This is a genomic window from Mycobacterium paraffinicum, assembly GCF_025822865.1.
Classification (GTDB): domain Bacteria; phylum Actinomycetota; class Actinomycetes; order Mycobacteriales; family Mycobacteriaceae; genus Mycobacterium; species Mycobacterium paraffinicum.
This window is the reverse complement of record NZ_JACKUR010000021.1, coordinates 230,687-287,252: the sequence shown is the minus strand read 5'-3', so window position 1 is coordinate 287,252 and position 56,566 is coordinate 230,687. Positions and strand designations below refer to the sequence as shown.

55 protein-coding genes and 1 pseudogene (2 of these 56 cut by a window edge) are annotated in these 56,566 nt (G+C 68.2%); 30 read left to right on the top strand and 26 right to left on the bottom strand.

Annotated elements, in window-relative coordinates:
- Positions 1–383, bottom strand: partial view of a serine--tRNA ligase gene (gene serS / locus H7J89_RS09945; protein ID WP_264042978.1) — the 5' portion only. The gene continues 877 nt to the left of window position 1, outside the view; only the first 383 of its 1,260 coding nucleotides appear in the window; the start codon lies at positions 381–383; the stop codon falls past the left edge of the window.
- A 111-nt stretch (positions 384–494) separates the two neighbouring features.
- On the opposite strand from serS, the gene H7J89_RS09940 reads away from it, so the two are divergent.
- The 3 genes and pseudogenes from H7J89_RS09940 to H7J89_RS09930 all read left to right on the top strand — a co-directional run bounded on the left by H7J89_RS09940 (position 495) and on the right by H7J89_RS09930 (position 2,491).
- Positions 495–1,871 carry a septum formation family protein gene (locus tag H7J89_RS09940; protein WP_264042976.1) on the top strand — a complete coding sequence of 459 codons (1,377 nt, stop codon included), beginning with the start codon at positions 495–497 and terminating at the stop codon, positions 1,869–1,871.
- A gap of 4 nt (positions 1,872–1,875) precedes the next feature.
- Positions 1,876–2,303, top strand: a pseudogene (locus tag H7J89_RS09935) (metallopeptidase family protein).
- On the top strand, positions 2,300–2,491 hold the full coding sequence (locus tag H7J89_RS09930; RefSeq protein ID WP_264042974.1) for a hypothetical protein: 192 nt from the start codon (positions 2,300–2,302) through the stop codon (positions 2,489–2,491). The pseudogene H7J89_RS09935 and the gene H7J89_RS09930 overlap by 4 nt, the downstream one beginning before the upstream one ends.
- 7 nt (positions 2,492–2,498) lie before the next feature.
- Here H7J89_RS09930 and H7J89_RS09925 read toward each other — a convergent pair whose 3' ends face one another.
- Complete coding sequence (locus H7J89_RS09925; RefSeq protein ID WP_264042972.1) at positions 2,499–3,185, bottom strand: histidine phosphatase family protein; 687 nt, start codon at positions 3,183–3,185, stop codon at positions 2,499–2,501.
- A complete protein-coding gene (gene pheA, locus H7J89_RS09920; RefSeq protein ID WP_264042970.1) occupies positions 3,182–4,132 on the bottom strand; it encodes a prephenate dehydratase in 951 nt (316 codons plus the stop codon). Before pheA ends, H7J89_RS09925 begins: the two co-directional genes overlap by 4 nt.
- Positions 4,133–4,221: 89 nt before the next feature.
- Between pheA and H7J89_RS09915 the strand changes: the two genes are divergently transcribed.
- Positions 4,222–5,025, top strand: coding sequence for a DUF2470 domain-containing protein (locus tag H7J89_RS09915; RefSeq protein WP_264042968.1), 804 nt, complete (start codon positions 4,222–4,224; stop codon positions 5,023–5,025).
- Between the two features lie 45 nt (positions 5,026–5,070).
- A complete protein-coding gene (locus H7J89_RS09910; protein ID WP_264042966.1) occupies positions 5,071–6,255 on the top strand; it encodes an LCP family protein in 1,185 nt (394 codons plus the stop codon).
- Here the strand turns inward: H7J89_RS09910 and H7J89_RS09905 are convergent.
- A complete protein-coding gene (locus H7J89_RS09905) occupies positions 6,252–7,067 on the bottom strand; it encodes a glycerophosphodiester phosphodiesterase (RefSeq protein ID WP_264042964.1) in 816 nt (271 codons plus the stop codon). The two genes, H7J89_RS09910 and H7J89_RS09905, sit on opposite strands and share 4 nt — an antisense overlap.
- Positions 7,064–8,104 carry a DUF4328 domain-containing protein gene (locus tag H7J89_RS09900; RefSeq protein WP_264042962.1) on the bottom strand — a complete coding sequence of 347 codons (1,041 nt, stop codon included), beginning with the start codon at positions 8,102–8,104 and terminating at the stop codon, positions 7,064–7,066. Before H7J89_RS09900 ends, H7J89_RS09905 begins: the two co-directional genes overlap by 4 nt.
- 437 nt (positions 8,105–8,541) lie before the next feature.
- Between H7J89_RS09900 and H7J89_RS09895 the strand changes: the two genes are divergently transcribed.
- The 9 genes from H7J89_RS09895 (at position 8,542) to rraA (ending at position 14,216) form a co-directional block, all read left to right on the top strand.
- Positions 8,542–8,697, top strand: a complete 156-nt coding sequence (locus H7J89_RS09895) for a hypothetical protein (RefSeq protein WP_167385587.1) — start codon at positions 8,542–8,544, stop codon at positions 8,695–8,697.
- Positions 8,698–8,843: 146 nt separating this feature from the next.
- Positions 8,844–9,467 carry a superoxide dismutase gene (locus H7J89_RS09890; RefSeq protein WP_066953511.1) on the top strand — a complete coding sequence of 208 codons (624 nt, stop codon included), beginning with the start codon at positions 8,844–8,846 and terminating at the stop codon, positions 9,465–9,467.
- 195 nt (positions 9,468–9,662) lie between these two features.
- Positions 9,663–10,196, top strand: coding sequence for a peptidase (locus tag H7J89_RS09885; protein ID WP_065445986.1), 534 nt, complete (start codon positions 9,663–9,665; stop codon positions 10,194–10,196).
- 587 nt (positions 10,197–10,783) lie between these two features.
- Entirely contained in the window at positions 10,784–11,182 is a 399-nt protein-coding gene (locus tag H7J89_RS09880; RefSeq protein ID WP_264042956.1) for a transcriptional regulator, read from the top strand.
- Positions 11,183–11,318: 136 nt separating this feature from the next.
- Entirely contained in the window at positions 11,319–11,975 is a 657-nt protein-coding gene (locus H7J89_RS09875; protein ID WP_264042954.1) for a DUF6474 family protein, read from the top strand.
- 22 nt (positions 11,976–11,997) lie between these two features.
- On the top strand, positions 11,998–12,678 hold the full coding sequence (locus H7J89_RS09870) for a YcnI family copper-binding membrane protein (protein WP_264043795.1): 681 nt from the start codon (positions 11,998–12,000) through the stop codon (positions 12,676–12,678).
- Positions 12,675–13,175 (top strand): copper resistance CopC family protein, encoded by a 501-nt coding sequence (locus H7J89_RS09865; protein WP_264042952.1) that lies wholly within the window; start codon positions 12,675–12,677, stop codon positions 13,173–13,175. The genes H7J89_RS09870 and H7J89_RS09865 overlap by 4 nt, the downstream gene beginning before the upstream one ends.
- A 97-nt stretch (positions 13,176–13,272) precedes the next feature.
- Positions 13,273–13,713, top strand: coding sequence for an Rv3852 family protein (locus H7J89_RS26000; RefSeq protein WP_264042950.1), 441 nt, complete (start codon positions 13,273–13,275; stop codon positions 13,711–13,713).
- A gap of 23 nt (positions 13,714–13,736) precedes the next feature.
- A complete protein-coding gene (gene rraA / locus H7J89_RS09855; protein WP_264042948.1) occupies positions 13,737–14,216 on the top strand; it encodes a ribonuclease E activity regulator RraA in 480 nt (159 codons plus the stop codon).
- Here rraA and H7J89_RS09850 read toward each other — a convergent pair.
- Positions 14,213–15,682, bottom strand: a complete 1,470-nt coding sequence (locus H7J89_RS09850) for a flavin-containing monooxygenase (RefSeq protein WP_264042947.1) — start codon at positions 15,680–15,682, stop codon at positions 14,213–14,215. The two genes, rraA and H7J89_RS09850, sit on opposite strands and share 4 nt — an antisense overlap.
- A 76-nt stretch (positions 15,683–15,758) precedes the next feature.
- Between H7J89_RS09850 and H7J89_RS09845 the strand changes: the two genes are divergently transcribed.
- The 3 genes from H7J89_RS09845 to H7J89_RS09835 all read left to right on the top strand — a co-directional run bounded on the left by H7J89_RS09845 (position 15,759) and on the right by H7J89_RS09835 (position 18,534).
- Entirely contained in the window at positions 15,759–16,400 is a 642-nt protein-coding gene (locus H7J89_RS09845) for a TetR/AcrR family transcriptional regulator (RefSeq protein ID WP_264042946.1), read from the top strand.
- A gap of 23 nt (positions 16,401–16,423) precedes the next feature.
- Positions 16,424–17,623 carry a DNA polymerase IV gene (dinB, locus tag H7J89_RS09840; protein WP_264042944.1) on the top strand — a complete coding sequence of 400 codons (1,200 nt, stop codon included), beginning with the start codon at positions 16,424–16,426 and terminating at the stop codon, positions 17,621–17,623.
- Between the two features lie 152 nt (positions 17,624–17,775).
- On the top strand, positions 17,776–18,534 hold the full coding sequence (locus H7J89_RS09835; protein WP_264042942.1) for a YoaK family protein: 759 nt from the start codon (positions 17,776–17,778) through the stop codon (positions 18,532–18,534).
- 6 nt (positions 18,535–18,540) lie between these two features.
- Here H7J89_RS09835 and H7J89_RS09830 read toward each other — a convergent pair whose 3' ends face one another.
- Positions 18,541–19,548: a PHP domain-containing protein gene (locus H7J89_RS09830; RefSeq protein ID WP_264042940.1), complete on the bottom strand. Its 1,008-nt coding sequence runs from the start codon at positions 19,546–19,548 to the stop codon at positions 18,541–18,543.
- Between the two features lie 75 nt (positions 19,549–19,623).
- Positions 19,624–20,055, bottom strand: a complete 432-nt coding sequence (locus tag H7J89_RS09825) for a hypothetical protein (protein WP_264042938.1) — start codon at positions 20,053–20,055, stop codon at positions 19,624–19,626.
- A 51-nt stretch (positions 20,056–20,106) separates the two neighbouring features.
- Between H7J89_RS09825 and H7J89_RS09820 the strand changes: the two genes are divergently transcribed.
- Positions 20,107–20,955: an LLM class F420-dependent oxidoreductase gene (locus tag H7J89_RS09820; protein WP_264042936.1), complete on the top strand. Its 849-nt coding sequence runs from the start codon at positions 20,107–20,109 to the stop codon at positions 20,953–20,955.
- A 362-nt stretch (positions 20,956–21,317) separates the two neighbouring features.
- On the opposite strand, the gene H7J89_RS09815 is transcribed toward H7J89_RS09820, so the two are convergent.
- Complete coding sequence (locus H7J89_RS09815) at positions 21,318–22,784, bottom strand: glutamate synthase subunit beta (protein ID WP_264042934.1); 1,467 nt, start codon at positions 22,782–22,784, stop codon at positions 21,318–21,320.
- A complete protein-coding gene (gltB, locus tag H7J89_RS09810) occupies positions 22,777–27,372 on the bottom strand; it encodes a glutamate synthase large subunit (RefSeq protein ID WP_264042932.1) in 4,596 nt (1,531 codons plus the stop codon). Before gltB ends, H7J89_RS09815 begins: the two co-directional genes overlap by 8 nt.
- A gap of 635 nt (positions 27,373–28,007) precedes the next feature.
- Between gltB and H7J89_RS09805 the strand changes: the two genes are divergently transcribed.
- The gene (locus tag H7J89_RS09805) at positions 28,008–29,228 is read left to right on the top strand and encodes a MinD/ParA family ATP-binding protein (RefSeq protein ID WP_264043793.1); all 1,221 of its coding nucleotides are present in this window, start codon (positions 28,008–28,010) and stop codon (positions 29,226–29,228) included.
- On the opposite strand, the gene sigI is transcribed toward H7J89_RS09805, so the two are convergent.
- Positions 29,225–30,103, bottom strand: coding sequence for an RNA polymerase sigma factor SigI (gene sigI, locus H7J89_RS09800; protein ID WP_264042931.1), 879 nt, complete (start codon positions 30,101–30,103; stop codon positions 29,225–29,227). The two genes, H7J89_RS09805 and sigI, sit on opposite strands and share 4 nt — an antisense overlap.
- 113 nt (positions 30,104–30,216) lie before the next feature.
- Between sigI and H7J89_RS09795 the strand changes: the two genes are divergently transcribed.
- Together H7J89_RS09795 and H7J89_RS09790 are read left to right on the top strand one after the other, a co-directional pair.
- Complete coding sequence (locus tag H7J89_RS09795; protein ID WP_264042929.1) at positions 30,217–31,059, top strand: NmrA family NAD(P)-binding protein; 843 nt, start codon at positions 30,217–30,219, stop codon at positions 31,057–31,059.
- Positions 31,060–31,073: 14 nt separating this feature from the next.
- Entirely contained in the window at positions 31,074–31,514 is a 441-nt protein-coding gene (locus H7J89_RS09790) for a nitroreductase family deazaflavin-dependent oxidoreductase (RefSeq protein ID WP_264042927.1), read from the top strand.
- Between the two features lie 27 nt (positions 31,515–31,541).
- On the opposite strand, the gene eccA is transcribed toward H7J89_RS09790, so the two are convergent.
- The 11 genes from eccA to H7J89_RS09735 form a co-directional block, all read right to left on the bottom strand.
- A complete protein-coding gene (gene eccA, locus H7J89_RS09785) occupies positions 31,542–33,380 on the bottom strand; it encodes a type VII secretion AAA-ATPase EccA (RefSeq protein ID WP_264042925.1) in 1,839 nt (612 codons plus the stop codon).
- Between the two features lie 27 nt (positions 33,381–33,407).
- A complete protein-coding gene (eccE, locus tag H7J89_RS09780; protein ID WP_264042923.1) occupies positions 33,408–34,967 on the bottom strand; it encodes a type VII secretion protein EccE in 1,560 nt (519 codons plus the stop codon).
- Positions 34,964–36,625: a type VII secretion-associated serine protease mycosin gene (mycP, locus tag H7J89_RS09775; RefSeq protein WP_264042921.1), complete on the bottom strand. Its 1,662-nt coding sequence runs from the start codon at positions 36,623–36,625 to the stop codon at positions 34,964–34,966. The genes eccE and mycP overlap by 4 nt, the downstream gene beginning before the upstream one ends.
- The gene (gene eccD, locus H7J89_RS09770; protein WP_264042919.1) at positions 36,610–38,139 is read right to left on the bottom strand and encodes a type VII secretion integral membrane protein EccD; all 1,530 of its coding nucleotides are present in this window, start codon (positions 38,137–38,139) and stop codon (positions 36,610–36,612) included. Before eccD ends, mycP begins: the two co-directional genes overlap by 16 nt.
- The gene (locus H7J89_RS09765) at positions 38,136–39,161 is read right to left on the bottom strand and encodes a MinD/ParA family ATP-binding protein (protein WP_156622511.1); all 1,026 of its coding nucleotides are present in this window, start codon (positions 39,159–39,161) and stop codon (positions 38,136–38,138) included. The genes eccD and H7J89_RS09765 overlap by 4 nt, the downstream gene beginning before the upstream one ends.
- A gap of 130 nt (positions 39,162–39,291) precedes the next feature.
- Positions 39,292–40,122: an ESX secretion-associated protein EspG gene (locus H7J89_RS09760; RefSeq protein ID WP_264042914.1), complete on the bottom strand. Its 831-nt coding sequence runs from the start codon at positions 40,120–40,122 to the stop codon at positions 39,292–39,294.
- Between the two features lie 108 nt (positions 40,123–40,230).
- Entirely contained in the window at positions 40,231–40,521 is a 291-nt protein-coding gene (locus H7J89_RS09755) for a WXG100 family type VII secretion target (protein WP_264042912.1), read from the bottom strand.
- 50 nt (positions 40,522–40,571) lie between these two features.
- Complete coding sequence (locus H7J89_RS09750) at positions 40,572–40,895, bottom strand: WXG100 family type VII secretion target (RefSeq protein ID WP_264042910.1); 324 nt, start codon at positions 40,893–40,895, stop codon at positions 40,572–40,574.
- A gap of 111 nt (positions 40,896–41,006) precedes the next feature.
- Positions 41,007–42,194, bottom strand: coding sequence for a PPE family protein (locus H7J89_RS09745; RefSeq protein ID WP_264042908.1), 1,188 nt, complete (start codon positions 42,192–42,194; stop codon positions 41,007–41,009).
- Positions 42,195–42,224: 30 nt separating this feature from the next.
- Positions 42,225–42,530: a PE domain-containing protein gene (locus tag H7J89_RS09740; RefSeq protein ID WP_066953560.1), complete on the bottom strand. Its 306-nt coding sequence runs from the start codon at positions 42,528–42,530 to the stop codon at positions 42,225–42,227.
- Between the two features lie 344 nt (positions 42,531–42,874).
- Entirely contained in the window at positions 42,875–44,203 is a 1,329-nt protein-coding gene (locus H7J89_RS09735; protein WP_264043791.1) for a sensor histidine kinase, read from the bottom strand.
- Positions 44,204–44,437: 234 nt separating this feature from the next.
- Between H7J89_RS09735 and H7J89_RS09730 the strand changes: the two genes are divergently transcribed.
- The 5 genes from H7J89_RS09730 to ctaD all read left to right on the top strand — a co-directional run bounded on the left by H7J89_RS09730 (position 44,438) and on the right by ctaD (position 50,458).
- Positions 44,438–45,040 (top strand): TetR/AcrR family transcriptional regulator, encoded by a 603-nt coding sequence (locus H7J89_RS09730; protein ID WP_264042904.1) that lies wholly within the window; start codon positions 44,438–44,440, stop codon positions 45,038–45,040.
- Positions 45,041–45,067: 27 nt separating this feature from the next.
- Positions 45,068–46,279: an acyl-CoA dehydrogenase family protein gene (locus tag H7J89_RS09725; protein WP_264042902.1), complete on the top strand. Its 1,212-nt coding sequence runs from the start codon at positions 45,068–45,070 to the stop codon at positions 46,277–46,279.
- Between the two features lie 51 nt (positions 46,280–46,330).
- Positions 46,331–47,548, top strand: coding sequence for a GNAT family N-acetyltransferase (locus tag H7J89_RS09720; protein ID WP_264042900.1), 1,218 nt, complete (start codon positions 46,331–46,333; stop codon positions 47,546–47,548).
- A gap of 21 nt (positions 47,549–47,569) precedes the next feature.
- Positions 47,570–48,523, top strand: coding sequence for an NAD(P)/FAD-dependent oxidoreductase (locus tag H7J89_RS09715; protein WP_264042898.1), 954 nt, complete (start codon positions 47,570–47,572; stop codon positions 48,521–48,523).
- A gap of 195 nt (positions 48,524–48,718) precedes the next feature.
- Positions 48,719–50,458, top strand: coding sequence for an aa3-type cytochrome oxidase subunit I (gene ctaD / locus H7J89_RS09710; RefSeq protein WP_264042896.1), 1,740 nt, complete (start codon positions 48,719–48,721; stop codon positions 50,456–50,458).
- A 90-nt stretch (positions 50,459–50,548) separates the two neighbouring features.
- Here the strand turns inward: ctaD and H7J89_RS09705 are convergent, their stop codons facing one another.
- Complete coding sequence (locus tag H7J89_RS09705; RefSeq protein WP_264042894.1) at positions 50,549–50,833, bottom strand: hypothetical protein; 285 nt, start codon at positions 50,831–50,833, stop codon at positions 50,549–50,551.
- A gap of 197 nt (positions 50,834–51,030) precedes the next feature.
- On the opposite strand from H7J89_RS09705, the gene H7J89_RS09700 reads away from it, so the two are divergent.
- Positions 51,031–52,254, top strand: a complete 1,224-nt coding sequence (locus tag H7J89_RS09700) for an MFS transporter (RefSeq protein ID WP_264042891.1) — start codon at positions 51,031–51,033, stop codon at positions 52,252–52,254.
- A 155-nt stretch (positions 52,255–52,409) separates the two neighbouring features.
- Here H7J89_RS09700 and H7J89_RS09695 read toward each other — a convergent pair whose 3' ends face one another.
- The gene (locus tag H7J89_RS09695) at positions 52,410–53,447 is read right to left on the bottom strand and encodes an LLM class F420-dependent oxidoreductase (protein WP_264042889.1); all 1,038 of its coding nucleotides are present in this window, start codon (positions 53,445–53,447) and stop codon (positions 52,410–52,412) included.
- Between the two features lie 8 nt (positions 53,448–53,455).
- The gene (locus tag H7J89_RS09690) at positions 53,456–53,878 is read right to left on the bottom strand and encodes a nuclear transport factor 2 family protein (RefSeq protein WP_264042887.1); all 423 of its coding nucleotides are present in this window, start codon (positions 53,876–53,878) and stop codon (positions 53,456–53,458) included.
- Between the two features lie 121 nt (positions 53,879–53,999).
- On the opposite strand from H7J89_RS09690, the gene H7J89_RS09685 reads away from it, so the two are divergent.
- Positions 54,000–54,587: a PadR family transcriptional regulator gene (locus tag H7J89_RS09685; protein ID WP_264042885.1), complete on the top strand. Its 588-nt coding sequence runs from the start codon at positions 54,000–54,002 to the stop codon at positions 54,585–54,587.
- A gap of 38 nt (positions 54,588–54,625) precedes the next feature.
- Here H7J89_RS09685 and H7J89_RS09680 read toward each other — a convergent pair whose 3' ends face one another.
- The gene (locus H7J89_RS09680; RefSeq protein WP_264042882.1) at positions 54,626–55,345 is read right to left on the bottom strand and encodes an NUDIX hydrolase; all 720 of its coding nucleotides are present in this window, start codon (positions 55,343–55,345) and stop codon (positions 54,626–54,628) included.
- A gap of 121 nt (positions 55,346–55,466) precedes the next feature.
- On the opposite strand from H7J89_RS09680, the gene H7J89_RS09675 reads away from it, so the two are divergent.
- Together H7J89_RS09675 and H7J89_RS09670 are read left to right on the top strand one after the other, a co-directional pair.
- Entirely contained in the window at positions 55,467–56,510 is a 1,044-nt protein-coding gene (locus H7J89_RS09675; protein WP_264042880.1) for an amidohydrolase family protein, read from the top strand.
- Between the two features lie 34 nt (positions 56,511–56,544).
- A protein-coding gene (locus H7J89_RS09670) for an SCO6745 family protein (protein WP_264042878.1) crosses the window boundary here: on the top strand, positions 56,545–56,566 show its start. The gene runs 884 nt beyond the window's last position; 22 of the gene's 906 nt are visible here — the first part of the coding sequence; the start codon lies at positions 56,545–56,547; the stop codon falls past the right edge of the window.

The window sequence follows — 56,566 nt, the reverse complement described above, 5'->3', positions numbered from 1 at the left end:
GCGGGCTCGCCCACCACCTCCAGGACGCGGTATTCGTCCTCCCCGCCGGCCGGCACCCCGTCGATGACGACGTTGGAGATCGCCATGTGTGCGGCGGTGAACGCCGCCTCGGCCTCGGCCTGCTCGGTCTCGGCGGCCTTCACCTGCTCGGCCAACTCCTTGGCGCGCGCCAGCTTGGCGGGGCGCTCCTCCGGAGACGCGGCGCCGACGCTCTTGCTGGCCGACTTCTGTTCGGCGCGCAGCGCATCGGCCGACGAGATCGCCGCCCGGCGCGCGGCATCGGCCGCCAGCAGGGCGTCGACCAGCGCCGGGTCCTCGCCCCGGTTGAGTTGCGAGCGGCGCACGGCGTCGGGGTCTTCCCGGAGCAGCTTCAGGTCGATCACGGCCCTGACACTACTTTTTCGGCTCCGCCCGGATGGCAGAGCGTCCACTTACCGTCGTCCCAGGACTCACATCCATAACGTTTGTCACACTCCACAGCCGCTGCTGTCAGAATGGAGCCGATGTCGCCAGCGCCCGAGACGGACCTTCCGGAAGCCCCGGAGTCCGATGCCCCTTCCGCCGAGCAGGAACAGCCGCAACCCGGCTTCCGGTGGCCGCGCAGTCTGCAGGCCCAGGCGACTCGGCGCGCCCTGTTGCTGACCGCGCTGGGCGGCCTGTTGATCGCCGGGCTGGTCACCGCACTGCCGGTGGGGGGACCCGGCGCGGGGCGGCTGTCCGGCTATCTCGACGGCAACCCGGTACCCACCACCGGAAGCAAGAGCGACGCCGCCTTCAACAAGGCCTCCAGCGGTGACTGCCTGATCTGGCCCGACGCCACCCCGGAGTCGGCGAAGATCGTCAACTGCGCCGACGACCACAAGTTCGAAGTCGCCGAATCCATCGACATGCGGACGTTCCCGGGCGCCGAATACGGCCCCAACGCCGCTCCGCCCTCGCCCGCCCGCATTCAGCAGATCACCCAGGAGCAGTGCGAGTCCGCCGTGCGCAACTACCTGGGCCCCAAGTTCGATCCCAACAGCAAGTTCACCGTCAGCCTGCTCTGGCCCGGTGATCGCGCCTGGCGCCAGGCCGGCGAGCGCCGCATGCTGTGCGGGCTCCAGCTGCCCGGGCCCAACAACCAGCAACAGGCCTTCACGGGCAAGGTCGCCGAGGTTGACCAGTCCAAGGTCTGGCCGGCCGGCACCTGCCTCGGCATCGACTCGACCACCAACCAGCCGATCGATGCTCCCGTCGAGTGTGCGGCGCCGCACGCGATGGAGGTGACCGGCACGGTCAACCTGGCCGAGAAGTTCCCCGGCGCGCTGCCGGCGGAGCCCGACCAGGACGGGTACATCAAGGATCTGTGCACCAAGATGACGGACGCCTACCTGGCGCCGGTCAAGTTGCGCACCACCACCCTGACGCTGATCTACCCCACCGTGCCGCTGGCCAGCTGGACGGCCGGCAGCCGCGAGGTCGCCTGCAGCATCGGCGCCACCTTGGGCAACGGCGGCTGGGCCACCCTGGTCAACAGCGCAAAGGGCCAGCTGCTCATCAACGGCCAGCCGCCGGTGCCGCCGCCCGACATTCCCGAAGAGCGGCTCACCATGCCGCCGATACCGCTCCAGGTGCCGGCTCAGGCCCCGCAGAGCCAGGCCAGCGCGCCCCCGGAGATCCCGCCGAACAATCAGCACCTCCCGGGTCAGCAGCCGGCAGTAGCACCCCAGGCGCCCGCCTCGGACAGCCCGGCTCCCCAGGCGCCGCCGCAGGCCCCACCCCCGGCGGACGCCGGGGCGCCGCCGCAGGCTCCGCCACCCGCGGACGGTGGGGCGCCACCGCCGGCCAACCCGGCGCCGGAGGCGCCGCCCGCGCCGCCCGCCGGGGGCTAGCCGCGTGCCCACGCGGATGGATCCCCAGCGGTTCGACGAATTGGTGTCCGACGCGCTCGACCTGATCCCGCCCCAGCTGGCGGCCGCGATGGACAACGTCGTCGTGCTGGTCGGCGATCGCCACCCCGAGGACGGCGAACTGCTCGGGCTATACGAAGGGGTCGCCCTCACAGAGCGGGACTCCGACTACGCCGGCTCGCTGCCCGACGCCATCACCATCTACCGCGAGGCGCTGCTGGACGTCTGCGATTCCGAGGATGACGTCGTCGAGGAGGTGGCGATCACGGTGATCCACGAGGTCGCCCACCACTTCGGCATCGACGACGACCGGCTGGAAGAACTGGGCTGGGCCTGACGGCCCGTCATCCGCGCCGGATTTATGGGCGCGGCATCCCGGATTTGTCCGCGGCCGGTGCTATGAACGGGTTATGAGCGCTGACTGCCGCGACTGCCGGGCAGGCTTAGATCACTGTCACGGCACCGTCATTCGCCATTCCCTGCGCCGCTCGGAGTGCACGGAGCCGGATTGCTTCAGCCCCGAGCTGTTGCCGCACGCCTTTGTGATCGACTGCGACGCCGTCGGCTGCGAGTGCTTCGAAGCGGTCGCGCTGGCCGTTTGACCGAGCGTCAGCCCATCGGGTCGGTGCTCGAGTGCACCGCGTCCGCGACGGGACTGGCCTCGGGCTCGGGGTAGAACGGCGGCGTCAGGGTCCCCCACCGCAAGCAGCTCCACCGCCCGTCGGTGATCGGGGCCAACACCNCCGATTCGGCGTTGTCCAGGTGGTTGTCCAGCGCGAAGCCGGCGTCCACACCCGCCAGCACGGCGGCGGCCAGTCGAATCGCCGCACCGTGGCTGACGACGACGATGTCGCCCGTCCAGTCGTGGTCGTCGAGGTAGCGCAGGCGCAGGTCGGTGAGCACCGGCACGTAGCGGTCCAGCACGTCGTTGCCGGTTTCTCCGCCGGGCAGCGGAACGTCGAGATCACCGTGATGCCATCGCTCGTAGATCGCGTTGAACTCCGCGACTGCGTCGTCGTCGTTGCGGTTTTCCAGGCCGCCGACCTGGACCTCGTGAATTCCGCTCACTTCGACGGCGGCCATCTCGAGCTCGCCGCCGATGACACCGGCCGTCTGTGATGCCCGGATCGCCACCGAGTGCGCCAGCAGCCCGGGCCGTCCCGCACCGCGCGCGAAGGCGCGGGCCTGGTCGCGGCCCAGCGGCGTCAGCTCCGCCCCCGGCGGCCGGGTGTCCAGCCTGCGTTCGACGTTGCCGTACGACTGGCCGTGTCGCAAAAGCACCAGGCGGCCGGTCACAGCTCGCTTCCCCCGGCCGCCGTTTCCGGTTTTCCTTCTCGTAGCCGCGCCAGCCAGCGGGCCGCCTCGTCGGCCGGCGGCGGCAGCACCCCGGCGGGCGAGCCCGTCGGCCAAGATCCCAGGTATCGCACATCGGCACAACGACGGTGCAGCGCTTTAAGTGCCTCGGCGACGGCGTCGTCGTCAATGTGGCCCACGCAGTCGGCGAAGAAGACGTAGGTGCCCAGCGCGGTCCGGGTCGGCCGGGATTCGATCCGCGTCAGGTCGATGCCGCGGATCCCAAACTCGGTGAGCGCCCCCAACAAGGCACCCGGCGCGTTGTCGATCCGCAGCACCACCGCCGTCCGGTCCGCCCCGCTGCGGGGCGGCGGCGGGCCCGGCAGGCCCACCAGGAGGAAGCGCGTGCAGGCGTTGGGCTCGTCGACCACCCCGTCGGCCAGCGCGGCCAGTCCCCAGCGAGTGGCGGCCAGGGGTGAGGTCACCGCGGCGTCGGCCTGTCCCTCGACCACCTGCCGCGCCGCGTCGGCGTTGGAATACGCCGGCCGGGGCTCGGCGTCCGGCAGGTTGGCGGCGACCCACCGCCGCACCTGCGCGGCCGCCACGGGAAAGGCCGCCAGGGTGCGCACGTCGTCGGCGGTGCGGCCGGGTTTGACGACGATCGTGAACGCGACATCCAGGGTGGTCTCGGCGAAGACTTGCAGGGGTGAACCGATGGCCAGGCTGTCGAGCGTGGGCGTCACGGACCCGTCGATCGAGTTCTCGATCGGGACACAGGCGTACTCGGCGCCGCCGTCGCGCACCGCGTCCAGCGCCGCGGCGGTGCTGTCGACGGGCAGTCGCCGGACCTCGTCGGGCCCCTGGCCGGGAACCAGACCGGCGGCCGTGATCTGCAACAGCGCCGCCTCGGTGAACGTCCCTTCCGGGCCGAGATAAGCGATGCGGACCACGCCCCAACCCTAGCGGCGACCGGAGCCAAATCGCTCTTGCGGCGCCTCGCCGTCTGAGTTAACTTAGGCTTACCTAATTAAGGAGAACGGTGTTACCCCTGACCTGCCCCGCCCCGACGACGGCCGAACGTATCCGCAGCGCGTGTGTCCGAGCCGGTGGCGCGCTCCTGGCGCTGGAGTCCGCGCCCGCGCGCCAGGACCCCGTCGTGACACCCGTGCATCACCTGCTGCCCGACGGGTCCTTTGCGCTGGCGATCCCCGGTGAGCGCGAAGGCCGACCGGAAGGCGCCGTCGCCGGGTCGCAGGCGCTCCTGGAGTTGACCGACTACGCACCCCTTCCGCTGCGGGAGCCCGTGCGCTCGCTGGTGTGGGTGCGCGGGCAGCTGCACGAATTCCACCCGGCCGAGGTCGCCGAGACGGTCGACCTGATCGCCGCCGAGTGGCCGCATCCCGCGTTGCTTCAGGTCGACACCCCGCGATGCGCGCCGGCCGCCGGGCAGGAACCTCGCTACACCCTGGTCCGGCTGGAGGTCGCGTCCGTGGTCGTCACCGACGCCACCGGCGCCGAGCCCGTCAGCGTGGCGGATCTCCTGGCGGCCCGGCCCGACCCGTTCTGCGAGATCGAGTCGAACCTGCTGTGGCATCTGGACACCGCCCACAGTGACGTCGTCGCGCGGCTGGTGTCCCGGTTGCCCGCGCCGTTGCGCCGCGGGCAGGTGCGCCCGCTCGGGCTAGACCGCTACGGCGTGCGGTTCCGCGTCGAAGGCAAGGACCGCGACCACGACGTCCGGCTGCCGTTCCACAAGCCGGTGGACGACATGACCGGCCTGAGCCAGGCCATCCGCGTGCTGATGGGGTGCCCGTTCATCAACGGCCTGCGCGCCCGCTCGTAGCCCAGCCCGTCGTGTCGGTCGGCCCCGGCCGCGTACGTTAACCGGGTGAATGGCGATCGACCACCGCACCGGCCCGAACCGCCTACCGAGCCGTCACAGGTGATTCGCCGCGCGGCCCGCCCGCCGGCGCCGGCCGAACAAACCACTCCGCTGCGGCGGGCGACGCCGCCACCCCCACCCCCGCCGCCTCGCACCGTCGACCCGCCGAGCCCCCGTCAGCCGCCCGGACCTCCGCGGCGGCCCACCGCTCCGCGCACGCGCCGCAGCCGCGGCTGGCGCCGCTGGATACGAGGGGTCGCGTCGGCCCTGGTGATCGTTGTGCTGCTGGCCGGCATCGGCGTCGTCTGCGGGGCCGTCTGGTTCGATAGCAGGCTGCACCGCGACGAGATTCTGGCCGACTACCCGGGACGCCCCGGGCATGGCCGCGGGACGAATTGGTTGCTCGTCGGGTCGGACAGCCGCCAGGGGCTCAGCCCCGAACAGCAGGAGGACCTGGCCACCGGCGGCGACATCGGCAGCAGCCGCACCGACACCATCCTGCTGGTACACCTGCCCGAGCTGTGGTCCGGCGGGCGGGTGACGATGGTGTCGATACCGCGCGACTCCTACGTCCCGATCCCCGGCCACGGTAGGGACAAGATCAACGCCGCCTTCGCGATGGGCGGGGCACCCCTGCTGGCGCAGACGCTGGAGCAGGCCACCGGGTTGCGCCTCGACCACTACGCCGAGATCGGATTCGGCGGTTTCGCCGGCGTGGTCGACGCGCTGGGCGGGGTGACGGTGTGCCCGACGACGCCGCTCAGCGACCCTCTGGCCGGCATCGACCTGCCGGCCGGTTGCCAAAAACTCAACGGCCGCAACGCCCTCGGGTACGTCAGGACGCGCGACACCCCCCGGGCGGATCTGGACCGGATGGTCAACCAGCGGCAGTTCGTCGCGGCGCTGCTGCACGCCGCCGCCAGCGCCGCGGTGTGGCTCAACCCCTGGCGCTGGTATTCCGTGCCGCGCGCGCTCGCCGACGCCCTGACTGTCGACCGCGACGACCACGTGTGGGACCTGGCCCGCCTCGGCTGGGGGCTGCACGGCTCGCCCACCACCATGACCGTCCCGATCGGGGAGTTCACCAGCGGCGACGCCGGATCGGTGGTGGTGTGGAACCACGACGAGGCAAGTCGACTGTTCGAGGCGCTGGCGGCGGACGCCCCGCCGCCTGCCACTCCGCCGGACTAAACGCCCGCGCGACCGTTCTCCAGATACGCCTTCGTGCGACCCGGGTGGTGGGTGGCAAGCCAGGCCACCCCGACGTCGCGACAGAAGTCGAGGTCTTCGTACTCGTCGACGTTCCAGCAGTACACCGCCCGGCCCTGGGCGATCGCGCGGTCCGCGAGCTGGGGATATTCCTTCAACGTCGCCAGCGACGGGCCGACGGCGGTGGCACCGACGGCGGTGGCCGCGCCGCTGGTCAGGTAGCGCGCGGTCTTGCCGAGCAGCACGGTCGGAAGCAGCGGCGCGGCTCGCCGGATGCGCCAGACCGCGGCCGCCGAGAACGACATCACCACCGCGCGAGACCGGTCGGCGGAGGCGGGCGCGGCGATACCGAACCGGTGCAGCAGCGCGAGCAGCTTGGTCTCCACCAGCGAGCCGTACCGCACCGGGTGCTTGGTCTCGATGAAGAGCTTCACCGGCCGATGCCAGTCCAGAACGAGGGAAACCAGGGCGTCCAGCGTCAACAGACTGGTATCGCCGTGCGTGCCGTCTTCGCGCCAGCTGTCGTGCCACGCGCCGTACTCGAGCTCACGCAGCTCGGCGAGGGTCATGGTGCTGACCAGGCCGGCGCCGGTCGAGGTCCGGTCCAGCCGGCGGTCGTGCACGCACACCAGGTGACCGTCGCGGGTCAGGCGCACGTCGCATTCCACGCCGTCGGCGCCCTCTTTGAGGGCGAGATCGTAGGCGGCCAGCGTGTGTTCGGGCCGCGCGGCCGACGCGCCGCGGTGGGCCACCACAAAGGGGTGCCCGGCGAGCACCTCCTCGGCCGACGTCATACGCCTAATGCTGCCGCTTCCTGACCCTCGAGCTCAACCGGACGGGCTGCCGGCGCGTCCGCAACGACGACCCAGCGGTGCGCGGGGCGTTCGACCGGTTTGCGCTCGAATCCCTCGAAGACCCGGGCGGCCGCGGCAACCGTGAGCGCCGCGATCAGGTAGGCGAAAACCATCGTGATGGTGTTGTTGGCGATACCTTGGGCGTCCCTGGCGAAGCTGGTGATCATGGCGAAGACGGAGACCAGATAGCTGGCGACCCAGGCGATCCACCACTCGACGATGGGTCGGCGTATCCGGGCGTAGTGCTCTTCCAGGATCGCCAGCTCGATGACGTAGACCGGCGCCCACAGCAGGTTGGCCAGCGGCACCACACACCCGGCCCACAACGCCCGGGTGGACCGCGGCTCCGGCAGGCCGTGGTGGGCGAACACGGCGGCCCGCCGCGCGATGAGCCAGCGGATCAGCATCGCCCCGGAGGTGAGCACCGCCGCGATCGCGGCCACGCTGGCCAGGATGCCGAGCCAGTCCGCCCCGGCGGCGACCCACGAGTTCAGCAGGGTGTTCCGGTTGACGACCAGCAGCACGTATCGCACGACATAGACCAGGGCGGCGATGGCGAGGACGAGCACGCTCACGAACAGCGTGGTGCGGATCATCGCCGCCGACGGCGCGGCGTGCGCGGGCTTTTGGACTGCGGCCGGGGCTTGCCCGACGCGGTCGGCCAGGCTCCAGCGCGGCATCACGGCATAACGCGGGGTGGGGCCGAGCGGACGTCTTGCGCGGCGGGAGGGCGGCGCGGCGCCGGGACGCACCGCTATCCAGCGAAAGCCCGGCGGTAGCCGTGGCGGGGTGCGCTGCCAGCCCCGAGCCCCGGACGGTCGGCTCGCCGCCGCGGCGCTGGGTGCGCTCCACCGCGGACCGGGGGCCGGTGCATCCGGCAGGGGCGCCATCAGTGCGCCCTGACAACGGGGACACCACGCGCGTTGCCGCTCGCGCACGTTCCACCGAGTGCCGCATTGGGAGCACACCTGGATCACCGGACTAGCGTAACCGCGCGGCCATGCGCGCCGCGGGACGCTCAGGGATGGCCGGAGTGGGCCCGGTCGGCTATCTACTCAGCTATCACGGCCTATCCACAGTTTCCACAGGTTTATCCACATGGCCTCAGTGGGTAAGGGAAGCGTTACTACAGCTTTCCCGGCTAGTCGTGGCGCAATTGTGGATAACAACGGGGTTACGAAGCCACCCCATCGACAGCCCAAAACCGTCGTTGAGCGAAATGGATTGCCTTGCTAAGCATCCGCGCGGCCGGCTGCGGATCGCACCGTCGGACCGGCCTTCCCGTGGTCGCCCTCACACGCAGCTCAGCGCATCATTTTCCAAGCCCGCCCGGAAGCGCTATGATCGCCTTCGCGAAAAATTGTTTGTGACTCACCTCACTACCGCGAGGTGAGGAGCGGGTGAAAGGCGATTAATGGCCACGCATTCGTTCGGTCCGGGATCACCGGCCCCCTCGAAGTCGTACTCCGGCTCGCCCGCGTGGAATCACAGTTACAGCGTCGCCGCATTGCGCGCCGGGCTGATCGCACTGGCGCTGCTGGCGGTGCTCGCCCTCATCGTTCTGTCTTGAACCTGCGCTGAGCGGGTATCCGCCTTCGGAGCTCATAGCGGTCTTTCTTGCGGTCCGCGCAGTCATGGAGCAGGGTTGTCTACGGCTGGCCGCCGCGTGGCAGGCCCGCGAATGAGCGTAAGAAGACAACCGAAGAAAGGAACGCCGTGGCTGAATACACCCTGCCCGATCTGGACTGGGACTACGCAGCGTTGGAACCGCACATCTCGGGTCAGATCAACGAGATCCATCACAGTAAGCACCACGCCACGTACGTCAAAGGCGTGAACGACGCCGTTGCCAAACTCGAAGAGGCACGCGCCAATGACGACCACGCCGCGATCTTCCTGAACGAAAAGAACCTGGCGTTCCACCTCGGCGGCCACGTCAACCACTCGATTTGGTGGAAGAACCTGTCGCCGGACGGCGGCGACAAGCCGACCGGGGAGCTGGCCGCCGCGATCGATGACGCGTTCGGCTCGTTCGACAAATTCCGCGCCCAGTTCAGCGCGGCCGCCAATGGCCTCCAGGGTTCGGGCTGGGCGGTGCTGGGATACGACACGCTCGGCAGCAGACTGCTCACCTTCCAGCTCTATGACCAGCAGGCGAACGTCCCCCTCGGCATCATTCCCCTGCTGCAGGTCGACATGTGGGAGCACGCCTTCTACCTGCAGTACAAGAACGTCAAGGCGGACTACGTCAAGGCGTTCTGGAACGTCGTCAACTGGGCCGACGTGCAGAAGCGTTACGAAGCCGCGACGTCGAAAACCGGCGGGCTGATCTTCGGCTGAGTCCATCTCGATCGACAGGGGCGTCGCGCGGTTTGCGCGGCGCCCCTGTCGTTTGTCCGGCCGCGAACCGGGCACTCCGAAAACATGTGCGCCACTGGCCGTGTCGGGTTGCACGGCGCCGGACCCGCGGGCATGCTGAATTACTCGAGCTACCAGTGTGGTTAATCGGACGGAGGCGTCGCGCGGAGGTCGAAAATGGAGACTGGGTCTGACCGCCCGATAGGGGTTTCCCCTTTCCATGCTCGTGGTGCCCTGAAAGGGTTCGTCATCTCCGGGCGTTGGCCCGATTCCACCAAAGAGTGGGCCCAGTTGCTCATGGTCGCGGTCAGAGTCGCGTCATTACCCGGATTGCTGTCCACCACAACGGTTTTCGGCGCCCGCGAGGAGTTGCCCGAGGAACCCGAGCCCGGCACCGTCGGCCTGGTGCTCGCCGAGGGCACGGTCTTCGGCGACTCGGCGATTCAGCCAGGCTATTTCGCCGACCATCAGCCCCCCGCGCTCCTGATGTTGCATCCGCCCTCGGAGACGACCCCGTCGTTGCCGGAGTGCAGCGGGGCGGCGTCGGGATGCGTCCTGCTCCCCGGGTTGCCATACCTGGGACTCGAGCATCGGGCCGCCTGGGTGGAAGCGGAGGCCGACGGGACCATCACCTCCATGGTGAGCCGCGTCGGCGTCGACCCCATCAGTCATCCTGATACCGCGATTCTGGCGATGCTGCTCGCGGCATGAGCAATTAGCCCGGCGCTCGAATCGGAAAACGGACTAGCGAACTGATCGGTGTTGTTCTCCAGCCGGCCATTGATTCGATACCGGCGCACGGCGCACCCCGTCCGTTCCGGGATTCCACGCCGGCGGCTCGCCCGCGACGGTGACGCGGCCGGCCTGGCCAAGACGGGTTTGCCGCGACGCCAGCGGGCCGCGTTTCGCATTCCGGATAGCTCCACGAGCGGCGTTTTCCGGTCTCGGAGCGCATCCGGCAGCAAATAAGGCGTTAAGCGAGCATAAATTGCTACCCGGTTGCGGTGCGACCGCCCAGCACGTTCCCACCCTACCCCGCTCCGGGTTCGGCGACGTCGCCCCGCCACCTACGCCCCGGTGCCGAATTCTGCGGATAACCTGTGAGTTTCGCTGATTTAGTGGACACCCCAGCGAATCAGTTAGACGCTCGTCAAGTGTGGCATCGGCAAGCCCCAGCTACGCCCGGACCCAATCCTCGGGGGTTTGCACCTAGTTAGGGGAACCAACCCTCGCTACCATGATCAGCAAATACACCTAGGTAATAGTTCACTTCTACAGCCAAGTGGAGGTCATATCCAATGAGCACGACGTTCGCTGCTCGCCTGAACCGCCTGTTCGACACGGTGTATCCCCCGGGACGGGGGCCGCACACCTCCGCGGAAGTGATCGCGGCGCTCAAGGCGGAGGGCATCACGATGTCGGCTCCCTACCTGTCCCAGTTGCGTTCGGGGAACCGCACCAACCCGTCGTCGGCGACAATGGCCGCGTTGGCCAACTTCTTCCGCATCAAGCCGGCCTACTTCACCGACGACGAGTACTACGAGAAGCTCGATCAGGAGTTGTCGATGCTGGCGACAATGCGCGACGACGGCGTGCGTCGCATTGCCGTGCGCGCCTCCGAGTTGTCCCCCGAGGCCCAACGCGAGGTCATGCAGCGGGTCAACGAGCTGCGCCGCGCGGAGCACCTGGACGTCTAGCGGACGCCGGGGCTGGTAACCGGTTGGCCCGGGCCGACCTGGAGGGCTTGCGCCCGCCCATTCCGATTAGGGTTGGCTCACGGATCGCGCACGCGCGACTGCGATAGCCACGAGAAACCGGGGAGGCGGTGAGGGAATGGCCCTGTTCCGCAAGCGAAAGAGTCGCGCGACGCGTCGCGCCGAAGCCCGTGCGATCAAGGCCCGCGCGAAGCTGGAGGCCAAGCTCGCCGCCCGAAACGAGACTCGCCGGTACAAGGCCGCTCACCGCGCGGAGGCCAAGGCGCTCAGGGCGCAGATCAAGGCCCAACGGGACAGCGACCGGAACGCCCTGAAGGTGGCCGAGACCCAACTCAAAGCGGCGCGCGAGGGCAAGATCTTCTCGCCGACGCGGATCCGCCGGGCGCTCACGGTATCCCGGCTGCTCGCGCCGATCCTCACTCCGGTCCTCTACCGGGCCGCCGTCTCGGCCCGCGCCCTGATCGACCAGCGCCGCGCGGACCAACTCGGGATCCCGCTGGCCCAGATCGGGCAGTTCTCCGGCCACGGCGCGCAGCTGTCCGCCCGGATCGCCGGAGCGGAGAAGTCCCTGCGGACCGTGCAGGAAAAGAAGCCCAAGGATGCCGAGACCAAGCAGTTCGTTTCGGCCATCTCCGAGCGGCTCACCGATCTGGCTGCGGCCGTCACCGCCGCCGAGAACATGCCGGCCGCACGGCGCCGGGCGGCCCACGCCGCGATCTCGTCGCAGCTCGACGGCATCGAGGCGGACCTGATGGCCCGGCTCGGGTTGAGCTGACCAACGAATGGGGCTGCCCCGCATCTCGACCCGCGCGCGGAGGGCCGCGAGCCTCCCGATCGTGGTGGCGGCTGCTCTCGGCCTCTACCTCGGCTCGGCGGCGCAGCTCCCGGCGGCGTGGGCGCACGTCCACGCCAGCAGCGACAATGCCGTACGCGGCGCCACGGCGATCGTCACCTTCCAGGTGCCCAACGAATCGAACACGGGCGCGGTGACCACCGCGGTGAGCGTCGCCCTGCCCAACGTGGCCTCGGCGCGCACCGAGAACATGCCGGGATGGACGACCAAGCTCGATCGCGACGCGGCATCGGGTGCGGTGCACTCGGTGACGTGGACGGCGGCGCCGGGCTCCGGCATCGGGGTGGATCAATTCGCCCTGTTCCGGATTTCGGTGAAGTTGCCCGACGCGGAGACCGCCAGCTTCCCGGCCACACAGACCTATTCCGACGGCACGGTCGTGAAGTGGGACCAGTCGCCGCAGCCCGGTGGCGGTGAGCCGGAATACCCGGCGCCCACGCTGACACTTGCCGCGGGACCGGTAGCGTCGCACGGCCATCCCGCGCCTTCGGCGGCACCGGCCGACCAGGCGGCCGCGCCGCCACGGCCCAGACCCGCGGACAACACCGCCCGGCTGTTGGGCGGCGCCGCCCTGGTCGTGGCCGCGCTCGGAATCTGCCTTGCGCTGATCCGCCGCCGGGCATGAGGCGGTTGGCGATCACCGCGTGCGTCGGTGTCCTGTTGGTGATCGCACCGCTGACGGCGCCGGTCGCGGCGGCGCACGCAGCCCGGGTAGCGACCGATCCGGCGGACAACGCGGTCCTCGCGACGGGTCCAGGGCGGGTGAGCGCCACCTTCAACGAACAGCTGCAGACCACGTTCGCGGCCATGACCGTCGTCGGGCCCGACGGCAACGTGTGGTCCACCGGAGATCCGACGGTGCGTGGCGCGGTGGTCGGCATCGACCTGCGGCCGCTGGGACCGGCCGGCGTCTACACGGTGAACTACCGGGTCACCTCCGCGGACGGCCACGTGGTCTCCGGATCCTGGTCGTTTCGGCTGACGGTGCCGGGCACCGGCACGCCGGGACCCCCGGCGGGTGGCGCCTCCGCCGGCGACGATATCCCGGTCTGGCCGTTCGTCGCGGTGGCGGCGGTGCTTGTCGCCGGGGGCGCCCTGTGGGCGGTGCGGCGCCGACCGTGACCGGCGGCGGAGGCGCCCGCACTCGTGCTGGCATGATGGGTTCGAAGAACCCGCGTGGGCTAGAAAACTACTGAGAGATTGCTCAAGGAGCGGCCGCATGGCAGACCCGCAGGATCAACCCGGCAGCGAACCCGACGGCGCGTCGACCCCGCCGCCGGAAAAGAAGCCGCCGGCCAAGGCCGCGAAGAAGGTCGCGAAAGCGCCCGCCAAGAAAGCCCCCGCGAAGAAGGCACCCGCCAAAAAGGCACCCGCGAAGAAGGCACCGGCGAAGAAGGCGCCCGCAAAGGCCGCCGAGCCCCCGGCAAAGACCGTCGAGCCGCCCCCCGAGGTGCGGCAACGAATCGAAACCAACGGCGACCTCGCATCCGCCGCCAAAGACGCAGCGGCGCAGGCGAAATCCACTGTGGACGCCGCCAACAACCCGGTTCCTCCCAACGCTCCGGCGGCGGCACTGACCCAGTCCCCGCTCCCGTTGATCGTCGCCCTGGCCGTCAGCCTCCTGGCGATCCTGTTGATCCGGCAGCTGCGCCGCCGCTGACCGCCGCCGCTACCGTGTCAGACGTGACCGTCTCATTCCAGCCGACCGCGGACCTGGTCGACGACATCGGACCCGACGTACGCAGCTGCGACGTCCAATTCCGCCAGTTCGGTGGCCGCCCCCAATTCGCGGGACCCATCAGCACGGTGCGCTGCTTCGAAGACAACGCGTTGCTGAAATCGGTGCTCTCGCAGCCGAGTGCGGGCGGGATACTGGTCATCGACGGCGGCGGCTCCCTGCACGCGGCCCTGGTCGGCGACGTCATCGCCGAGCTGGCCCGCTCCAACGGCTGGGCCGGGCTCGTCGTCAACGGCGCGGTGCGCGACGCCGCCGCGCTGCGTCGCCTCGACATCGGCATCAAGGCGCTGGGCACCAACCCCCGTAAGAGCAGCAAGACCGGCGCCGGCGAGCGCGACGTCGAACTCACGCTGGGCGGTGTGACGTTCGTCCCGGGCGAGATCGCCTACTGCGACGACGACGGCATCGTCGTCGTCAACCCCTAAACCGGCACCGGCGCACGCTTTTTCGCGAAGCGCAGGCCCTCATCGGCAACCTTGCCGCGCCGGATCGTGCGCATGTCGAACAAGTAGTTCTGCTTGAGCCGCCAGGGCGCGCGTGACCCCGACTTGGGCAGCATGTCCATCGCCCGCTGGAAATAGCCGGGGCTGAAGTCCATGAAAGGCAGCTCGTCGACGTCAGGGCCGGGATGCTGCGGCTCCACGAAGTCAAACCCGTTGTCGTCCATGTAGTTCAGCAACCGGCAGACGAATTCGGAGACCAGGTCGGCCTTCAGCGTCCACGATGCGTTGGTGTAGCCGAAGGTGATCGCGAAGTTCGGCACCCCGGAGAACATCAGGCCCTTGTAGGTCATCAAGGACGTCAGCTCGATCGGCTGACCGTTCCGGGTGGGCCGCACCCCACCGAGCAACTGCATGTTCAAACCCGTTGCGGTGACGATGATGTCGGCCTTCAGCTCCTCACCGGAAGTGAGCTTGATTCCGGTCTTGGTGAAGCGGTCGATGGTATCGGTGACGACGTCCGCCTTGCCGTGCCGGATGGTCCGGAAGAAATCGCCGTCGGGCGCCAGGCACAGCCGCTGGTCCCAGACGTTGTACCGGGGTCCGAAGTGCTTCTCGACGTCGTAGCCCTGCGGGAGACGGCGCTTGGCCATCGTCATCAACGTCTTGCGCATGTAGGCCGGACGCTTCCGGGACAGCTGATACTGGAAGGTGCTGAACGCGATGGCTTTCCAGCGATTGGCGATGTGCGCCAGGCGGTCCGGCAACAGTTGGTTGGCGCGTTCGGCGAACGGGTCGACCCCGGGCAGCGAGCCGATGTAGGTGGGCGAGCGCTGCAGCATCGTGACGTGGCCCGAGCCCGAGTTCACCAGGGCCGGGATCAGCGTGATCGCGGTGGCGCCCGACCCGATGACGACGATCTTCTTGCCCGTGTAGTCGAGGTCCTCCGGCCAGTGCTGCGGATGGACGATCCGGCCCTCGAAGTCGTCGGCGCCGGGGAAGGTGGGCGAATATCCCTCGTCGTAGTTGTAGTAGCCGGTGCATGCGAAGAGGAAGGAGCAGGTGAGCTCCCGCTGCTGGCCGTCGGACTCGACGGTCACGGTCCAGCGGTTGTCGGCGTCCGACCAGTCGGCGGCCAGAACGCGCTGACGGTAGCGGATGTGGCGGTCGATCTTGTTCTCGACCGCGGCCTCCTTGATGTAGGCCTTGATGTCGGGGCCGTCGGCGATCGATTTCGCCGACCGCCACGGCTTGAACCGGAAGCCGAGGGTGAACATGTCCGAGTCCGACCGGATGCCCGGGTATTTGAACAGGTCCCAGGTGCCGCCCAGGTCCTCGCGGCGTTCGAGGATCGCGTAGCTCTTGGTCGGGCAGCGCTCCTGCAGGTGCCACGCCGCGCTGATGCCCGAGATGCCGGCGCCCACGATGATCACGTCAAGGTGCTCAGTCATGGGGCCACGTTATCAACGGCCTGTCGACGTCGTCAACAGGGTGTTGAAACTTTCGACACGGTGTAAAGTAACGCCCGTGACTAGCGTCGGCCAGACCCGTGCCCTGCGTGGCCGCCGCGCCATGCGTCCCTCGGGTGACGACCGTGAGCAGGCGATCCTCGCGACCGCCGAGCGGCTGCTCGAACAGCGCTCGTTCGCCGACATCTCGGTCGACGACCTGGCCAAGGGCGCGGGACTGTCGCGCCCGACGTTCTACTTCTATTTCAAGTCCAAGGACGCGGTGCTGCTGTCGCTGCTGGAACCGGTGATCGCGCGCGCCGACTCCGAGTTCGACGGCGCGGTGCAGCGGCTGCCCGCGGATCCGCGCCGGGTGTGGCGCAACGGCATCAAGGCCTTCTTCACGGCCTTCAGCACGCACCGCCGGCTGGCGCGCGCCGCCACCGAAGCGCTGGCGACCAGCTCCGAGCTGCGCGGCGTGTGGTTGGGCTTCATGCAGAAATGGATCGACCAGACGGCCGCGATGATCACCGCCGAACGCACACGCGGGGCCGCACCGGAGACGATCCCGGCGGTGGACCTGGCGACCTCGCTGAACCAGATGAACGAGCGGACGATGATGGCCGCCCTGTCCGCGGAGACGCCGGCGGTGGATGAGGACCGGGTCGTCGACACCCTCACCCACATCTGGGTCACCAGCATCTACGGCGAATCCAGCTAGCCGTCACCGGCACGTGCGAACATATGTTCGTGCGGTGCGATGCGTCCATCCTGCACGCGGACCTGGATTCGTTCTACGCGTCCGTCGAACAGCGCGACGATCCGACGTTGCGCGGCCGCCCGGTGATCGTCGGCGGCGGGGTGGTGCTGGCGGCCAGCTACGAGGCAAAGGCCTACGGCGTGCGGACCGCGATGGGCGGGGCGCAAGCGCGCCGGCTGTGCCCGCACGCGGTGGTGGTGCCACCCCGGATGAGCGCCTACAGCCGCGCCAGTGACGCCGTGTTCGAAGTGTTTCGCGACTGCACGCCGATCGTGGAGCCGCTCTCGGTGGACGAGGCGTTTCTGGATGTCGGCGGGCTGCGCCGGGTTTCCGGGACGCCGGTTCAGATCGCCGGACGGCTGCGGGCCGACGTGCGCGACCGGGTCGGCCTGCCCATCACCGTCGGCATCGCACGCACGAAGTTTCTCGCCAAGGTCGCCAGCCAGGAGGCCAAGCCGGACGGTCTTCTGCTGGTGCAGCCCGACCAGGAGCTGACCTTCCTCCACCCGCTGCCGGTGCGGCGGCTGTGGGGCGTGGGTGCCAAGACGGCGGACAAACTCCACGCCCACGGACTCGTGACCGTCGCCGACGTCGCCGAGCTGAGCGAGTCGACGCTGGCCTCGATGGTGGGCGGCGCCATGGGCCGCCAGCTGTTCGCCCTGTCCCGCAACATCGACCGCCGCCGGGTGACCACCGGTGTGCGTCGCCGGTCGGTGGGCGCGCAACGGGCGCTGGGCCGCGCCGGCAACACCATGTCGGCCGCCGAGATCGACGCGGTGGTGGTCAACCTGATCGACCGGATCACCGGGCGGATGCGCGCCGCCGGGCGCACCGGCCGCACGGTGGTGCTGCGGCTGCGGTTCGACGACTTCGGGCGGGCGACGCGGTCGCGAACGCTGCCGTGGGCGACGTCCTCGACGCAGCCGATCCTGGGCGCCGCGCGGCAGCTGGTGGCGACGGCCGCACCCCTGATCTCGCAGCGCGGCCTGACGCTGATCGGCTTCGCGGTGTCGGGGATCGACCGCAGCGGCGCCCAGCAATTGGCGTTGCCGCTTGACGGGGAATCGCTTGCGGTGGACGCCGCCGTCGACCAGGTTCGTCAGCGCTTCGGCAAATCCGCCCTCACGCGCGGGGTGTTGGTCGGCCGTGAACTGGGTATAGAGATGCCACACCTTCCCGACTGACCGATTTCGCCGGTGCCAGGCTAATTCTCCTCTGCCCCAGATGTTTTCGATGATTTGAGGTTGGTTTGAAACAGCCTGGGACGGCGGCTTGGCCGACGGTCTGCTTGCTAGGGTGGCCAAAACCCGACGTCGAAAGTGAGCAACCGAACACGATGCCGCCGCCGCATCAAGCCCGCGACAGCGGCCCGCCCCGCGAGGGCCTCCTGCTCGGTTACAGCGCGGTACTCGCGTTATCCGCGGGCTTCGTCAACGCGGTGGCGCTCCTGATCCTGGCGTTGCCCGTCGGCAACCTGACCGCGATCACCACCCAGCTGGGCATGAACACAGCGAACCCGTGGCTTTATGAAGGCCACGTGCTCGGCGCGATCTTCTTGGGCTTCCTGACGGGAGCGGCGATTGCCGGGGCGATCCTCGCGCCCACGGATGCCCTCGCGGGCCCCCGCCACGCCGTGGTGTTGTTCCTCGAGGCGGCGTTGCTCGTCCTTGCCGCGGCCGGGGTCGAGGAAACCGTGGTCAAGGCGCAGATCAATGCCCTGGGGATCGAGCAAACCGCGGTACAGGCGCTGTTCGCCGCCGTAGCCCTTGGCCTGCAAAACGGGATGACCTCGAGCTTCCGCGGGATGGCGATCCGTACCACCCACTTCACCGGGACAGTCACCGACCTCGGTCTGATGCTCGGCCGCAGTCGGCGACACGGGATCAAAAAGTGGAACGCCGCGATTCTGGCGACGACGCTCGTGCTGTTTCTGGGAGGCGGCGTGGCCGGGATCGTGTTCGGCGCCGAATTGGGCGGCTACGCGTTGCTTATCCCTGCGGCGACCTGCGCGGCCGTCGCGAGCGCCAACGTGTGGCAAACCCCCGGCCGCTGTGACGAACCTGTACCCGAGCACGCGGAGACGGTGCAGGTCTGAGCCGTCTCAATTCGAGCCCGTCCACTCCAGCAGCTTGTCGGCCGGCCAGGTGTTGACGATCCGGTCGGCGGGCACGCCCACGTCCACGGCGCGCTGCGCACCATAGCCGAGGAAGTCCAGCTGGCCTGGCGCGTGCGCATCGGTGTCGATGCTGAAGACGCAGCCGATCTCCAGCGCCAGCTGGAGCAGCCGGGTCGGCGGGTCCCGGCGTTCGGGCCGCGAGTTGATCTCCACCGCGGTGCCGTGGTCGCGGCAGGCGGCGAAAACCGCTTCGGCGTCGAACTTGGATTGGGGCCGGATGCCGCGGTTGCCGGAGACCAACCGGCCGGTGCAGTGGCCCAGCACGTCGGCGTGTGGATTGGAGACGGCGCGCACCATGCGCCGCGTCATCGCGGTGGCCTCCATCGACAGCTTCGAATGCACGCTGGCCACGACGACGTCGAGGCGCTCGAGCAGCTCGGGCTCCTGGTCGAGGCTGCCGTCCTCGAGGATGTCGACCTCGATCCCGGTGAGAATGCGCATCGGCGCGAACTGGTCACGCAGCTTGTCGATGACGCCGAGCTGTGCGCGCAACCGTTCCGGCGAAAGCCCGTTGGCGATCGTCAGCCGCGGCGAGTGGTCGGTCAGCGCGCAATATTCGTGCCCCAGCGCGGACGCGGTCGCCATCATCTCGTCGATCGGCGCCGACCCGTCCGACCAGTTCGAGTGCAGGTGCAAGTCCCCGCGTAATGCCGCACGGATGTCGCCTCCACCGAGATCCTCCGCGGCGGAACGCAATTCGACGAGGAGTTCGGGTTCGCGACCCGACCAGGCCTGGTCGATGACCTTTGCGGTTTTGGGACCGATGCCCGGCAGCGACTGCCAGCTGTTGGCCTGGCCGTGTCGCTCGCGAGCCGCTTCGTCGAGGCCCTCGATGATGTCGGCGGCGTTGCGGTACGCCATCACGCGCCTGGGATCCTGACGGCTCCGGTCCTTGTAGTAAGCGATCTGCCGCAAGGCGGTTACCGGGTCCATGACTCCAGTGTGCCCGCGCGGTGACTGCAAGCGCGGCGGAGCCGGGCGCCGCAGGTCACCGCCAGACCTCGCGGATTACCAGAACTGCCCGACGACGAAACCGGCGAGCAGCACGCTGAAGCCCCCGATCTCGCCGGCGATCAGCAAGGCCATGAAGAGTCCGGTTCCGGGCGCGGGATCCTCGAATTGGTTGACGGTGTCGCGGCGCGCCCCGTGTGCGATGTAGCTGAGGATGGCGCCGACGAAAAAGACGACGACCACGGCGGCCGCGGCCAGGTTGACCCACGTCGGCCAGGCGCTGAGCTCGACGAAGACGGCCAGCAGCAGCGTCGCGAAGGAGTAGAGCAACGCGGCCCGGTGCGCGATGTCGACGTAGGGGTGGGCGCGATGGTCGGCGGCAGCCATGATCTGCCGGTACTTCCACACCCCGAGGACCAGGGCGAGCAGGAAGATCAGCCCGGCCGCCAGCAGGGTGACCTTGGTGTCGAGTCCGAGGGAGTAGCTCATCGCGCGGTTGAGTTTAGTTGCCCTTCATAAAGATCGGCTAACGTCGATTTCATGCGATTCGCCTTCAAGACCTCCCCCCAAAACACCACCTGGGCAGCCATGCTGGCCGTCTGGCAGGCCGCCGACGATATCGACGTCTTCGAGTCCGGGTGGACGTTCGACCACTTCTACCCGATCTTCTCCGACGCCGACGGGCCCTGCCTCGAGGGCTGGACGACGCTGACCGCGCTGGCGCAGGCGACCAAGCGGCTGCGGCTGGGCACCCTGGTCACCGGGATCCACTACCGCCACCCCGCCGTGCTGGCCAACATGGCCGCGGCGCTCGACATCATCTCGAATGGACGACTCGAGTTGGGGATCGGCGCCGGCTGGAACGAGGAGGAGTCAGGCGCCTACGGCATCGAGCTGGGCAGCATCCGGGAACGCTTCGACCGGTTCGAGGAGGCGTGTGAGGTGCTGACCAGCCTGCTCAGCCGGGAGACCACCGATTTCGACGGGAAGTACTACCAGCTCAAGGGCGCCCGCAACGAACCCAAGGGCGTGCAGCGTCCCCATCCGCCGATCTGCATCGGTGGCAGCGGGGAGAAACGAACGCTGCCGATCACCGCGCGCTACGCGCAGCACTGGAACTTCGTCGGCGGTCCGCCCGAGGTGTTCGCCCGCAAGCGCGATGTGCTGGCCGCGGAGTGCGAGAAGATCGGGCGCGACCCGAAGGAGATCACGCTGTCCGCCCATTTGCGGCTGGACGAGGAGCGCAACTACCACAAGGTAGTCGAAGAGGCCGCCGGGCTGGAGGCCGAGGGACTCGACCTGGGCATCGTGTACATCAACCCGCCGCACGACCCCGCCGTCTTGGAACCGCTCGCCGAGGCTATCCGTGATTCGGGACTGCTCGATTGATGCGCCCGGCGCCCGTTTGTCGCCGAGCAAACCCCTCCGCGGTGCCCGAAGGCGTTTGGTGGGACGGTTATACCCCGAAGATCAGCAAATCGTCGGCGGTTACCAGGCGCTCGTGTTTGGCGGGGAACTCGCGGCTCTTGACCGGGTGACGAAACCAGGACCAGGCGATTCGCCCCATCCGTGATCGAGGTACGGGATTGATGTGCACAGTGATCACTCCTGCTGATCGTTCCGTTCAGCCGGGGCCCCGATCCGATGCCCGTGTGACCGAGCCCACAACAGGCAATTAGACACCACCGTCTGGCAAACGGGGGGAGACTCGCCGACAGTTGGTACTCGTGTTTCTGGTGTGACTTCTGTGACTACTGAAGGGGGACCGCGGTCGGCTTGACCGGCGCCGGCAGCGCGGTCGCACCCATCAGGTACCGGTCGACGCCCGCGGCAGCGGCCCTGCCTTCAGCAATCGCCCAGACGATCAGCGACTGGCCGCGACCCATGTCCCCGGCGACGAACACACCGGGCACCGACGTGTCGAAGTCGGCACCGCGCGCCACGTTGCCGCGGTCGGTGAGCTTGACTTCGAGGTCGGTGAGCAGGCCCTCCTTTTCCGGGCCGACGAATCCCATGGCCAGCAGCACCAGGTCGACCTCGAGCTCGAAGTCGGAGCCGTCCACCTTGACGAACTTGCCGTCCTGCATGGTGACCTCGTGCGCTTTGAGCGCCGTCACCCGGCCGTCTTCGCCGATGAACTTTTCGGTGTTCACCGAGAACACCCGCTCGCCGCCCTCTTCGTGCGCCGACGACACCCGGTACATCAGCGGGTAGGTCGGCCACGGGGTCGATTCGGCGCGCGTGTCCGGTGGGCGCGGCATGATCTCGAACTGGTGCACGACGGTCGCGCCCTGCCGGTGCGCGGTACCCAGGCAGTCCGCCCCGGTGTCACCGCCGCCGATGATGACGACCTTCTTGCCTTTGGCGGTGATCGGGGGTTCCCCGTCGGGCCCCAGGACGTCGTCGCCCTCCTGCACCCGGTTACCCCACGGCAGGTACTCCATCGCCTGGTGGATCCCGTCCAGGTCCCGACCGGGAATCGGTAGGTCCCGCCCGGCGGTCGCGCCGCCGGCCAGTACTACCGCGTCGAAATCGGCGCGCAGCTGTTCGGCGGTGATGTCAACCCCGACGTTGACACCGGCGCGGAATTCGGTTCCCTCGGCGCGCATTTGGTCCAGGCGCCGGTCGAGGACACGCTTCTCCATCTTGAATTCCGGAATGCCGTAGCGCAGCAGCCCGCCGATCCGATCCGCCCGCTCGAAAACGGTGACCGTGTGGCCGGCGCGGGTCAATTGCTGAGCCGCGGCCAATCCGGCCGGGCCCGAACCCACCACTGCGACCTTTTTCCCGGTCAGCCTGTCCGGGGGCAGCGGCACCACGAAGCCTTCCTCGAAGGCGTGGTCGATGATCTCCAGCTCGATCTGCTTGATGGTCACCGGATCCTGGTTGATGCCGAGCACACACGCCGGTTCACACGGCGCAGGACACAGTCGCCCGGTGAAGTCCGGGAAATTGTTGGTGGCATGCAGCCGCTCGATCGCGTCGCGCCAACGGCCCCTGCGCACCAGGTCGTTCCATTCCGGGATCAGGTTACCCAACGGACACCCGTTGTGGCAGAACGGGATACCGCAATCCATGCAACGGGTCGCCTGCTCACGCAGAGTGCCTTCGTCGAAGTCCTCGTAGACCTCGTGCCAGTCCTTCAACCGCAGCGGGACAGGCCGGCGCTTCGGCAGTTCCCGGTGCGTGTACTTCAGGAAGCCGCTCGGATCAGCCATGTGCGGCCGCCATGATCGCCTTGTCCACATCGACGCCGTCGCGCTCGGCTTCGGCGATCGCTTGCAGCACCTTCTTGTAGTCGCGCGGCATCACCTTGACGAAATGGCGTTGTTGACCGCGCCAGTCCGCCAGGATCCGCTGGCCGACCGCGGAATCGGTGGCGTCCACGTGAGCCTGAATGATGCCGTGCAAAAAGTCGGCATCGTCTTCGTCCACAGTCTCCACATCGACCATCTCGATGTTGAGGTTGTCCGGAAGTTCCTCGTCCGGGTCGTACACGTAAGCCACACCGCCTGACATTCCCGCCGCGAAGTTGCGGCCGGTCCGGCCAAGAATCACAACCCGACCACCCGTCATGTACTCGCATCCATGGTCACCCACGCCCTCGACGACGGCGTGGGCGCCGGAGTTGCGGACCGCGAACCGCTCGCCGACCACCCCGCGCAGGAAGGCCTCCCCGCTGGTCGCGCCGAACAGGATCACGTTGCCACCGATGATGTTGTCCTCGGCCACGTAGTCCTGCGGGGCGTTGTCCGACGGACGCACCACGATCCGGCCACCGGACAGCCCCTTGCCGACGTAGTCGTTGGCGTCGCCGTAGACCCGCAACGTTATTCCCTTGGGCACGAAGGCGCCGAAGCTGTTACCCGCGGACCCGTCGAAGGTGATGTCGATGGTTCCATCCGGGAGCCCTTGGCCGCCATACGCTTTCGTCACCTCGTGGCCGAGCATGGTGCCCACCGTGCGGTTGACGTTGCTGATGGTGGTGGAGAAGCGCACCGGCTTGCCGGAATCGAGTGCCTCCCGGCTCATCACGATCAGCTGCTGATCGAGCGCCTTGTCCAGGCCGTGATCCTGCCGGGAACTGCAGTACAGGTCCTGGTTCATGAACGCCGACTCGGGCTCGTGCAGCACCGGAGCGAGGTCGAGCTTGTGCGCCTTCCAGTGCGCGCGGGCCAGCGTGGTGTCCAGCGCGCCCACCTGGCCGACGGCCTCGTTGAGGGTGCGGAAACCCAACTGCGCCATGTATTCCCGGACCTCTTCGGCGATGAACATGAAGAAGTTCTCAACGAACTCGGGCTTACCGGTGAACCGCTCGCGCAGCACCGGGTTCTGGGTGGCCACGCCGACCGGGCAGGTGTCCAGGTGGCACACCCGCATCATGATGCAGCCGGCCACCACCAGCGGCGCGGTGGCGAAGCCGAACTCCTCGGCGCCGAGCAGCGCGGCGATCATCACGTCGCGGCCCGTCTTGAGCTGACCGTCCACCTGGACCACGATCCGGTCACGCAACCCGTTGAGCAGCAGGGTCTGTTGTGTCTCGGCCAGGCCCAGCTCCCAGGGTGCGCCCGCGTGCTTCATCGACGTCAGCGGGGTCGCGCCGGTGCCGCCGTCGTGGCCGGAGATCAACACGACGTCGGCGTGCGCCTTGGAGACGCCGGCCGCAACCGTGCCCACCCCGTTCTCGGAGACGAGCTTGACGTGCACCCGCGCGGACGGGTTGGCGTTCTTCAGGTCGTGGATCAGCTGTGCGAGATCCTCGATGGAGTAGATGTCGTGGTGCGGCGGCGGGGAGATCAGGCCGACGCCGGGTGTGGAATGCCGCACCTCGGCGACCCACGGGTACACCTTGTGTCCCGGAAGCTGGCCGCCTTCACCGGGTTTCGCGCCCTGCGCCATCTTGATCTGGATGTCCGTGCAGTTGGTCAGGTAGTGCGATGTGACACCGAATCGCGCGGAAGCGACCTGTTTGATGGCACTCCGGCGCCAATCGCCGTTGGGGTCGCGGTCGAAGCGCTTGACGTCCTCGCCGCCTTCCCCGCTGTTGGAGCGCCCGCCGAGACGGTTCATCGCGATGGCGAGCGTCTCGTGCGCCTCGGCCGAGATCGAGCCGTAGCTCATGGCCCCGGTCGAGAAGCGCTTGACGATCTCGCTGGCGGGTTCGACCTCTTCCAGCGGAACCGGGGGACGCACACCGCCGCGGAACTTGAGCAGGCCGCGCAGCGAGGCCATCCGCTCGCTCTGGTCGTCGATCAGGCGGGTGTAGTCCTTGAAGATTCTGTACTGGCCGGTGCGAGTCGAGTGCTGCAGCTTGAACACGGTCTCCGGGTTGAAGAGGTGGTACTCACCTTCGCGGCGCCACTGGTACTCGCCGCCCACCTCGAGTTCGCGGTGCGCACGCTCGTCGCGGCGGTCCAGGTAGGCCAGCCGGTGCCGAGCGGCGACGTCGGTGGCGATGTCCTCCAGGGTGATCCCGCCGATCGGGCAGCTCAGCCCGGTGAAGTACTCGTCGAGCACATCCTCGGAAATGCCGACCGCCTGGAACAACTGCGCGCCGGTGTAGGAGGCCAGCGTCGAAATGCCCATCTTGGACATCACTTTGAGCACGCCCTTGCCGGCGGCCTTGACATAGTTGTTCAGCGCCTTCTCTCGGTCTTGCCGATCCGAGAAGCCGTCGATCGCGCCGCGGTCGAGCATGTCCTCGATCGACTCGAATGCCAGGTAGGGGTTGATCGCAGCCGCCCCGCACCCGATCAACATCGCCATGTGGTGCACCTCGCGGGCGTCACCGGTCTCGACGACCAAACCCACGTGGGTGCGCGTGCGGTCGCGCACCAGGTGGTGGTGGACCCCGGAAACGGCGAGCAGTGACGGGATGGGCGCCATCTGCTCGTCGGATTCGCGGTCCGACAGGATGATGACCCGCGCACCGTCCTCGATCGCGGCCGACGCCTGTGCGCGTACGTCATCGAGCGCCGCCGCCAACCCGGCGCCGCCCTCGGCGACCGGGTACAGGCAACGAATCACCTTGGACCGCATGCCGTGCGGGCGCCCGTTGACCTCGTCGTCGGGATTGAGGTTGACCAACTTGGCCAGCTCGTGGTTGCGCAGAATCGGCTGCTGCAACGCGATCTGGTGACAGGAGTGCTCGGTCGGCGTGAGCAGGTCGCGCTCGCCGCCGGTGGTCCCCTGCAGGCTGGTCACCACCTCTTCGCGGATGGCGTCCAGCGGCGGGTTGGTCACCTGTGCGAACAACTGCTGAAAGTAGTCGTAGAGCATCCGGGGCCGCTGCGAGAGCACCGCGACCGGGGTGTCGGTGCCCATCGAGCCGATCGGCTCGGCACCCGTGCGCACCATGGGCGACACCAACAGGTTGAGCTCTTCATAGGTGTAGCCGAATGTCAACTGCCGCTTGACGAGTCGTTCATGGGGCATCCGCACGTAGTCGCCCTGCGGTAGCTTGTCCAGGGGAACCAGGTTCCGGTCCAGCCACTCCTGGTACGGGTGCTCGGCGGCGAGTTCGGCCTTGATCTCCTCGTCGGAGACGATGCGCCCCTGGGTGGTGTCCACCAGGAACATCCGGCCGGGCTGCAGGCGCATCCGGCGAACCACCTTCGCCGGGTCCAGGTCCAGGACGCCGGCCTCGGAAGCCATCACCACCAAGCCGTCTTCGGTGACCCAGATCCGGGAGGGGCGCAAGCCGTTTCGGTCCAGCACGGCGCCCACGATGGTGCCGTCGGTGAACGTGATCGACGCGGGGCCGTCCCAGGGCTCCATCAGCGAGGCGTGGAACTCGTAGAACGCCCGCCGCGCCGGGTCCATCGACTCGTTGCGTTCCCACGCCTCGGGAATCATCATCAGGACCGCGTGGGCCAGGCTGCGGCCACCCAGGTGCAGCAGTTCGAGCGCCTCGTCGAAACGCGCGGTGTCCGAGGCGCCCGGGGTACAGATCGGGAACAGCTTCTCGACGTCGGCTTCCGTGCCGAAGATCTCGGTCTTGATCAACGCCTCGCGGGCACGCATCCAGTTCTCGTTGCCGGTGACGGTGTTGATCTCGCCGTTGTGGGCCACCCGACGGAACGGATGGGCCAGCGGCCACGACGGGAAGGTGTTGGTGGAGAACCGGGAATGCACGATGCCCAGCGCGCTGGTCATCCGATCGTCTTGCAGGTCAAGGTAAAACGCCTTGAGCTGCGGCGTGGTCAGCATGCCCTTGTAGACCATCGTCTGACCGGAAAGGCTTGGGAAGTAGACGGTTTCGCGACCGGGTCCGTCCTGCCCGGGTCCCTTGGTGCCGAGTTCGTGCTCGGCGCGCTTGCGGACCAGATAGCAGCGGCGCTCCAGCGTCATGTCCGATGCGCCGGCCATGAACACCTGCCGGAACGTGGGCATCGCGTCGCGGGACAGCGCCCCCAGTGACGAGTCGTCGATGGGCACGTTGCGCCAGCCCAGCACCGTCAGGCCCTCGGCTTCGGCGATCTTCTCCACCGCGTCGCAGGCGGCCGCGGCGTCCTTGGACGACTGCGGCAAGAAGGCGATACCGGTGGCATAACTGCCCGCTGCGGGCAGCTCGAAATCCACGACCTCGCGCAGGAAGGCATCCGGGACCTGAATCAGGATGCCGGCACCGTCACCGCTGCGCGGCTCGGCGCCCTGAGCACCGCGGTGTTCGAGGTTGAGCAGCGCGGTGATGGCCTTGTCGACAATGTCGCGGCTACGACGGCCGTGCATATCGACGACCATGGCTACCCCGCACGAGTCGTGCTCGAACGCGGGGTTGTATAACCCGACGCGCTTGGGCGTCATATGCACCTGACCCTTCACCTGAACGTTGAGCTGCCGTTAACAGCTGCTCCGATGGAGTCGCACCCGGAGGTTGCGGGCTTAAGACCCCTCGGTCTTGTCTCGATAGGCTGTCCCCCAGGTGGAGATGATCCTGTTAGGGATGCGTCCGTGCAGCGCTGAACGGTGGCCTGGAAACCGGTCTCGACAAGTCGTAAAACGATATGACAATACCCGCCTGACATGCCAACTTCGTCAAGTCTAACCGCCAGCTGGCAGCACCGTAAATTTCCCGGCAGCCGACGGGCGACAACCCAGCGGACGTGCTGTTTTGGCGCCGCAGTCTTCGTCATAGCCGCGCCGCGCCCGGCAGTCCGATGCGCCGAATCCGCCGCCGGTACATGTTTGCTGAAGCCGCCCGAGGGCGTGCCCACCGCCCCCGAATCGGCTCGCATGATCGTGCTCAGCGGGCGACAAAAGCCACCGCGGGCGGGCCAAAGCGAGCGCTGCTAAGTTTGCACGGTAGCGATGGGCGGCACGGAGGAGATACTGGACGGGTACCGGTCCGCATCCGGCGCCAACGGTGAGCCGTGGCGCTTATCACTAGCCCGGTGCGCACCCCACCAGAGCCGACCGATCGCCTGGCACCCGAGGAGCCCATGAACGAGCGCGACGAATTCCTGCGGGACCGTCTGCAGCCGCCGCCCGGCCCGCCGGCGGCGCGCGCGCCCGGCCCCCCGCCCAGGAGCGTGCCGCCTGCACCGCAGCCTCCGGTCGGCCAGCGCCTCGCACCGCGGCCACCGTCGGCGCCTCCGGCACGCCCACCGGCGCCTCCGCAGCGTCCGCCCGCGCCGCCCCAACAGCCCGCCGCCGCCCCGCCTGCTTTCCCGCGGCCGCCCGCCATGTCGGCTCCACAGGAGGCACCCGCACCCGCCGCTGCGGTACCGCCTACCACCGCCACACCGGCGCGGTCCACCACCCCCATCGGCGCAACACCCGACCGCGGTTGGCGACGCATGCTGCGGCGCATCACTTTCGGCCTCGTCAAGCTGGGTCCGTCAGCCGCGCAACAGCAGGACGCCCAATACGAGGTGGCGATCCGGGCCCGCCTGCTCGGCAACTACAAGGTCGGCATCCTGGGCAAGGGCGGCGTCGGAAAAACGTCGGTGGCCGCGAGTGTCGGCTCGCTGTTCGCCGAACTCCGGAGGCAGGACCACGTCGTGGCGATCGACGCCGACACCGCCTTCGGCCGACTCAGCAGCCGGATCGACCCGGGGTCGTCCGGTTCGTTCTGGGAACTCACCGCCGATAAGAACCTGCAGTCTTTCAGCGATGTGGTCGCCCGGGTGGGGCGCAACTCCGCCGGCCTGCACGTGCTCGGTGGTGAACCTGCGTCCGGGCCGCGCCGGGTGCTCGACCCCGCGATCTACCGGGAGGCCGCGTTACGCCTCGACCGTCATTTCGCGATCTCGGTCATCGACTGCGGTTCCACGATGGACGCGCCGGTCACCCAGGAGGTGCTGCGCGATCTGGACGCGCTGATCGTGGTCTCCTCGCCGTGGGCGGACGGGGCGAACGCCGCCGCCAGGACCATGGAGTGGCTGGCCGATCAGGGCTTCGACACGCTGCTGCAGAACAGCGTCGTCGTGCTCAACGATTCAGATGGCCACGCCGACAAGCGCACCCGGGCGTTGCTGGCCCGCGAGTTCATCGATCACGGCCGGCCGGTGATCGAGGTGCCCTTCGACCCCCACCTGCGGCCGGGCGGTGTCATCGACGTGAGCCGCGAGATGGCGACGGCGACGCGGCGGAAATTCCTCGAGGTCACCGCGACGATCGCGGGCTATTTCGCGGCGCGGCACGACGACCAGCCCGGCTAGCCGCGTTCGGCTGCCTTTCCCATCCGCGCGGCCCGGTCGGCGATCGCCTCGATCTTGACCACGCGGGATCCGCGGATCGTCAGCACGATGACGGCGAAAAGCCGGCGATCGGTGAATGCCAACAGCACCGGTTGCCCGACGGGGCCGCTGACCAACGTCACGTCCGGCCATAGGTAGCGCAGCAGGTTGGTGGCCACCGCGTCCGGCCCGTGGTTGATCTGCTGCGGCGGGGGCGGGTCGGCGAGGATCGTGCCCACGCCCCACACCGTCGGGTCCAGCACGGCGGCCAACGCGGCAACGTCGCCGTTGGCGCATGCGGTGATGAACTTCTCGGTGACCAGCTGATGCTCGGCCGTCGCCACCTCGTTGGTTTTCGGTTGTGCGGCAACGAATTTCGCCCTCGCTCTGCGCGCCAGTTGACGGCAGGTACCCACCGGGCGGCCCACGGTTTCGGAGATCGATTCGAACGGGACCCCGAACACGTCGTGCAGCACGAAGGCGACTCGTTCCCCGGGACTGAGCCTGCGCAGCACTTCCAGCAGCGCGGCGCGGATCTCGTCGTCGAGGGTGACGCGGTCGGCCGGGTCGGAGCGGTGCGGCGCCGGCCGCTCCTGAACCTCGCCCGGCCGTTCGTAGCGGGCGCGTGCCGAGCGAACCTGGTCGAGGCAGAGCCGGCTCGCCACCACCGTCAGCCAGCCCCGGACATCCTCGATCTCGCTGACGTCGGCCCGCGAGAGCCGCAGAAATGCCTCCTGCGCAACATCTTCCGCGTCACCGACGTCGCCGAGCATTTGGTAGGCGAGGTTGACCAGATACGGGCGGTGACGACGCCAGGCCTCGGCGACCTGGTCGCCCGCTGACTGCGACTGGTTCATGACTCTTCGACGATCCGCTGCGGCAAAAAGTTACAGGTTTCCCGGTGTAACTTTCCCACCTTTCGCCCCGTCCTTGGAACACCGCAGAAAAATTTCGAGAAAGGGGCCTTCCCATGACCATCGTGGTAACCGGGGCGACCGGCAACGTCGGACGCCCTCTCGTCGCCGCCCTTGCCGCAGCGGGAGCGTCGGTGCGCGCGGTGACCCGCACGCCGGAGACGGCCGGGTTTGCGCCCGGCGTCGAACCGGCCGAGTCGGCGACCGCGGCGCTGCCCGGCGCGTCGGCGGTGTTCCTCAATTCCCGGGCGCTGGGTGCGGATCTGGAGAGGGTGGTAACCGAGTGCGTACGCGCCGGGGTGACCAAGCTGGTTGCGCTCTCGGCGATCAACGCCGACGACGACTTCTCCCGGCAGCCGTCCCGCTTCCGCGGGGACCGCAACAAGGAGGTCGAACAGCTCGCCGTCGACTCCGGCCTGACGTGGGTGAGCCTGCGGCCGACGGTATTCGCGACGAACTTCGCCGGCATGTGGTCACCGCAGATCCGCGCTGGCGACGCGGTTTTCGGGCCGTATGCCGCGGCTTCGACGGCACCGATCGTCGAGAACGACATTGCGGAGGTGGCGGCGCGGGCGTTGCTCACCGATGAGCTCGTCGGGCAGCGGATCCCGCTGACCGGTCCGCAGGCCTTCACCAACTCGGAGCTGGTCGAGGCCATCGGCGCCGTGCTGGATCGGCCGCTGCAGTACCGCGAAATACCGAATGCCGCGGTGCGCCAACGATTTCTCGCGTTGGGCTTCACCGACGACTTCGCGGAAGCCTACATCGCCATGCTGGCCGCGACACTGGATGCACCCGCGTTGGTCACCCACGACGTGGAGAAGATCCTCGGCCGGCCGGCGTCCCCCTTCGGCCAATGGGTCGCCGGGCACCGCGACGTTTTCGCCCGTGCGAGTTAGTGAAGGAGCCGCACATGTCCGAACCGCGTCCGCCGCGCTTCCTCAAGCCGATGAACAGGGTGATGATGGCGGTCCAGCGCCTCGGGATCCCCACCGGTCCCGCGATGGTGCTGACGGTTCCCGGCCGCAAGTCGGGCCGGCCTCGCAGCACCCCGATGACACCATTCAAGTTTCAGGGTGGCCTCTATGTCGTGGCGGGCTATCCCGGCGCCGACTGGGCGGCCAACGCCCGGGCGGCGGGCACCGGCATGCTCAGCCGGGGACGACGGTCACGGCAGGTCCGGATCGTCGAACTCTCCGCCGCCCAAGCGCGGCCGGTGCTGCGGGCGTTCCCCGCCCAGGTGCCCGTCGGTGTGTCGTTCGCGAAACGATCGGGGATGGTGCGTGATGGGACGGCCGACGAATTCGAAGCGTTGGCGGGGCGGCTCGCCGTCTTCCGCTTCGAGCCGACGTAAGGGCGATCGCGGATTCCTGGCGCAGGCCTACCAGACGATGGCCGCCATGTCGCGGTTGTCCGAGCACACGCTGCGCACCGCGGCCTCGATGTCGGGGGCGGTGATGATCTGCAGATCTTCGACCGTAACCGTTTGGCCCGCACGCTTTTGCGCGACCACGCGGGTGTCACGAAATCCCTCGGCACGTTCGATGACATTGCGGGCGAACCGGCCGTTCTGCATGGCGTCGATGCCGTGCCGCCCGCCCGGCGTCGTGTAGTTGCGGATGGTCGTGGCCGCATCCAGGAATGCCTCCCGCGCGGCGTCGTCGAGCTTGCTGGCCCGCGGCGCCGCGTAGCGATGCCCGATCTCGACGATCTCGGACGGCGAATACGATTCGAACCGCAGCTTGCGGTTGAACCGGCCGGCCAATCCCGGGTTCACGGTGAGGAATTGGTCCACCTGATCCTCGTAACCCGCGCCGATGAAGCAGAAGTCGAAGCGGTGTGTTTCCAGCGCCACCAGCAGCTGGTTGACGGCCTCCATGCCGATCATGTCGGGTGTGCCGTCCTGGTGCCGCTCGATCAGGGTATAGAACTCATCCATGAAAATGATTTGGCCAAGCGACTTTTCGATCAGCGCGTTGGTCTTGGGTCCCGACTCCCCGATGTAGTGGCCGCAGAAGTCCGACCGTCGGACCTCCCGGATTTCGGGGTTGCGCACGATGCCCATGCCGGCGTAGATCTTGCCGAGCGCTTCGGCGGTGGTCGTCTTGCCGGTGCCGGGCGGGCCAACCAGCAGCATGTGGTTGGTCTGTCCCTCCACCGGCAGGCCATGCTCGAGGCGCATCATCCGCACTTCGAGCTGATCTTCGAGCGCCGACACGGCCTGCTTGACCGCGGCCAGTCCGACCTGCTTGGCCAGCAGCGCCCGGCCCTCGGCGAGCAGCTCGGCGCGCCGCTCCGAGGTGGCGTCGTCGTCCAGCTCGTCACGGCTCTTGGCCGTCGACACGTCCCACCGATCGGTGCGGCTGGCGATCGTTTCCTCGTCGGTCACGACCAGGTGCAGGTTCGGGTCGGCCAAAGCCGCCTTCGCGGCCTCGGTCAGGACGCCGTTGATGGTGGCTTTCGACAGCCAGACCTGGGCCTTGTCCTCCTCGCGCAGCTGGCGGTGCACCATCCCGCGCACATACGCCAAATCGGCGACCAGCAGCGGGATGTCGGCCGGCCCGATCGACGCGGTCAGCACGTCGGCGTCGAAGCGGCCCGACGCGTTGGTCTGCCCGATCACGTCGACGCGGTCGAGCCAGTCAAGCGCGACCCGGCCCTGCCCGAGATGCGCCGCGGCGTGGGCCGCCAGCGCGCAAATCGACGCCGTCACGGCCGACATGATGATCGCCTGCGGGGGGAGTTCCTCGGCGGCAGCCAACAACACGTCCGGCCAGCGCTGCGTCGTGTACATCAAGAACGCCCGGGCCAGCTGGTGCCACTGATAGTTGGTCCACGAATCGAGCAGGTCGCGGTTGGAGAGCAGCCTGTCGGCCTCGGCGTATTCGCCGGCGATGGTCAGCGCCGACGACAACGCCAGCCCCACTTGCGATGCGTCGGTCACCGTGATTCCGATGTAGGGACCCAACTGGATCTCCGCGGCGAGCGTCTGTCCGATGCGGGTCGTTTCACGGTGCAGCCATTCGCTGGTGGCGTAGAGCCTCTTCAGCGAGGCGAGGTCGTTGTCGCCGCAGGCGATGCGGCCCAGCCACGCGTCGGCCATCGACGAGTCGGCATCGGTGGCCGCGACGAACTCCGGCAGCGCCGCCGCCCGGCCCTGCCTGCTCATGACCAACATGGCCCGGTCGAAATGCCTACGGGCAGTTTGCAAATCACCCATCGCGTGTGCCTTCGAATCCTCGACGTTCTACATGACCGACATGGTGACCGGGTCGAGACTCACGTAGCGGTTCTCGGCGCGGAACATGTCCATCTCGACCAGCCAATCCTTCCCCGCCGCGCTGACCCGCACCATCGCCGGGCCAACCTGCTCGATGATCACCTCGAAGTTGTGCCGGTGTCCCTCGGGCAGCCTCGTGCCCGACGGGGCGATGGTGATCACGGTCGCGGGTCGCGGGGTGGGTGAGATCGGCGCGACGTGCTCCACGACGCTGACTGTGGTGCGCGGCGCGGGCCGCGCCGTGCTGACGACGCCGATCTCCGGCATCCGCACGCTGGCCCAGCGCGTCATGTCGCGGGTATGCACGCAAACCCGTTCGCCCGCGCCGGCGGTGCGGATCACGATCCGCTTGGCGACGGGATCGTCGGCGGCCACGAAAATCCTTGACAGCTCGCCGGCATCGGTGACGGGGATCAGCAGCCGGTCTCCGTTGTTCAGCTTTCCGACCAGCACGCCCGACGGGCCGATCTCGGTGAGCAGTTGCTCGGGCAGCGGGCTGGGCCGCAGTGCCCGCAGGTATGGCCGCGGGCCACACATGTTGGACGCGGCGGCCGCGGCCTGTTCCCCGTTGAGCCGGCGCAAGATCACACTCGGCGGGGTGGGAGCCGGCGTCGGCGTGCGCACGGTGATCGTCGCGGTGCAGGTCGCATCCGGATATACGGTCACGTTCTGGACGACCTCGTCGGCGCGCAGCGTCCACGCCTGCGACAGCACACGCGAGGCGATCGCGTCGGCCGGATACGCGTATGTCGTCATCCAGCCCGCCTCACCGCGGATGGCCTTCCATCGCTGCGTCTCCCCCTCGATGGCGTCGCACCCCAGCCGCCGATCGAGCTCGGCCAGATCGGTGGCGGTGGCCACCTTCGCCCGCAGCCCCTGGCAACGCAGCAGGCCCGCGATGCGCTGCGCCGCCGAAATGGCCGCGGCGCCAACGGTGGTGCGCCAGCGGAGCGCTTGTGTGTTGTCAATGATGGACAGCCGCATGATCAACCAGGTTTCCCGCCGGCCCGCATACGGCGGGGTGCCGATCTCCGAGTCATAAACCCGCGGGTAGTCCCCGATATTGCCGTGCCGGGACCCAAGTGAGACGACGCTGATCGAGTCGAGCTGCAGACCCAGCGCCTGGTGCATCATCGGCACCAATTCGACGACATCGATGACGTTGTCGGTCTCGACGGTCACCGAACCCGTCACCAAGGTCGCTTGGTGCGCCCGCCCGAGCAGCTGCACCGCCACCACCGCAACACCGTCTTGCACGCGGACCCCGCCGCCGGATCGGTTGTTGGCCACGGTGATCGGGGCGTTCCAGCGGATCGGGCGCCGCCCGCGCCGCCACAGCACCAGCCATGACCACGCCGGCTGACCCCACCAGCGGACGAACACCGCCGCGACCCCGACCGCCACGGCGATCGCCGCACCGATGTAGCCGCCCACCGCCCAACTCGCCGCCGCGAGCAAGAACACCACCCACACCCCGAGGACCCGCCGATTGCTACCCCGGCTGAAGCCGGTCAGCGTGGAGCTCACCGCGCCCTCCTGAGCCGCGCCGCGATCGCGGCCACGAGCACACCGGCGGCCACGGCGCCGACGAACCCGATGGCGATGTTGCGTGCCCGGTGGTCCGCCGGTGGGGGCGGCGGCGCCGGCCTGATGATCCGGCTCTGCGCGCCCGGGGGCATCCGGTCACCCGGCGGGATGTTGAACGTCAGTGCCGCAACGGGATCGACCAAGCCGTACCCGACCTTGTTGTCCACTCCCGCGGGCGGATTGTGCGCCGACTGCACGATCCTGTTGATCACCTGATGAGCGCTCAGGTCGGGGAATTTCGCCCGGACCAGCGCCGCGACGCCGCTGACGTAGGCCGCTGAGAAGCTGGTGCCCCAGAACGGCATGTTCTTCTCGCCGGGCCTCGACGGCGGGTACGCGTTCACCGGCCCACCACCCTGGGGCGAGAGGCCCATGATGTGGGTGCCCGGCGCGGCCACACTCACCCAGGGGCCCGACATGCTCTTGTCGAGCGGGGCACCGGTGGCATCGACCGCACCGACCGACAGGACGTAGTCGGAGAACCACGACGGCGACGAGACAACCTTGACCTGATGCCAGTCCCGCGGATCCGACGGTTCCAGCGGGTCGTACATCGGGTTGTTGTTGCAGCCGGCCTCCCCGTCGTTTCCGGCCGCGGCCACCACCACCGCGTCCTTGACGGTGGCGGCGTACCACAGTGCGGCGCCCAACGCCCGCTGGTCGGCGGGGGCCGCCGCCGGCAGGCAGGCGGTGACCGAAATGTTGATGACCTTCGCGCCCATGTTGGCCGCGTGGACCACCGCGCGCGCCACCGTGTTGAGCGTTCCGGCTTTGACCTTCTCATCGGAGTTGGGGTCCCCCGGCCCGGGGTTGACCGGCTCAAAAGCCCTGGAGGACTGGCGGATTGAGATGATTGTCGCGTGCGGGGCCACGCCCACCACCCCGTCGGGCGCCCCCGGCGGAGGCGGGGGCACCGCGGGTTCGTCCTCGGTCTGCGGATCCGCCGGGCCGTTGGAGCTGGCCGTGGCGCCGCCTCCCTCGGGTGGCGGAGGCGGCGGGGGTGGCGGAGGCGGGATCACCTGGGTGATGGTCACCGGTGGCGGAGGTGGCGGTGGCGCGACCGGCGGCGGGACCTCGACCGGCGGCGGTGGGGCCCCGTTGGCCGGTGGGGGTCCGGCCGGGGGAGGGAACGCCGGTGTCGACGGCATGGGCCGCGGCATGGGCAGAGTCCCCTGCGGCGCAGCGGCGATGATCGAGCCCACGACGGTGCCGTGCGCGTCGCAATCCGACAGGCCGTCCTCACCCATGATGTAGTCACCACCGGGCACGGCCGGCAGCCGCGGGTTGGGCGAAATGCCGGTGTCGATGACCGCCACCGGTACACCGTTGCCGGTGCTGTATTGCCAGGCCTTGCTGATGTTGAGCAGGTTGAAGCCCGGTGCCAGCTGCGCCACGTCGGGATTGCGCACGGTGATGGGCGTCGAGCAGCTGTTGGCGCGCCGCATCGGCTGGTCTGGCTTGGGCGGCCCGTCCGGGGGCGCCAATCCCGGATCCACCTGCGGGGGCGTAATAGCTTGCGCGGCAGGAATATTCGCGGACAGCGCGACGAGGGTCACGGCGGCGGTCACCGCCGCGACCCTCTTTAGTGGCGAATCCACGTGAACAGCCCTCCCAGGGCCGCCGCCGCGGGCAGCAGGACGATGAACGCCAACACTTCCACCCATTCCACCGTCAACCGGATGAAGGGCCTGAACCGCACCGTCGGCACCAGAAGCGCCGCGGCCAGACCGCAGGCTGCGAAGGAGGCGATGGCCACCGCGGGCCAAAGCAGTCCGCTCACAACGTCTTTCGGTACGTAAACGGCGTATTTGACCACTCCGGCGCATACCGCGGCCGCGGCCCCGCAGGCAAGCGCTACGGCCTGGTACTTGGCAGCGAATCCGCGACCCTGGGTGATGAAGATGCCCACCACCAGTCCCGCGACCACCAGCGCCAACCACGCCCAGGGACGCCCCGGCGTCAGCACCCCCCACACGGCGGCGGGCAGGACGATCGACACCCCGACACACACACCGACCTGCACCGCGTTGACCAGCCGCGCCGAGGCGGCGATCGCTGCGCCGCGCGCGGTGATGTCGGTCAATTCGTTGTCCTCGTCCTCGGATTCGTCCTCGCTGACCGGGGAGACCGTGTCGACGGGCATGCCCTCTCGGCGCGCGAACAGGTCGCGTCCGGTGATCGATCCGAAGTGCGGCGGCCGCACCCGGGCCACCCACAGCGCGATCAGCGGGGCCATCCTGACCAAGATCAGCAATCCAACCAGCACGCAGATGGCCAGCACCTGCGCCGAGGCCGGCCGGAACATCCGGACGACGGCAACGGCGGCGAGGATCCCGCTCACCGTCACCACCGCGGTGACGACCGCGGTCTGCCACCGCTTGCGTGTCATCACGCCGATGGCGATGGCACCCAGGATCACGATCACGAGGCCGATCACCCCGTGCGCGGCCCCCAGCGTGCCCGGGGGCGCGCATGCGCCCGCGACGGCCAACAACACCACGGCCAGCCAACCGAATCCGCTGAACAGGTCGCGCCGCTCCCGCCAGCCCCACCAGACGACGGCGGCCCCGACCACCAGCAAGGCCCCGACGGCGCCGGACACCGCGGCCGGGACGGGGTTGTCGGTGAACGTGCGCGCCCGCAACGTCAGCGCCACCACCACCCCGGCCGCCATCGCGATGATCGCGACGGCGGTGTGCGCGGCCGTCAGCGGCGTCACCGGGGCGAACATCCGGTCACCGCCGTCGCGGCCCAGCCACTTGCCCATGGCCGCCAAGCCGGTCGACAACGACTCGTACTGCGGTTCAAAGGATTCGCCGGCCACGCGGGGCACCAGCACCAGGGTGTCCCCGTCCTGCACGCCCAGCTCGTCCAGGCTCTTGTTGATGTCCAGCCGGACACCGTTGATCTTGTGCAGTTCGTAGCTGCCCGCCGGCAGCGTAATGCCGTCAAAACCTTTGCGCTTCAGGTCCGCGTCGAAGAGCTCGACCATTCCCTCGAAGAATCCCTCCACCGGAATTCCGGCCGGGAACACTTGGGAGCAAAGATGCTTCTCGTAGGAAATATTGACCGCACAGCGCGCCGGGAAAGCGACCTTATGCGCTGATGTCACGGCGCTGTCCGCTCCGCATCCGGAATGTATTTGTCGGCCAGGCCGGCGGTGATTTCAAAAAGCCGCAACCGCGTCTTTTTCTTTAATTCATGAACCGTGTCGATGAGCCCGCCTTTGGCCAGGTGCGGATCGAACGGCATCTCTTCGACGGTCGCGCCGACCTTGCTGAACCGCTCGGTCAGGTACGCCAGCGCGTCCTTGTCGGCGATCTGATCGGTGTGGTTGATGATCACGGTGCTGCGCGAGACCAGCTCGTGGTAGCCCTGCGACCGCAGGTAATCCACGGCCCGCAGCACCGGCCGGGACCGGTCCGCGGTTATCCCGGAGACGAACACGAGCGTGTCGGTGTTCTCCAAAACCGGCTTCATCACCTCGTGTTCCAAATCCGGCGAGGTGTCGACGATCATCACGGTGTGGGTTCGCCGCAACCGCGACAAGACCCCCGAGAACATCGCCGGCACCAGCGGCCGGGGCTGGTCCGACGTGCGGTTTCCGGCCAGCACGTCGAGTCCGATCGGGTTCTGCCCCAAGTGTTCACGGATGTCCGCATAGCCTTGGACGTCGGTGTCGTTGATGATGGCGGTGTAGTCGCCCGGCGGCGACTCGTCGATGCGGTCGGCCAGTGTGCCGAAGCCCGGCACCGCGTCAATCGCAATCACGTTCTGCGGGCGGCATTCTCGGAACACCCCACCGATGCAGGCGACCATCGTCGAAACGCCGACTCCGCCCTTACCAGACACCACCGTGATCACGTACTGGCGCCGGATGTGCCGCCGGATACGGTTCTGCAAGTCCCGGTAGTGCCGCTCACTGGGCGATTCACCCGGGTTTATTTTCTTAAAAGAGATGACGTAGATGAATTTCCGCCAACCCGAGCCCGGAGGAATCTTTCGAGGCGCGGCCAGATCGGTAATGCGCATGGTGTCCGACACCGAATCCGGGAAGTTGCGGCCCCCTGACGGATCCCCCCGTCTGAGCGCCCCTTCGTCCGACATATTCGGGTCATTCCAAGGGCTCGTCACGTCGCGATGCTAACACGCTCGGCGATACCGCGTTTACCGATCAAGAAACCCTTCAAGAGCGTAAGGGGTTGCTATTCCACGGCATTGGTTAACTGACTTATCTTGCGTCAGTTGAGAAATCGTCCTCCTGTCAGACCACCCGCCGATACGAGTACCACTCGTCGCCAGCGGGCAAGCGGCGGATGAGTCGCTGCACGGCGCCACTGATGTCGCTGCGGGAACCGGGCGAGACGATCTGATAGCGCCGCTGCCCCGAGATGACGCACTCGATGCAGACGCGTCCGGACGGGGTGTCGACGATGGACACCGACGAATCGCCGACCGCCACGCGCGCCAATTCGTCCGGCCCGACGCCGGCCTGCAGCGCGACGATGGACGCCCGCGCCGAGCGCGCGGGGTCGGCGGCCGCGAGCACGAGCTGCAATTGATCGGCGTCGAGGCGCTGGGCGAGCAGAAAGGTCCGCAGGCTGGCGGAGTCGCGCACCGACGAGAGCAATTGTTCGGTGTCCAGGGTGACCGGCCGCAACGGCGCCGCCTCCGCCACACCGCACAACCGCTCGACTTGCCCGACCACGAGTTCGCTGGCCCCGCCCTCGTCGTTGGCGGTACCGGCCGGGTACAGCCGGATCAGCTCGCCGTGGCGTTCCAGCACCACCCACCAGCTGGCAAAGCGGCAGATGGACACCCGCGTCGGTTCGCGCCCGGGGACGTCGATGCTGACCATCAACGCCAAGTCCCGCCGCAACAGCACGGTGAGCCATTCACGGATCATCGGGTCGACATTGTCGGCCTCGTCGAGGGCGCCGGCAGTCCTCAACTCGGCCACGATCGGGTGGCCCAGCGCCCGTTCAGCGGTGTCCAGCCTCGGCAGCAGCGGGCGCAAGCCCAGCTCGGGGCAGGTCTGCTCCACCCCGGCCACCGCCTGCAACACCCACAGCCCATCGACCGTCGTCGTCAGCATGTCACTTCGCTTCCTAAGCAGCGCCCCTCAACCGGCGGGCCAGACACCGAAGGGGGGCACATGCGCGCGCGCATCTGCCCCACCCTCAATCGCGGTGGTTAGCGGCTCTCAGCCGAACAAGTTGCCGATGTTCTGGTCGGTGGCGAGCGCGTTGTCGAGCACGTGCGAGGTCGTCGTCCCGTGCTGGCTCACGGTGTGGATCAGCCCCTGCAGCCCGGACAGCATCTGCGCTTGCGCGTCGAAGAATTGCCTCGCACCATGTCCGGCGAAGAATTCGGTCAGCTGGTTGGTCCGGTTCGACGTGTCGTCATAAATCCCTTGCAGCTGGCCGGCGCGGGAGCCGATGTCGGAGGCGAAATCTGCCACGGCGCCCGGGTTATAGGTGATCGGGTTGGACATAATGAATTTCCTTTCAAAGACCGATTATGGAATTGAGAGTGAGCGGGCCGTCAGGAGCCGTGGCCGCCGAATAGCGCGCTGAAGGCGTGCGTGGAATCCGCCTCGTGGTGTTCCATCAAGGCTGCCGCCTGCTTGAGACCCTCGGCCAGGCGGGTTCCGCCGGCCAGGACCTTGTTCAGGTCGTTCTGGATTTCGATAGCCGTCGTGTGGGACGCGGTCACCGCTTCACCGGACCAGGTCGACGGGTTCATCACGTTTTCGTGATTCGCGATGTAGCCCTGAGCGATTGCGATTGCCTGCTCCATGTTGGCCTGGATGTGGTTGGAAGCATCGCGTAACACCTGCGCCGATACTTGGATTGTTGAACTGTCCACTTGCGGGTTCTCCTAACTACTGCTGCCCTCCCCCGGGGAATTACCTGGGGCATGAAACGAAGTGTATGAGGGCTATTTGGACCTGTCGATTCACCCTTGGCCGGGCCGGCTTCACACTCTGGTGTCGACAACCCGCACCGTCGCGGGCTGTTCTGATTTGTCTCGGGATCCGCGCTCTCCTCCCGCCCCATGCCCCACCGGCATGCCGCCCATCGGTGTGCCGCCGCCGACCGTGGTGGTCTGCGGACGGATGGCCTCGGCCCCCAACGCCCCGCTCGGCCGCAACCCCACCGGCCGGCCACTGCTGACGGGCTCGAACGCGCTGACGGGACGGGTGAAGCTGGTCGCGGGCATACCCGCACCGCCCAGGGATGCGGCCCCGCCGCCGCCCGATGCGCCTACGGCCGACACCTCCGTCGCGGAGACCGCCGAAACACCCGGCGCCGCCCCGGCCATGGCACCGGGATTGGCGAACATGCCCATCATCGATTGCAGCGGCGACATCATCTGCATCGGCGCCTGCATCATCTGCATCGGCGCCTGCATCGCCTGCGGGACCGCGCCCATCATCGATTGCACCGGCTCCATGAACGAGCCGGCCTGGCTCATGAAGTCCTGGCCGCCGGACGCCGCCTGGCCCGCCCCCTGCGTGCCCGTCTGCGCGCCCTGAAAAGCGGAGCGCATGCCGTCGCCTGCCGCGACCTGGGCGGCGGACTGACCCACCGCCGAAGCCGCCTCCACCGGCGCCGCCGGCGATGCGCCCATGGTTGCCAGCGGCGGCGGAATCGCGAGGCTTTGGGTCAACGCGGTGAGGATCGTTCCGTAGCTGGCGCCGACGGCTGAGTTGTTCGGCCACATCGATCCGAAGTACTCGAGCTCCAGCGACGTGATGCGGGGCGTCAAAGCCCCGAGGACGAGGGGGTTGATGCCGTAGTCGGTGGCGCATTCGGTGCGGTTCTCGATGCATTCGGGCGCTGGGCGCATCGAGCCGTACGCCATCTGATACGCCGAGACCGCGGTGGAAACCACCGCCGGCTTGACGTCCACCCACCCGGCAAGCCCGTGCAGCGACGCGTTCAGCGCGGTGGCGTTGGCTGCGGAGGCCAGGGAGCCGGCACCGACCCAGCTCGCCGACGTGGCCACGGTGTTGATCGTCGAGGCGATGCTCGAGCCGTGATGGGTGGCCGCGAGTGCCGTCCAGGCGGCCTGGTTGGCCAGATGGGTGATGACGCCGGCGCCCGCCTTGAGCAACAAATCGTTGTCCTCAGGCGTACGCGCGGCCCACCCCGGATCGGCCATGCGTACTTCCCCCTTTGTGCGTCGCTGGTCTCAGGCGCCGATTGCCAACGCCAAGCTACGCATGAGCTCGGTGACGACGTACGTTCCCGACGCGAGGCTCTGCGCGCCGGAGAAGAGGCCGCGCTGGGCGGCGTGCTCGGACACCACTCCCAGGTAGCTTCCGCCACACGCGTTGAGCGCCGCCGCAAACATCGCCGAGTCGGGGTCTGCGCCCATCGGCAGCACTCCCAAGAGCACCGGCGCGGCCGCCGAAGCCGCCGCCTGGGTTTCCGCGCTGATGGCCGCCTCCGCGGATGACGACGCCAGCACTGCCTCCGATTGCACCTGCAGCACCATGATTTCCCTCCGATTGCTCAGCGTCTAAAAGACGGGCTTGGCGCCTCAGTCTAGTGCGGTTCGACCGTTCGTGTATTCACTAGCTTTCCTTCCGGCCGCCGGCAGGAAATTACGTGTTTGTTCTGACCGGCGGTATTCCTCGTATGCCACTGCAGACACAGTGGTCACGACGTCACCGGCGAAAGCCTCAGTGCGAGTGGGTCATGCGAATGCGTGGCAGTAATGGCGGCGCCTAAAAGGCGGCCGAACAAGGGAGCGCCGCGGTGCACATTTTTGCCCGGCTTAACGGAGAATCGGCCAACTGTTCCCCTCCGTTTTCGCGGGGCCAGAAATGGCTACGGAAGCTACGCGGGACCGCGCCCGTCGCCGGCCAGCTTCAGCAGCAGCCGAGTCCCGCCGAGCGGGCTGGTCTGCAACGCCGCCGTGCCCCCGTGCAGTTCGGCCTGCTGGGCGACCAGCGCGAGACCCAGACCGGATCCCGAACGCGACGCCGTCGAACCGCGGGCGAACCGCTCGAACACCGTGGCGCGCTCGGATTCCGGCACGCCGGTGCCGTCGTCGTCGATCGCTATCTCCACGCCCTCGCTCGAGCTGCTCACGGTGAGCTGGATCTTGCCGGCGTTGCCGTGCTTGACGGCGTTGGCGATGGCGTTGTCGATCACCAGCCGCAGCCCCGTGGGCAATCCCACCATCAGCACGGTCGGCGAGGGCACCAGCAACACCTCCACCTCGGGGTAGATGCGCAGCGCGTCGTGTGCGGCCCGGTCCAAGAGTTCGGTGATGTCGAACGGGACGAAATCGTCGACGGTGGTGAGCTCGCCCTGCGCGAGCCGTTCCAGCGCCGTCAGGGTGCCCTCGATGCGGCTCTGGGTGCGGATGACGTCGCCGATGACCTCCTGGCGCTGCTCACGCGGCAGGTCCAGGGTGGACAGCACCTCCAGGTTGGTGCGCATGGCCGTCAACGGGGTCCGCAGCTCATGCGAGGCGACCGCCGCGAAGTCACGGGCCGACTCGAGCGCGGCCTTGGTGCGTTGTTGCTCCTTGCCGATGCGCGCGAGCATCCCCTCGACGGCTTCGGCGATCTCCACGGCCTCGCGCACCCCGCGCACCTGGACCTCGTCCGGGCTGGACTGGGCGTTGATGGCGCGGGCCTGCTGCGCCAGCAACAGGAACGGATTCACCATGATCAACGAGATCACCCAGCCGACGACCACCGTGCCGCCGATGACACTGGCGCAGATCAACAGCACCCGCAGGTGCAGCTCGTTGATTCGGTGCTGGGCTTCGGCCAACGGTGCCGCCAGCGCGATCGAGGCGGGCCCCGCGGAGAAGGTGCGGACGCGGTATTGCACCCCGTTGATCGTGGTGTTCGCGTATCCGTTGGGCAGCTTGGGCAGCACGATATTGCTGGGCGCCGACACAGTCTCGTCGCCGATGCGCGCGGTGCGCACCAGGTTGCCGTCCGGCATGGGCTGGTCGGGGCTGGCGTGCTCGACGTTGTTGAGGAGTGAGTTGATGTCGCCCAGGCTGCTGACCGAGTCGAGCCGGCGGTCGAGCTGGCTGTACTGATCGTTGGTGACACCGACCCACACCCAGGTGCCCAGCAGCACCACCAGGGTGATCACCGACAGTGCCGCGACGACGACGATGGTGCGCAGCGACAACACCCGCATCGGCAGATCTACGTGCGGTAACACGCGAAGTCAGGCTCCTCTTGTGCAGCTCGCGGCGCTGGGCCGGGCGGCGGTGGCGACCACCTGACCACAACCTTCACACCGATATCGATTCGCCGCGCTCAGGCCTCGTGGCGTTTCGCAGAGAATCTAACGCCAATCCCTGAGCCGGTCTCCCGCGCCTGCGGTCGGCGCCATTTTGCCCCGACAAGAGTGAGTGAGTACTCTCTCACCATGCTCGCCTCCGGACGTGATCGGCTGCTGGCCGCGGCGCTGAAGCTCTTCGCCGACAAGGGCTACGCGGCGACGTCGGTGGCCGACATCCAGCGGGCATCGGGCCTGGCGCCGGGCTCGGGCGCGCTGTACAAGCACTTCGGCTCCAAGCGCGAGTTGCTCGAGGCCGCCGTCGCGCACCGGATCGACAGCATTGTGGCAGCGCGGGAGCAGTACGACGCCGGACAGCCCGGCGGCGTCGAGCAGGCGGTGCGCACGGCGGGCCAGCTGATCTGGAGCAACCTCAAAGAAAGCGAGGACCTGCTCCGGGTCATGCTGCGCGAACCCGACGAGCTCGGCGATCTCGACGAGAAGACCTGGCAGGTCATCACCGACAACGCCTATCAACGGTTCGCCGACGAACTGGCCGCGTCGAACCGGTCTGGCCGCACCCGGATCCCCGATCCGGAGGCGGCCGCCGCCGTCGCCATCGGGTCGTTGTCCTATGCCGCAACACTGCAGGCGCTGACCGGCCGCCTGCCGGGCAACATCGACGAGGAACGCTACTTCGAGGCGTGGGTCAACCAGACCGTCAGCGTCCTCGCCCAATTCGGAAACCGTTGAGAGCAACCACAATTCAGGAGTGAAGCCGTGACTTTCTCATTGCAACTGACCGACGACGTGATCGAGGTGCGCGATTGGGTGCACAAGTTCGCCGCCGACGTCATCCGCCCCGCGGCCTCGGAATGGGACGAACGGGAGGAAACCCCGTGGCCGGTGATCCAGGAGGCCGCGAAGGTGGGCCTGTACTCCCCCGACTTCTTCGCGCAGCAGGCGGCCGAGCCCACCGGTCTGGGCATGCTCACCGCGTTCGAGGAGATGTTCTGGGGCGACGCCGGCATCGCGCTGTCCATCATGGGCACTGGCCTGGCCGCGGCGGCCTTGGCGGGCAACGGAACTCCCGAACAGCTGGGCCGCTGGCTGCCCGAAATGTTCGGTACGGCCGACGAGCCGAAGCTGGGCGCGTTCTGCTCGTCCGAGCCCGACGCGGGTTCCGACGTCGGCGCCATCCGCACCCGGGCCCGCTACGACGAGGCCAGCGGGGAGTGGGTCCTCAACGGCACCAAGACGTGGGCGACCAACGGCGGCATCGCCAACGTGCACATCGTGGTGGCGTCGGTCTACCCCGAGCTCGGCACCCGCGGCCAGGCCACCTTCGTCGTCCCCGCGGGCGTCAACGGGCTGGCGCAGGGCCAGAAGTTCAAAAAGCACGGGATTCGGGCGTCCCACACCGCCGAGGTGGTGCTGGACAATGTGCGACTTCCCGAAGACCACATCCTCGGTGGGCGGGACAAGTTCGAGGCGCGGATCGCCCGCGTCAAGTCGGGCGCCTCGGCGCGGAGTCAGGCGGCGATGAAGACCTTCGAGCGCACCCGGCCCACGGTCGGCGCGATGGCGGTCGGCGTTGCCCGGGCCGCCTACGAATACGCCCTCGACTATGCCTGCCAGCGTGAGCAATTCGGCCGCAAGATCGGCGAATTCCAGGCCGTCGCGTTCAAGCTGGCCGACATGAAGAGCCGCATCGACGCCGCCCGGCTGCTGGTGTGGCGGGCCGGGTGGATGGCGCGCAACAACCAATCCTTCGACGCGGCGGAGGGGTCGATGGCCAAACTGGTGGCCAGCGAGACGGCCGTCTACGTCACCGACGAGGCGATCCAGATCCTGGGCGGCAACGGCTACACGCGCGACTATCCCGTGGAGCGGATGCACCGCGACGCCAAGATCTTCACCATTTTCGAGGGCACCAGCGAGATCCAGCGCCTGGTGATCTCGCGGGCGGTGACCGGCTTGCAGATCCGTTAGCGGCCGCAGCCCGCGGTCCACGCCGCGGCACGCGCGCGACATGATGGCCGGATGACCACCGAGATCCGGGTCCTCGACGGCGAGGACGAGCTCCTGGCGGCCGCCAACGTGTTTCGCGTCGCCATGATCGGCCTCCCGCCGTTGCCAGACCTGCCGCCCGGCCGCATCGCCACGCTGCTCGAAGCCGGCCGCACCGTCGGCGCATTCGCCGGCGGTCAACTGGTCGGCACGGCGGACGCGGTGACGAGTCGGATGACGCTGCCCGGCGGTGCGCTGGTGGGGCACGCCGCCGTCACGCATATCGGGGTGCTGCCGTCGTTCACCCGGCAGGGCATCGCCACGGAGCTGATCCGTCATCAGTTGCGAGACATCGCGGCCCGCGGTGAAGTGGTCGCGTCGCTGCGGGCCTCGGAGGCGACGATCTACGGCCGGTACGGGTACGGCGTCGCCAGCTCGTCGCAGACCGTCGAGGTGCAGACCGCGCGGGCGGCGCTGCGGCGCGACGTCGGGCCCGGCGGTCCTGTGCGGTTGATCGATGCCGCGCAGGCATGGCAGCTGTTGCCCCGCATCTATGCCGAGCATCGCCCGTCGCGTCCGGGCACCATCGACCGGCCGTGCGTGTGGTGGCAGAGCCTGCGGCTGCGCACCGAGTCGTCGCCGCAGCCTTCGTACGTCGCGGTGCACGGTGCTCCGGGAGCCGAATCGGGGTTCGCCCGCTATCGTCCCGTCGACACCGAGCGGTGGTTCGTCAGCGACCAGCGCACCATCGCCGTGGAGGACTTCTTCGCACCCACCGCGGAGGCCTACCTGGGGCTGCTGCGGTTCCTGCTTGGCCTGGACCTCATTGACCGCGTGGTGTTTTGGATGCTTCCACTCGACGACCCGTTGCCGTGGCTGCTCACCGATCGGCGGGCCGCGCGGGTCACCGCGGTGCACGACGAGACGTGGCTGCGGGTCGTCGACGTGCCGCGGGCACTGGCGGCGCGCCACTACAGCGGCGACGGTGCCGTCACCATCGCGGTGAAAGACGCTATGGTGCTGGACAATTCGCGTCGCTTCACCGTCACCGGCGGCGGTGCCGAACCGACCGAGCGGCGGGCACAACTGGAGGTCGACGTCGAGGGGCTGGCCGGCGTCCTGCTCGGCGGCACGACCTGGCGCGACCTCGCCATCGCTGGTTTGGCGCGGGCCGACGACCCGTCGGCACTTGCGGTGGCCGATCGGCTGTTCGCGGTCCCGGACGCGCCCCATGCCGGGTTCTTCTTCTAGCCGCGTGGGTATGCCGGTCGCGTGATCGTCATCGTCGGCGCGGGGGTGTGCGGGCTGGCCGCCGCCTACGAGCTGGCGCGGCGCGGGGAGCCCGCGATCGTGCTGGAGCGCGGCCAGCCGTTCGGCGAGCAGTCCACGGGACCGGGCCGCATCTTCCGGATCGCCCACCGGCGCCCGGCGCTGTGCCGCCTGGCCTTGCGGGCCCACACCGGTTGGCAGCGCTGGGAAGCCGAACTCGGCGTGGGCCGGCTGCTGGGCTCGGAGGGGTTCATCGCTGCCGGCGCATGCGACGAGACCGCCGCGGCGATGACGGACGCCGGCGCGCAGTTCCGCTGGGTAGACGCGGCCGAAATCGCCAGGCGGATCCCGTTTGCGTCCCCTCCCTGGGAGGGCGGTGTGTTTGATCCGCTCGGCGGCAGCCTGCGCGTCGGCCGGGCACTGTCCGCGTTGGCGCGGCGGGTCGACGTCCGGCCTGGTGACGTCGTGTCCGTCGCGGACGACGGTGCGACGACCCTCGCGGACGGGACGGTGCTGCGGGGCGAGCGGGTGCTGATCTGCGCCGGGGTGCGGACGCCGGAGCTCTTCGGCCCGCTCGGCGTGCAGTTCGCCCCGCACACCCGATTCGCCTACGAGGGCGCCGACGCGACCGGTGCGGCGTGCCTGTCGGCGCCCGAGGGCTACGGGCTGCCGCTCGGCACCACGGGCCGGTGGGCGTTCGGCCAGCAGGTGCCGGACCCCGCGACGGTGCGTGCGTTGTTCCCGGCGCTTTCGCCGGTGGCCCGGGTGGACTGCGTGACGGTGCGCGCGCCGTGGCTCGACGCGGGCGGTGACGGCTGGACGGTGGCGCGCCGCGGCCGTGTCGTCGCGTTCGTCGGCAGCAACCTGATGAAGTTCGGTCCGCTGCTGGGTGAACTGCTCGCGCGGGCGGTCCTCGAGGACGCGTTGCCCAATTCGCTTCAGACAGTGTCGGACTGACGCGTCGGTCGGTGTTCACCGCTGATGGGTCAGCGGTCAACGCCACACATCGCCGCCAGCGTTGGGAAGGCTTCCCTTCCTGCGCAGCGTCGCGCGTAATCCGCACGAAAGTTAGGGACGTTTGGCCCTAGGTCGGCTCGTCGCTGCCTCGAAATACTTGGGCGGCTTGATAGCTGGGCCCCGTGGAGGTAATCGATGACGGCTGAAGCACCGCCGGTCAGCGGCCTGGAAGCCGGCCGGCCGTTTCCCGCGCGCACCGGCCCCAGGGGCAGCCTGATCTACAAGGTCATCAGCACCACCGACCACAAGATGATCGGCATCATGTACATGGTCGCCTGTTTCATCTTCTTCTTCATCGGTGGCCTGATGGCACTGCTCTTGCGCCTCGAACTGGCGCGGCCCGGGCTGCAATTCCTCTCCAACGAGCAGTACAACCAGCTGTTCACCATGCACGGCACGGCGATGTTGCTGTTCTACGCGACTCCCATCGTTTTCGGATTCGCCAATCTCGTGCTGCCCCTACAGATCGGCGCACCCGACGTCGCATTCCCGCGGCTGAACGCGCTGTCGTTCTGGCTCTTCATCTGCGGGGCGCTGATAGCGTTGGGCGGCTTCATCGTTCCCGGCGGTGCGGCCGATTTCGGGTGGACCGCCTACACGCCGCTCTCCGACGCCGTACACAGCCCTGGCGTGGGTGGCGACTTGTGGATTCTGGGCGTCGGCGTCGGAGGTCTGGGCACCATTCTGGGGGCGGTCAACATGATCACCACGGTGGTCTGCCTGCGAGCGCCGGGCATGACCATGTTCCGGATGCCCATCTTCACCTGGAACATTCTGGTGACCAGTGTTCTTGTCCTGGTGGTCTTCCCGCTCCTGACCGCCGCGCTATTCGGCTTGGAGGCCGACCGCCGCATCGGCGCGCACATCTACGACGCGTCCAACGGCGGGGTCATCCTGTTTCAGCATTTGTTCTGGTTCTTCGGACATCCCGAGGTGTACGTCATCGCGCTGCCGTTCTTCGGCATCATCTCCGAGATCATCCCGGTGTTCTCGCGCAAGCCGCTGTTCGGGTACACCACACTGGTTTACGCGACGCTCGCCATCGCCGCCCTATCGGTAGCGGTATGGGCACACCACATGTACGCCACCGGCGCCGTGCTGCTGCCCTTCTTCTCTTTCATGACATTCCTGATCGCCGTCCCCACCGGGATCAAGTTCTTCAACTGGATCGGCACGATGTGGAAGGGGCAACTCACCTTCGAGACCCCGATGCTGTTCTCGGTGGGCTTCCTGGTGACCTTCCTGCTGGGCGGCCTTACCGGGGTGATGCTGGCCAGCCCCCCGCTGGACTTCCACATCAGCGACACCTACTTCGTGGTGGCGCACTTCCACTACACGCTCTTCGGCACCATCGTGTTCGCCACCTATGCGGGAATCTACTTCTGGTTCCCGAAGATGACCGGACGCCTGCTGGACGAGCGGCTGGGCAAGCTGCAGTTCTGGCTGACGTTCATCGGCTTCCACACCACCTTCCTGGTGCAGCACTGGCTGGGCACTTCGGGTATGCCCCGCCGCTACGCGGACTACCTGCCCACCGATGGGTTCGCGACGCTCAACTTCGTCTCCACCATCGGGGCGTTTATCCTCGCCGTCTCGGTTTTGCCGTTCTTGTGGAACGTGTTCAAGAGCTGGCGCTACGGCGAACCCGTCCTGGTGGACGACCCGTGGGGCCACGGCAACTCGCTGGAGTGGGCGAGCAGTTGCCCGCCGCCGCGGCACAACTTCACCGAGCTGCCCCGGATCCGTTCGGAGCGGCCGGCTTTCGAATTGCATTACCCGCACATGGTGGAGCGGCTGCGTACCGAGGCACATGTGGGACGCAGACAATTGGTGAATGCCGAAGCCGGCGACACCACCGCGCGGGAGCTTCGGTAGGCGGCTATCCCCCGGAAGCTAGTTGCGCCGCAACACCCTTCGCCTCTCGCGGAGCGTTCCGAACGTGCGGCTGACCCGACGCCGTGACGGTCAGCCGTGGGGCGCGTCGGAGATCTTGGTGTCCGGCTTGCCCAACGTCTGGCAATACGTCAATGCCGACAGCCGGGTGGCCGAGATCTCAGCATTGGCTGGGTCCGTGCCATTCTTGTCCTTCAGCATCTTGCTGACCTCGTCGTTCTGCTTCTTCTCGTCCTGCGAGGTGAAGTCCTTGCACTTGGTGTCGCCGCCGGTGTTGATGACCTGCGAGGCCGAACACGCGCTGGACAGCAGCACGGCGGCGATCGCGAACGTGGCAGCCGCGATTTGCTTCATCATTTGCCTTCCTGGAGCCGAGTAGTGGTATCAGTACACCAAATCGGCCGATTCGAAACCCCGCCGTGCGATTGCCCCGGTGACCCAGCCGTTTGCGCCGCGTGCATCCCGCCGGCGAATGGGAATAACTGCGACGTCCAAGTCGTCGTTTAGGGTTCGTCGGTTCCCACCGCGCCGAGACCAGAGGGGAGGAACGTCCGGTGTCCTCGTCCAACGGGTCAACTCCGCCGTCGACTTTGGCCGCGCTGGACAAGGGTGACAGCCCGGATGCGACCCGGGGTACGTTCGCCGGCGTCCTGGTGTTGTTGCTGTCCATCGGCTGGGTGGCCAACCACTTCGTCGCGTTGATGCCCCTGCTCAGCGTTCGCCAGCACCTCAGCTCGGCCACGCTCGATGCGATCTTCGGCATCTATGCGCTGGGATTGCTGCCCGGTCTGCTCGTCGGCGGGCGCGCCTCGGATGCGTTCGGTCGTCGGTCGGTGGCACTGGCGGGGTCGGCGACCGCCGTGGCGGGGACCGTGGCCATGTTGTGTTCGCAGCAGTACGACGTTCTGCTGCTGGGCCGCCTGGTCGTCGGGCTCGGCGTCGGGCTGGCCATGAGTTCCTGCACCGCGTGGGCCTCGGACCTGAAAGGTCCTGCCGGCGCGGCCGCCGCAGGCGCGGTGTTGATGCTCGGCTTCGCGATCGGCCCATTCGCGGGAGCGTTGATCGCCGGCGCGGGCGCAGTCGGCATCCGCTTGTCGTTCGGAATCGCGGCCGCCATCGGGGTGGCCGCGATGGCCGTCGCGACCGTCGTGGCTGGGCGCGCCGGGGCCACGGGGCCGGACACCACGCGGGTTTGGGAGCCGTCGAGCACCGCCGGGCAGGGTGCGGCGCGAGCGTTGAGTTGGGCGATGCCGCTGGCGCCTTGGGTGTTCGGCTCGGCGACACTCGGATTCATCACGATCCCCGGCCGCGTGCACAGCGGGCTCGCGGCTCCGATGGCTGCCGGCGTCGCCACGCTGCTGGTCAACGGGATCAGCGGGCTCATCCAAGTGCTCGCCCGCGCGCGCCGGTGGGGGCCGCAGGCCGGTACCGCCGGCGCGGTGCTCGCCGCGCTCGGCTACGCGGTCACCGCGCTCGCCCCGCCGGCCATGTCGCCGGCATTGGGTCTGCCGCTGTTGCTGGTGCTGGGCAGCGCGTCCGGCCTGTGTCTGCGCGAGGGCTTGATCGACCTGGAGGCAGCGGCGCCGAAACGCTTGCGCGGTGCGCTCGTTGGCGCGTTCTACGTGGTGACGTACATCGGTTTCGGCCTGCCGCTGATCTTGACCACGGTCGCGTCGGCGGTTTCGACGACCATCCTCGCCGTGATGGCGGCGCTGGCGTTGCTGACGGCTTTGAGTCGCGCGGTTCGACTGCGCCGGGACGCCCACCGCCAGGGCTGACCGCCGCCAACGGCCTCGCACCCCGGAGGCGCAGGTTTCGCCGGCGCGTTGCCGTTCGCCATTCTGGCAGTGCGGTTCTCGATCACGCTGGCGGCGTTCGTGATCTGCTCGCGCCCGCTACGACACTAGCCGGCGGAGGGAGAACAGGCCGGTGATCAGAGGAGTTCGCGCAGAGCCTCGATCAGCTTGACCCGCTCGGCGGGTGTGGACGCGATGGGCGAGACATTGAGGGTGGTAACCCCCGCCTCGCGGAATGCGGCCAGGCGATCCTTGACGAATTCGCGGCTGCCGATGAGGTTCACGTCTCGCACGAGTTCGTCGGGCACGACCTTCGCGGCGCCGTCCTTGTCCCCGGCGAGGTAGAGCTCTTGAATCCGATCGGCCTGCGGGCCGTAGCCGTACTTGGTGGCCAGGGCGTGGTAGAAGTTCTTGCCCTTGGCTCCCATCCCGCCGATGTATAGGGCCAGGTGAGGTTTGACGAATTCCCTAAGCGGTTCCACGTTTTCGCCGATGGCCAGCACCGGTCCGGCGTAGATGTCGAGCTCACCCAGATTGGGGTCGCGCTTGGCCCGGCCGGCGGCCAGCGACTCTCCCCACACCTCCGACGCCTTCTCGGGCAGGTAGAAGATCGGCTGCCAGCCCTCGGCGACCTCGGCCGCCAGCTCGACGTTCTTGGGCCCCAGGGCCGCCACCAGTATCGGAATACGTTCCCGGACAGGCTGATTGATGAGCTTGAGCGGCTTGCCAAGGCCGGTGCCCTGCCCGGCGGGCAGTGGAATCGTGTAGTACTTGCCCTGGTGTTTGAGCGTCTCGCGTCGCCACACCTGGCGGCAGATGTCGATCACTTCGCGGGTGCGTGCGATCGGCGCGTCGTACGGGACACCGTGGAAGCCCTCGATGACCTGTGGGCCGGAAGCGCCCAGGCCGAGCGTGAACCGACCGTCGGAGACGTAGTCGAGACCGGCTGCGGTCATCGCGGTCAGTGTGGGCGTCCGGGTGTAGAGCTGCAGGATCCCGGAGGCCAGTCCGACCCTGTCGGTACTGGCGGCCAGGTACCCCAGCGCGCTCACCGCGTCGAACGAATACGCCTCGGGGACAAAGACAATGTCGAGCCCGGCCCGCTCGAGGTCGGCCACTTCGGCGGCCACTTCCTTGAAACCGCCCGCGTAGTTGATGCCCAATCCGATTCGCATGCTTGCTCCTACGCGGTGGTGAGCTCGTCGGCCAGCTTGAGCGCTTCTTGCTGGATTCGGTCGAACTGGGCGCCCATCGCCTCCGACAGCGCCTTCGCGCCCGACAGCGGTCGCACCATCACCACGAAGTCGTCGATGAGACCGTCATCGTTGAAGTGCAGGAAGTCGCAGCCGGTGATCCTCACCCCCGGCGCTCCCGCGATTCCGGTCTCGAACACGAACGCAAGGTCGCGCCCGCTGCCGTCGTGGATTTCGCGGACGTAGTGAAAGTCCTCGAAGATGCGCATGACGCCGCGCAGGATCGCCGCGGTGATCGGCTTGCCGACGTAGGGTTTGAACGCCACCGGGCTGGTGAACACCACGTCGTCGGCCAGCAGCGCCTGGATGCCCTTCTCGTCGCGTTCTTCGACCGCCTTGCGGAACGGATGCATCCGACACCTCGCCTCGTGGATTCGTTTCAGGAGTGCCGTTGACGCTATGCCGCCCGTCCGGTCATGTCCATAGTGCGATTAATCACTTTGTTGATTACTCACCAGGTTGTAGCCTAGGTCGATGTCGCTGCGGGATGCGGTATTGGCGGCCCTCCTCGAGGGGGAGTCCTCCGGGTACGACCTGGCCAAGGAATTCGACGCCTCGGTCGCGAACTTCTGGATGGCCACGCCCCAGCAGCTGTATCGCGAACTCGACCGGCTCGCCGAGCAGGGTCTCATCGCGGCGCGGGTGGTGCACCAAGAGCGGCGGCCCAACAAGCGCCTGTTCTCGCTGACCGAAGCCGGTCACGAGGCGATCCGGGAGTTCACCGCGCGGCCGCCCAAGCCGTCGGTGATCCGCGACGAACTGCTGATCAAGGTCCAGGCCGCAGACGCCGGCGACACGCGCGCGGTACGTGAGTCCATCGTCGAACGACTGCAATGGGCGACGGCCAAACTGCAACGCTACGAACGGTTGCGTGCGCGCGTGCTCGACGGACGCGACGAGGAGGATTTCCTGGCCCACGCCCAGCGAATCGGTCCCTACCTGACGCTGCTGCGCGGAATCGCGTTCGAGGAGGAGAACATTCGGTGGGCCGAGCATGCGCTGGCCGCCGTCGACCGCCGCCTGTCCGCACCGGCCAGGAAGACCCGTCCCCGTCGTCGGTGATCCCGGGTTGGCGTCACCGCGCCGTCGTCCAGCGCTCCCTACCGCCAGGCGAACACCGGTTGCTCCAGCTCGCCGACCGGGTCGTGACGGCCTTCCAGACACCACCACCGCAGCTGCAGCAGCACTGCGCCGGTCGGCGCGTGAATGAGGTCGTTCCCCAGCGGGATCTGCACCACCGGGCGGGGGCTCTCCGGGATGGTGATGAACCGCGGCGAATCGTCGCGTTGCAGTTGGTGCAGCCCCACCCGGTACACCGCCACCACCTCGTCAGGCGCCGGCCGGGGGTCGAGCCGGCCGCCGCCCCAGATCACCACCGGGGTGATGACGTACCCGGACCGGGTCGGGTAGTCGTCCAGGAGTCCCAGCACGGTCGAGTCGGGCAGGGTGATGCCGACTTCCTCGTGCAGCTCCCGCAGTGCCGCGTCGACGGCCGTCTCACCCGCGTCGAGCCGCCCACCGGGCAGTGCCCACTGCGCAGCATGTGAGCTGAGACGGGATGCCCTGCGGCACAACAGGAATGCCGCACCCCCAGACACGTCGACCATGCGTCCGTCGAGGCCGGCCTCCGGCAGCGGGCGGTCACCGTTCCACTCGTCCACCGGCGCCGGGTCGACCCGGTCCTCGCCGGGGGTCGAGTCGACCAGCACCACGGCAACCGCCGCGTGCCGCTTCGTCGGGTCGGTCACCTCGCGACGGTCATGGCCCGCCAGGTGGCCCCGAATCCGCTCGCACAGCGCGTCGTCATACGGGATGGTCACGGGTTCGAGACTATGCCGGAGCCGTCCGCGGTCGACGATCCGCCGCCGCAAACGGCAATCGGGTACCCGATGAACGCCGAGCCCGCCGGCCTCGTAGGTGTCCACGTATGGGAGGAGACGGATGAAGGTCATCGGTATCGAGGAGCACTACAGGTTTGCGGCCATAGCCGAAGAGCACCACAACCACGGCCTGGATTCGGCGGCCGAACTGCTGATGCACGCGGGCTACGGCTCCCCCGGAGCGGATGGGGAGTGGCCGCCGGGAATCAACGACCTGGGCGAGGGCCGGATCGCCGCGATGGACGCCGCGGGCATCGACGTGCAGATCCTCTCGCACGCCGTCCCGGGCCCCGAGACGCTGGAGCCCGCGGTGGCGGTCGAGCTGGCCCGGCGGGCCAACGACGGGGTGGCGGCGGCGATCGCCCGGCACCCGGATCGGTTCCGCGGCTTCGCCACCCTGCCCATGCGCGACCCGGCGGCCGCCGCCGGCGAGCTCGAGCGCACCGTCCGAGATCACGGCTTCGTGGGTGCCCTGATCAACGGCCATGTCAGCGGCCGCTACCTCGACGACATCTTCTTCTGGCCGGTTTTCGAATCCGCCGAAACCCTCGGCGTACCAATCTTTTTGCACCCCACTGTGCCGCCGCAGCCGGTCATCGACGCCTACTACGCCGGGTTCGATCGCAAGATAACGGCACGGTTGGCGGCCGCCGGGCTCGGCTGGCATATCGACACCGGGGTGCACTGCCTGCGGCTGATCCTCGGCGGGGTGTTCGACCGGTTTCCGCAACTGCAGGTCATCGTGGGGCACCACTTCGAGGCGCTCAGCTGGATGGGATGGCGGACCGACTACTCTTTTCCGACGGCCGAGACGGGCCTCAAGCGCACCGTGAAGGAATACCTGCGGGAGAACTTTTACGGCGGCATCCTCGCCGGTGACTTTTTCAGCCAGGCGCCCGGCGCTATGGATCCGAGTTGGAGCCTGTCTTTCAACGCCTACCTGGCGATGGTCAACGTCATCGGGATCGACCGCGTCGTCTTCACCGCCGACTATCCCTACGGAAACATCAAGGCGTGCCGGGAGTTTCTCGATCGGATGCCGATCAGCCAGGCCGACCGCGCGAAGATCGCCCACCGCAACGCCGAGCGCCTGCTGAGGCTTTGAGCGCCGGCAACCGTCGAGGTGGTTAACTACGACCATGCAACGAGATCCGGTGCTGG

Excerpts from the sequence above, each read along its gene's own strand:
- H7J89_RS09730 (WP_264042904.1), top strand. The coding sequence starts at position 44,438 with ATGCTCGCCTCCGGACGTGATCGGCTGCTGGCCGCGGCGCTGAAGCTC.
- H7J89_RS09760 (WP_264042914.1), bottom strand. The coding sequence starts at position 40,122 with ATGCTGACGACGACGGTCGATGGGCTGTGGGTGTTGCAGGCGGTGGCC.
- H7J89_RS09835 (WP_264042942.1), top strand. The coding sequence starts at position 17,776 with ATGCCGCCGCCGCATCAAGCCCGCGACAGCGGCCCGCCCCGCGAGGGC.
- H7J89_RS09905 (WP_264042964.1), bottom strand. The coding sequence starts at position 7,067 with ATGACGTCGGCCGAGGAGGTGCTCGCCGGGCACCCCTTTGTGGTGGCC.
- H7J89_RS09865 (WP_264042952.1), top strand. The coding sequence starts at position 12,675 with ATGAGGCGGTTGGCGATCACCGCGTGCGTCGGTGTCCTGTTGGTGATC.
- H7J89_RS09825 (WP_264042938.1), bottom strand. The coding sequence starts at position 20,055 with ATGAGCTACTCCCTCGGACTCGACACCAAGGTCACCCTGCTGGCGGCC.
- H7J89_RS09815 (WP_264042934.1), bottom strand. The coding sequence starts at position 22,784 with ATGGCTGATCCGAGCGGCTTCCTGAAGTACACGCACCGGGAACTGCCG.
- H7J89_RS09820 (WP_264042936.1), top strand. The coding sequence starts at position 20,107 with ATGCGATTCGCCTTCAAGACCTCCCCCCAAAACACCACCTGGGCAGCC.
- gltB (WP_264042932.1), bottom strand. The coding sequence starts at position 27,372 with ATGACGCCCAAGCGCGTCGGGTTATACAACCCCGCGTTCGAGCACGAC.
- H7J89_RS09880 (WP_264042956.1), top strand. The coding sequence starts at position 10,784 with ATGAGCACGACGTTCGCTGCTCGCCTGAACCGCCTGTTCGACACGGTG.
- H7J89_RS09675 (WP_264042880.1), top strand. The coding sequence starts at position 55,467 with ATGAAGGTCATCGGTATCGAGGAGCACTACAGGTTTGCGGCCATAGCC.
- H7J89_RS09795 (WP_264042929.1), top strand. The coding sequence starts at position 30,217 with ATGACCATCGTGGTAACCGGGGCGACCGGCAACGTCGGACGCCCTCTC.
- H7J89_RS09740 (WP_066953560.1), bottom strand. The coding sequence starts at position 42,530 with ATGGTGCTGCAGGTGCAATCGGAGGCAGTGCTGGCGTCGTCATCCGCG.
- H7J89_RS09790 (WP_264042927.1), top strand. The coding sequence starts at position 31,074 with ATGTCCGAACCGCGTCCGCCGCGCTTCCTCAAGCCGATGAACAGGGTG.
- H7J89_RS09885 (WP_065445986.1), top strand. The coding sequence starts at position 9,663 with ATGGAGACTGGGTCTGACCGCCCGATAGGGGTTTCCCCTTTCCATGCT.
- H7J89_RS09850 (WP_264042947.1), bottom strand. The coding sequence starts at position 15,682 with ATGACTGAGCACCTTGACGTGATCATCGTGGGCGCCGGCATCTCGGGC.
- H7J89_RS09745 (WP_264042908.1), bottom strand. The coding sequence starts at position 42,194 with ATGGCCGATCCGGGGTGGGCCGCGCGTACGCCTGAGGACAACGATTTG.
- eccA (WP_264042925.1), bottom strand. The coding sequence starts at position 33,380 with ATGGGTGATTTGCAAACTGCCCGTAGGCATTTCGACCGGGCCATGTTG.
- H7J89_RS09755 (WP_264042912.1), bottom strand. The coding sequence starts at position 40,521 with ATGTCCAACCCGATCACCTATAACCCGGGCGCCGTGGCAGATTTCGCC.
- H7J89_RS09805 (WP_264043793.1), top strand. The coding sequence starts at position 28,008 with ATGAACGAGCGCGACGAATTCCTGCGGGACCGTCTGCAGCCGCCGCCC.
- H7J89_RS09695 (WP_264042889.1), bottom strand. The coding sequence starts at position 53,447 with ATGCGAATCGGATTGGGCATCAACTACGCGGGCGGTTTCAAGGAAGTG.
- ctaD (WP_264042896.1), top strand. The coding sequence starts at position 48,719 with ATGACGGCTGAAGCACCGCCGGTCAGCGGCCTGGAAGCCGGCCGGCCG.
- H7J89_RS09705 (WP_264042894.1), bottom strand. The coding sequence starts at position 50,833 with ATGATGAAGCAAATCGCGGCTGCCACGTTCGCGATCGCCGCCGTGCTG.
- H7J89_RS09720 (WP_264042900.1), top strand. The coding sequence starts at position 46,331 with ATGACCACCGAGATCCGGGTCCTCGACGGCGAGGACGAGCTCCTGGCG.
- H7J89_RS09940 (WP_264042976.1), top strand. The coding sequence starts at position 495 with ATGGAGCCGATGTCGCCAGCGCCCGAGACGGACCTTCCGGAAGCCCCG.
- H7J89_RS26000 (WP_264042950.1), top strand. The coding sequence starts at position 13,273 with ATGGCAGACCCGCAGGATCAACCCGGCAGCGAACCCGACGGCGCGTCG.
- H7J89_RS09895 (WP_167385587.1), top strand. The coding sequence starts at position 8,542 with ATGGCCACGCATTCGTTCGGTCCGGGATCACCGGCCCCCTCGAAGTCG.
- H7J89_RS09930 (WP_264042974.1), top strand. The coding sequence starts at position 2,300 with ATGAGCGCTGACTGCCGCGACTGCCGGGCAGGCTTAGATCACTGTCAC.
- dinB (WP_264042944.1), top strand. The coding sequence starts at position 16,424 with ATGTTCGTGCGGTGCGATGCGTCCATCCTGCACGCGGACCTGGATTCG.
- sigI (WP_264042931.1), bottom strand. The coding sequence starts at position 30,103 with ATGAACCAGTCGCAGTCAGCGGGCGACCAGGTCGCCGAGGCCTGGCGT.
- H7J89_RS09875 (WP_264042954.1), top strand. The coding sequence starts at position 11,319 with ATGGCCCTGTTCCGCAAGCGAAAGAGTCGCGCGACGCGTCGCGCCGAA.
- H7J89_RS09830 (WP_264042940.1), bottom strand. The coding sequence starts at position 19,548 with ATGGACCCGGTAACCGCCTTGCGGCAGATCGCTTACTACAAGGACCGG.
- H7J89_RS09690 (WP_264042887.1), bottom strand. The coding sequence starts at position 53,878 with ATGCATCCGTTCCGCAAGGCGGTCGAAGAACGCGACGAGAAGGGCATC.
- H7J89_RS09735 (WP_264043791.1), bottom strand. The coding sequence starts at position 44,203 with ATGCGGGTGTTGTCGCTGCGCACCATCGTCGTCGTCGCGGCACTGTCG.
- H7J89_RS09685 (WP_264042885.1), top strand. The coding sequence starts at position 54,000 with ATGTCGCTGCGGGATGCGGTATTGGCGGCCCTCCTCGAGGGGGAGTCC.